This window comes from Clostridiales bacterium (assembly GCA_017961515.1).
Classification (GTDB): Bacteria; Bacillota; Clostridia; order Acetivibrionales; family RGIG10202; genus RGIG10202.
Map to the genome: position 1 here is coordinate 1 of JAGCXC010000094.1, position 57,671 is coordinate 57,671.

The window sequence follows — 57,671 nt, forward strand, 5'->3', positions numbered from 1 at the left end:
ATCGTCAATTTAAATGGAGAAGCTGTCACTGTAGGCGTAGGTAATGGACTAAATGTAGTTTCACTTGAGGAGCTCCCTACGGTCGCATACGAGGTCATGAGGATAGAGGACAGAGGTATATTCAAAGCACACCTCACGCAATAGCCCGTGTAGTAGCTATAATAGTCATAGCAATACCCATAGGAAGTCACATAGGCAACACCATAGCTGCTATACGAACAAGCGGAACGAAGCCACCAGCCGTTTGTATTCCCTCTAGGGGAAGAGGAAGTCGTATCACTTGCATCAAGCCATCCAACCCTACTTTTATCAGTCTCCCCATATACATATCCTGAACCACTTGTACCATTAAAATAGCTACTATTCGGCTTATTTGAAAAACCATATTTTATATCTATAACTTCTTTTGCTGACAATAAAAATAGCTTTTCTCTTTGTACATTTGTTGCTCCAGCATAGTAAAATTTAGGATTTGCGTTAACTCCCCTAAAATACCACTTTGTGTCTCCTTCTTCAGTTTTTGTAGTTGACATTATTGCTTCCTTTTCTATTTCACTAAAACACCCATTTAACATAGTATTTAAATAATTTTTCATAGCATTGCTACTATACCATATATTTGATCCAGTATCTCTAACGTCCCATGCTTGTGAACTTTTCGCTACATATTCTGATAACATAAACAACGCCGGCGTACAATTATCATCATTTGCTGTGTTATCTAATACTCTAAACACCATTGCGTGACTCGTATCATTAAAATAACTACTTTTACCTGAACCACCTCCAAAATATACCTTATTATATGAAGTCTCTGTATCATTACTTCCTGACCAAGTAGGATTCTTTATATAGCTATAGCCTAGTGTACCTACTTGATGTGAATCAGTTGGTATAGTTTCAACATTGCCCACTGCATCATATACTTTAACACTATCGTACATCCACGGCACAATGAATTCCTCTTGTGTTATAGGATATCCATCTTTACTATAATCCTTTATTATATTGCCACTTGCGTCTGTTATTTTCCATAACCCAGATTCACTATCTTGTAGTATCAATTTCCAATGAAATTCTTCTTCCTCTTTTATAACTGTAGGTGCTACACTGTCTACTATACATGATGAACTTTTTACTGATGTATATCGTCCTGCTTGATTATATATTTGAAATTCGTTATCTCCCGTTATTGCAGAATTAGCCATAAAATTCATCTTACACTCTTGTCCTTGCATAGCTGGATATGAAGAGCTAACACCCGTATATCTTATTTCCTTCAACATTCCATTATCTTTTGCTTTCACTAGGAATGTAGTCTCTGCTGCATTCTTATAAACCTTCCCTATAATGATAGGATCTGTTGTATCAGGTTGAGTTTCTAAAATTGTTATAGGAATATCAAACTTATTTGCATAATTAGTTTTATATGGACCATTTCTTTGCTCATTCATTATCATTACAGTATAATTACCTTTAGCTATTCCTTCTGGTATAGCTAACTTTAATGTACCATGAGCATCCGATGCTCTAGCAATCTTTTTTATTATACCATAATAGTTTCCACCTGCTGCAGCATATCCGCTATTATTTTCGCCAGCATCTCTACGAATTATCACGGTAATATATTCATCAGCACTAGCATATTCAGTAACCGCAAGATCCGTTAAGGTTCCATCTCCATTTTCTTTTTTAGTAGCCGCGCCACTATATTGTATTGTTAGAATTTCTCCACCAGATAATATTATAGGATCTCCAGATGTAGTTGGCGTTGGTGAAACCACTTCTCCACTAAAACCAGACCTAGGAGAGGTAGTTCTTTGATCCCATATGGTTAACTTAAACTCATCCGATAACTTTGGGCTCATACCTCTACTTCTAGTTCTGTCTTCAACCAAATTTAACCTTTGAGGACTCGCTCCTTCGTCACTCGCATATGAGGTCATGAGGACTGAGGACAGAGGTATGTTCAAAGCACACCTCACGCAAATGGACGTATTGATACTATAAACATTACCGCAACCCCCAGAGGAATACACAAAGGCAACACGACTAGAATCATAAGAATACGCGGAACGAAGCCACCAGCCTGGCCACATACCTCCAGTATGCGCCTCATCCACTTTCCGATTTATGTCCTTTGCATCTGAATTCCACGCTGTACTAAATCCATATTTATTGTCTAGTACCTCTTCTGCAGATAATAAAAATATATAATCATTGTTTAACTTACAACTAGTATCAGCACCTTCATTCTTTGTGTCTCCACTTTTACAACTATAATATCCACTACCACACCATTGTTTACACTTATCACTTCTCTTAGTTGTAGGCATTATTACTTTTCTTTCTGCATTATTAAAACAATCCTTATATACACATCCTTCGCTTTCTCCATTTAAAAAACCTCGCATCTCACTTTTGCTCCAATCTTGTGATTCTGTACTACTACTACCCTTGTTATAATAAAATCTTCTATACCCAATTGGGTACTCTGTCAATAAAAATAATGCTGGCGTATTTTCATCATTTGATGTAGTATCCAACACTCTAAACTTTATCGGCCCTGATTTTATATAACTAGTCTGTGGACAATTAGCTGTTGGGGCTGACGAATTAGAAACATTAGGATGATCATATTTTTTTGTTTCATCCAATTCGCCATAGTATACATAATCGTACGTAGATGGAACGTTTGTGGCCTCAGGAGCTGAAGTCTCCCATGTTGCCTTACAAATATTGCATATACCTTCTGTTCCTGGAACATTTTTTGCATAAGACGTACTCTTCATAAGTAATGCCATTAAGAACAGAGTTATACTAAACGTAAACACTACTTTTATGGCATACGTTATGTTGGAATTTTTTTCTAAACAACAAAACATATAGATCATCTCTCCTTCCGAATAATATATACTTTTTATTCGAATATGTTTGTTGTCTATTTTTTAATTTTTACCTAATAAATACTAATTAAAACAAAGTAGTATTTATCTGGTTTTTGATATTTCTATAATTTCAAACATTTTTTTAAGTTCTCCTATAAGAATGTTGAATATTTAAAGAATTTGTTATATATTTACAAGAAAGTTATATTTTTCAAAAGAGATAGGGAACTATATGTTCTGCCCTATGATGGGTGATGGCGCACCCATACCACACCGTACAAACTACCAGAAATGGACTGTTCAGTCACCAAGTGACAAGCGAGTGTGAATCCCCTGATTTTAATCATGGGGAGCAGTCAAAACTCCTCCTTAATATTCTTTCTCCTCTACAAAGAATTTTTAAATTTTAAAATTCTATCTTTTTCAAAATCAGATAATTCTTTTAGCCAATCAGCAAAGGCAACAGTATCTTGGCATCTTAAGAATTCAAAATATTTTACTCTATCATCTTTAGGTATTACTAGTGGAGGTAAATTATTTTTTAATAATTCATAGTTTATGATTAACCTTCCAGTTCTACCGTTTCCATCCTCAAAAGGGTGTATCTTTTCAAACTCAATATGGTACATAGCTATTTTGTTAAAAACATCTTGAGTATCATTGTTATAGTTATATACAAAATAATGCATCAGATTTTGTATTTTTTCAGGTGCTGGTGGTATATGGTCACTTCCTCTAATTAATACACTCACAGTTCTATAACCAACAGTATCTCTTATATTTTTATTGATAATTGTATTTATATTTTTTATCAATCTGTCGTCAAAAGGTACATTCTTTTGCAAACACTCAAAAACTAACTCTAATGCACTCTTATGATTAATTGCTTCGTATATTTCGCGAGGTTCTTTACCTTGTATTTTAAAGCTATTATCATTATACAAAATAGCGTATGTTTCAGCATATGTTAGTGTACTGCCTTCGATGCTGTTTGAATGATAGGTACTCCGTGTTACGAAATCCTGTAGGTATTCTTTATTCGATTGCATAGTGTATAAAAAATTTTGCATATATAATTCCTCCTCTTCTCCTTAATATTCTTTCTCCTCTACATTATATGCCGTATTGTGTGATTCAAAAAATATATGGTTTTTTAAAAGAAAATCTTCTTGTTGTAAAGCGTAGTGTAACTGTTTCTCTATGTATTTTATACCTTCTTCATTCAATTCACGCATTTTATAAATAATATCTTTCTCACGAGCCGAAAAATTATGTTCAAGCATATTTGCACATTTTCCAAATATATCTACTACGGACACATTGAGAACCTTACAAAGTTCATGCAAAGTATCCATATCTATTGAATTTTTCCCAGTTTCCCAGTTAACAATGGCTGATGCACTAACACTAAGTTTTTCGGATAGAGCTTTTCTTGTTAGTTTTCTTTTTTTCCTATAAAACAAAATATTTTTTGCAACCTCTTCTCTAACGAGTCCCAATATTATACCTCCTATCTTAAAAATATAAGTTCCTTGTAAATATATCACAAATTCTTTAAATATTCAATGTTTTTGTAGGAAAACTTTAAAAAAATGTTGCTATTATAGAAATTCTATAATATATTATTTATAGAAATACTATAAATAATATATACAGGAAAACTAAAGAGAAAGGAATGTAGAAAATGTATGGAGCTGCAATTAAACAGTATATAAAAGAAAATGGCATTAAATATTCTTTTGTAGCTGAAAAAGTAGGAGTTGATAGAGGAACATTATATGGGGTACTAGGTGGAAGGCTTAAGCTTACTATTGAGTATTATGTAGCCATATGTGATGCACTAAAACTAGATTTATACTACTTTGTTAAGAAAAATAAAAAATTATGCACAAAAGTTAGATGACTGTACAGGTAAAAAGTTTGCATACTATTTGTGTCCTATTAATCATTTTTTAAAAAATAAACCAAAATATTTATGTGTTCTACTGCAAAGTACACAACAAAAAAACTCCTAAAAGCCAAAAATACTTAGGCTTCCAAGGTAAAAACAAACTTGTCATTTGCGTCTACCTTTCTTAGGAGCAAGTGTTTTTCCAAAAGATTTCCTTCTTTTGAAAGGGAATTAAATTCCTTTGCATTGGTATTCGGAGTTATTTTCCCTAAAATAAACTTTCTGATATCCTTGCAAAGCACACCTCACGCAAATGGACGTATTGTTACTATTATCATTATTGCAATTCCCAGAGGAATTCACATAGGCAACACGATTAGAATCATTAGAATACGCGGAACGAAGCCACCAGTTGTTAAGTTTCAATTTAATCCCCATAGTATTATTTTTTTTTATTACATCTAAAAGCTAAAGATATCTTTAGCTTCCAAAGTAGAAACATAGCTTTTGCCTTCTTGCGTCTACTTTTTTTAGATGCAAGTGTTTTTCCAAAAGATCTCCTTCTTTTGAAAGGGAATTAAATTCCTTTGCATTGGTATTCGGAGTTATTTTCCCTAAAATAAACTTTCTGATATCCTTGCAAAGCACACCTCACGCAATAGCCCGTGTTGTTGCTATTATTGTTATTGCAATTCCCAGAGGAATTCACATAGGCAACATTATTGCTGCTATTCGAATAAGCGGAACGAAGCCACCAGTTGTTAAGTTTCAATCTAATCCCCGCAAATACTTATTACTTGTTCTTGCGTCTTCATTTTATAACATTAATGGATTCAATGCAATACATACTTTTCAAAAAAACTACCCCTCATTAGAAAATCCACTATCCCTTTCGGAATAGTGGATTTTTTCGCAATTATATATATTGTGGATTTTATGGTTGTTGTGCTTCTCTTACTGAACTAAATCTTGCCAAATCCTCTGATCCTACAGCTACGTTATACTCTTGTTTTAAACCATCTCTTACTAAAATATACTCCAATTCCTTAAATGATTTATCATATTGATATATTTCTACTTCTTTTGGTAGATCATCATAAAATTCAATTGTACATCCATCTGAATATTCAATATACTCTATTCCTGCTGCTATTCTCAATGTTACTGTTGGCACTATTGTTGGGTTACCGTCTTTATCTATAACTGTAGCCCCTCCTTCTATTGCATCTCCATAATCTGGATCTATATCTTCATCTGAATCATCTGGTATTGTTTCAACCTCTGGATCATCTATTGTAAGATCTATTACTTTTTCATTTTGTGTAACATCCCCATCATAGTGATAAAATGTTATTTTTGTTAAATGTGCTCCATCTGGTAATTCGTACGCCTTACTTACATCTACTGGACCTTGTATTGTTCCTCCTTTAACTTCAAATGTATCTAGTACTACTTCCTCGTCATTTATTTCTGCTGTTATTTTCTTTATTCTTCTTAGATCATGTGCATCAACTGATATAGCCTTTACAACCGGATCCTCATCATCAGTCTTTGATAAATATACTTTATCCAATGTAAACATTATTTCATTTATGTTGAACTCTTTTTTATTTCCAAGAGCACTTACTATTGTGAACTCTGGTACGCCTTGCCAATTGGCTTCTACTATAGTTTTTTTGTCCTCTGTAACTATGTAGTTTTTCTCTATCTCTTTTTTCCCTTCAACTGTTTTATACAAATTAACTTCGTCCTCAACTTTTGGTGCATATTCTGCCTCACAGTTAATAGCAATTAACGCTTGCTTTGGCTCTCTATCCGCATTAATCTCTTTTGATCTTAAAAATTTATGTAATCCTGATTTATTGTCTTGATATGTAACAATCATACTTTTCGCATTTTCATCTTCCATATCCAACGCAAAGTCTAAGCTTAATCCAGCTCCAGCATCTATACTAACGTCTTCCAAACTTATATCCTTTATGTTTCCCATACCATCATATATCTTTATACTTGTAGCCCCAGCTGGTAGATCCATTAATTGAACCACTGATGTAGGTAAATTGCTTAACTCAAACTTTTGAGTTAATTCCACGCACTCATCCCCATCTTTGAATACTGATATCTTTTTAATACCACTTAGTACGTCCGATATTTCCACTATCGCTTTTGTGCATTTATCATTTTTATATATTCTTGCTGTACCGTTCGCATCTACTCTGTTCCCATCAGCATTTCTTTGTACAACCTCTGGTGAAGTCAAATCTAACTTAAGTGCCACTGGTATCTCTATTTCTTCTTCACCAACCTTGTACTTTAAAGTCAAAAATGTTGTTCCTGCTGGTACATCTGTATAGATATTAACCAAATCTTTACCTGGCCATTCTTTATCTACATCTGCACTAGTTAATATATCTATTCCATTTACTGTCTCTAAACTTAATAACTTTGCTCCTTCTGGTAAAACCATATTTAATACTACTCTTGATCCATCTGCATCTTTTGCTGCAATTGTATATGTTACATTTATATTTTCTATATTTATTGAAAGCTCATCTCCAAATATATTCCTTACCATGAAACTTGTATCATCATCGGTTTCTGTAGCATCTGTAACCTCTTTATCAAGATTCTCATAATCATATCTTGCTACTACTTCCTTACCTTGATCCTTTTCTGATACCTTTGTTACTAATTCTATATCTCCATCTTTTCTAACTATTTCATTTATAATGGGTTGACATTCAGCATTTCCTTCGTATCCCACTTTAAATTGTACATACTTCTCCTCTTTATTTTTATATGCCCATAAAAGCTTTAAGGGATTACTTTGCGTATACGCCTGAATATCGTTTTCTTTTTTTATATCATAGTAATTATCTGGCAGATTATCGTCTGCACCTGGTTTTTCTTTTCTTTTATCATTATTTTTTATTCTAATAGTTGCATTTTCATCTGCTTCTATTACTGCCAAAATAGTTTTTTCATCACTACTTTTTTGCCAGAAAAGCTTTTTAGCTTTTGTCTCAATCTCTTTACCATCTGTAGTAGTAACTATATATATATCATCTAATTCGAATTCTCTGTCGTTCTCTTTTGCCTCCTCTTTTGCTTCTATTTGATATAATACTTTATCTCCGTTAGTTTTAGTATATACTTTCCCCTCTATTTTGGGTGTCGCACTTGCAACATTGGTTAGGGCACATACACTCAACATAGAAATTCCTGCCGACAACAACATTTTTTTTGTTTTATCTGAAAATAACGTATATCCACCTTTTTTTGTATTATGTACTCTTCTGTTAAACATTAGCTATTCCTCCTTAAAATTTATAGTTGTTAGGTTTCAAGCCATTTTTTAGTGTAGTACAGTTCCATTAAATAATGTTATCTTATCGCTTTCTATTGTTAGAGTATCTCCCAACGCATCTGTTACAACCACTTTTGCAAATCCTATATTTCCATCTTCTCTTGTAACCATACAGTTTACATGTAGCTCTGTTGGTAACTCATCATAGAACCTAACTACAGTATCTTTTAAGTTCTTATCAGTAACATCATCATAAGCAACTTCTTTTATACCATATTTAGCTGTTACTTTAGCTCCAGTAATATTTCCCGAATTATCTCTATCTATATCTCTATCTGAATTCTTTACTGTTATTCTCTCGTCTGACCCTACTTCATTTACATTCACTAACTCATCTATTGTATTGCAATTTTGGTGACTTGTTTTATTTTCTCCTTCTCCTAATTCATATGCAGCACCATATACATGTACTTCTTCTACTTTACCTTCTGGTATTAAATATGTTTTTGTAACCTTTGTTGGAAGATCTCCTCTGAATTTTTCTAGTACATAAGTTCTTCTATATTGATCAGCCCAAGCAGATCTTGCACTTTCTGCCTTACGATACTCATCCCAAGCTCTGTACGCTGCAAACTTTGCATCATAATCTGGATCATCCTCTGCTGGCATTTCTGTTTCCTCATCAACATCTGGCATTTCTACTTCTTCCGGTTCTGGATCATCTTCTGCTGTAGCTAATACCATTGTTATTTCTATTTTATCAATTCCTCGCTCATCTCTTATATCTACTGAAAGTGAACCGCTATTTGTATATGCATTGTGCTCGCTATATGTTGCGTATACTGATTGATATACAGCATCGTCAATTGATACTTCTCTTACATTACCTAATGCATCTGTAATTTTTATGATTGGTTGTCCCATTATATCTATTGCTACTTCATATTTTTCTAGTGTGTATTGATCATAATATACTGCTGTTTCGCCATTTTCTTTTATAGGACGCTTATTATCTTGTTCTGCTCCAAAGTTTTGGTTAATTGTAGCATCTCCATCTCTTTCTATTGAACCCAATCCTGCTTCTATATCCTGAGTAACCAATTTATAATGTCCTTCTTCGTCTTTTACAAACTCAGCAACTGTAATCTCTTTATCTTCTATATCCTCAGTTAATTCTATATCCAATGCATTACCAACACCATCACAAACTCTGACTGCTGTTGTATCATCTGTAATGCTAAATAAACACAATACTGATTCTTTTATCTTGTCATCCAAAAATGGATAAACTCTATTTCCTCTTGAATCCCTTATTACTTCTTCTTCATAAGCCTCTTTGGGTCCCTTTAGTGTAACTATCTTGTAGATTCCACTCTTTAAGTCTGTTGCTTCAACAATACCCTTTTTCTGCTCTCTACTAAAATATACTCTTGCCCTTGCTGATTCTTCGTTACTTTTTTCAATTGTATATCCAGTTTCATCACTTCCATCAGCACTATATGAAATAATAACTGGAATATCTTTATCCAATACCAATGGTATTACTAACTCTCCTGGTTTAGGGTTATCTTCAGTTCCCATCTCATATTCTAAAACTAACTTTGTTGTACCAGAAGGTACGTTAGTATAAACATGTCCTCCATTTATAGCAAGATCAACATCTTCTCCAGCCGCTGTCTTTATTCCTGTTAATTTGTACTCTGTTTCTATGTCCAAAGCTATTTGTGAACCATCAATATTTCTTGTATTATATACAATTTTAAATGGAATCTCTTCTTCTGCTGGTACCTCAAGTTTAGTAGCATTACCTAAAATATCATATATCATAAAATACTCGTCTTCAGGCTCTAGCATATACTTTAATTCAACTTCTTTATCTCTTTCTTTCTCTCTTAAAACTACCCTATTAAGTCCGCACGCATCTTCTATTCTGTATACTTTAGTTTTATCAGTAAATTTTGCTTGCAAGTACCACCCTTGATTATTTGTAGATCTATACTGTATCAATGATTCCTTTTCACATGTAGGTCCATCATTATCTACTTCTGCATCAATCTCATTAAATGAAATTTCTATCCCATCATCATTAGAATTATTATTCTTTAAAATTACATATTCTGTATCTTTTGGAACCTCTATTACTACAAGTGCACTTTGTTGGCCCTTTACTGCACCTACATACTCTTTTAGCGCTTTGTTCGCGTCGGGTAAATATATACCTTCCAATTTTCTATTTTTATCAGACTCTTTTATTTCTATTTGGTATCTTGTGTATGTATTTTCTACAGTATCCTTTAACACGTCATTTTCGTAGGCATCCTCTTTCTGCACTTCTACTTTGCGTCCATACTGATCTAGTTCTTTATTATAATAAACATCTTTCATGTGAGTTATTTTGTAACTCATAACGGCATGTGCTTCTTGACTAAACAATACTACGCTTAATAAAGAGAGTCCCATTGCTAACAGTATTTTTTTAGTTTTATCTGAAAATAGCGTGTAACCCCCATTTTTCATTTCTTGAAACTTTTTAGTCATTCTTGTTGTCTTGAACATTAGCCATTCCTCCTTGAAATAATTTGTTTGAGTAATATACTGCTATTATCATCCCTAACAACCTTAAGGCTAAAACATTTCTATTACACTTGAATATTCTCGTCCATTCTTCTTTTTAAATTAACTTATTTTTACTTTTGTTAATAAAATTTCTTTTGATGTATTTTTTTGAATGTTATCTACAAATAATACCTAAAAAAAGATTTCTAAAAACTTTTTTGTCTTTAGAAATCCTCTTTACTAATAGTTCTCTGCTTTGATTTGGAAGTACGCTTTAGGATGTTCACATACTGGACATATCTCTGGAGCTTTCTTTCCTATATGGATGTGTCCACAATTACCACACTGCCATATCATATCCTGATCCTTCGAGAACACCAGCCCTCCTTGGACATTCTTCAAAAGCTTCCTATATCTCTCCTCGTGCTCCTTCTCTATCTTTCCTACCGCTTCAAACAAATATGCTATTTTTGTAAAGCCCTCTTCTTTCGCCTCTTGAGCAAATTTCGCATACATGTCGGTCCACTCAAAGTTCTCTCCATTTGCTGCATCCAACAAATTCTCATCTGTAGCTGGTACCCCATCATGTAATAATTTAAACCAAATCTTTGCATGCTCCTTCTCATTCTCCGCTGTCTCTTTAAATATGTTTGCTATCTGCTCATATCCCTCTTTCTTTGCTTTTGCCGCATAATACGTATACTTGTTACGAGCTTGCGATTCTCCTGCAAATGCTGCCATAAGATTCGCTTCTGTCCTTGATCCTTTTAATTCTGGCATACTTAACTTAAGTCCCCTTTCTCTTTGATTTTCGTAAAATATGTTTACCCATATAGTATATTTTATTCTCACGCTTTTTTCAAGTCAATATAACTCTTAATTACTCCCTCGTTTTGCCATTCTTATCTACGTGCGTAATTTCCTCACACATGCACGCTCTTTTCTTTTCCTTATTTGATTCCCCTCTCTCCTCTTCTCCTAATAACTTGTAAAACCTATCTTTATCTTTCGCTTTTCCTGGATTTATTGCTCCTTTTCCTATAAGATATTTAGTCATCTTTATATCTTCTCTCTCAAATGCTATTCCTACTGCCGTCCATCCACTATTGTCTATATTGTACACTAGTTCACTTTGTTTATTAACTAATGTTTCTACCACCTTCATATATCCTCCTTGACACGCATGCATCAATAAGTCTTTGCCGTTTTTGTCGACCATATTTACATCAACGCTATCTATCATAGCGTCTATTATAAATGCCATACTTTCGCCTTGCTCTAGCGCATACATCAATACACTTTTATCCCTAGCATCTTTTAACTCTACATTTGCTCCTCTCTCTACTAACTTTCTTGCTATATCAACATTCCCTCTTCTTATTGCGTACATCAATGCACATCTTTTGTTCTTATCTGATTCATCAACATTAATCCCTTTGTCTAATAGCTTTGTTACTTTTTCTATTGTGCATCCACCAATAATTAATTTAAGCAACACGTATTTTTCTATATTCTTTTGCTCATTCTTATTTATTTCCACTCTCTTTTCCACTTCTTTTGCACCGTAACTTTTCAATATTTTTCTAATGTTTTCATTTACAGCCACCTTAAGGTATATTTCATCTTTCGTTACATCTATTCCCGTATCTAATAATTGCCTTACCTTAGCCTCATCTGATTGTCTACACGCATCTATCAATCTATATGATATCTTTGCAGTAAGTATCCCATTAACATAATTTAATATATTTTTTCTGCCACATAATTCATCTATTATATATTTGTCATCCTTTATATATTGCAGAGATTCTATTGTTTTTTTAACGCCAAATCTGTCTACTAAATATCGTGTAACCTCTCTATTCGATTTACTAAAACATTTTCCAAGACTTCCTGGCCCTATTATTCCCTCAGTGTCTAATATCTTAGCTAGTTCATTTATGTTACCATCCCTACAAGCAACTAACATCTTTTCTTTGTTTTTATTCTTAAGAATATTTAATATTACTTTATTTTTTGCCAAGTTTAGTGGTTTATCCCCACTGTCATTAACTGCATTTATATTTACTCCGTCGTATGACAATAATTTTTTTATTATCTTTAAGTGCCCCTCTCTACATGCTACGTGCAATAGCGTATCTCCATTTTTTACAATTTCATTTACATTTTGATTTGATAATAATTCGGTTACTATATCTGTGTACCCTTTGTAACATGCTGCACCAATTGGTGTGATTCCTTCAATATTAGCCTTATTCTTATCTGCACCCGCTTCAAGCAATTTTTTTACTACATCAATATGTCCCTTTTGGCTTGCTAAATATAGTGGCGTAACTTCTCTGCTGTTAGTTACATTTACATTTGCACCTGCCTTAATCAATTTATCCACTATAGGCAGGCATCCATTATAGCAGGCTAAATATAGTGGAGTCTCTTCCCCATTCCTGGATTGCTCTGTATTCGCACCAGCCTCAAGCAATTTTTCTACCACAACTACCCGCTTGTTCATACACGCAACATATAAAGGTGTAATTCCTTGGTTTGCTAGCTTATCTATATCTGCTCCCGCCTCCAAAAGCTTTTCTACTACTCCTGCATACCCTAACTCACTTGCTATATGTAATGGTGTACAACCATCGTCTCCACCCTTATTTATATCTGCTCCTGCCTTTATCAACTCATCCAATATCTCTTTCTGATTAACTGTACACGCCACATACGTTGGTGTTGTACCCGTATTATCTTCTGCATTTACGTCTACCCCAACCTTTAATAATATCTCTACCACATTTTTAAATCCATAAAAGCACGTTACATGTAGTGGCGTATACCCATTTTCATCTGGTATATTTACATCTGCTCCTGCCTCTAATAATTTCTTTAATACATCCAATTTCCCCTTTTTACATGCTTTATACGCAGGTGTAGTTTTCGATTTATCTAACGAATTTACGTCTGCTCCTACCTCCAACAGTTTTTCTACTATTTTTTTATATCCACAATAACTCGCCAAATGTAGCGGTGTATATCCATCTATATCCTTCACATCTACTTTTGCTCCCAAACTCAATAATCTTTCTACCACCTTCAAGTTTCCTATTTCACACGCCCTATGTAGTGGTGTAGTTCCTCTTTCATTTACTGCATTTATGTCTTTGCCTTCTATTATCTTCAAATAACCCTTTTTCTGCGCTTCGTATAATGGCACAAGCCCAGAACCATCAATGTCCTTGTCAAAATCAGTTTTTAATATTTTACTTGTTTTGGAAAATTCCATTTTTTCATTCTTTTCTGCTCTCACAATTATCCTCCTTATATCTCTAGCTACCGCCACATTTTATATATTATTCTATTTTACCTTCACTACCCTAACTTTTTTGTCAAATAATAACTATAAACTGACTACCAGATTATATAATACTTTGCACAAATTGTAAACAGTAATATGTAACATAATCATTAATGTTTTTTTATCTCAAATACCTTTTTAGAGGAGGCCGTAAAATATAGAAATGTATAAAATTTTCCATTGGAATCTATATAAAAGTCACTTTCAATTGTTTTTAAAATACTTTTCAAAAAAAAAGGGAGAAAATCACATTTCCCCCAAAAATAATAATTAAAAATATCTTATATGCTTTTTGCAAAAAAACCATGTAAATTGCAATAAGCGTACAATGTGCCTTTACCCATATTCAAAAATCTCGCTTCTGCTTTTTGCTCTGGATATAACTTTACAATATCACATCTATCACCTGTTACATACGCGATAAATGACATATAGTGTTCTTTTGTCATACCATGAGTCATAGAAACATAATACTCATTTTCAATAGTATCACAAGTCATTGTGTGCTTCTCATTCTCTGGCATTGGCTCTAATGCCTGCAAATTAGAACCACAACAGTAAACTTTACTATCTACCATTGAATGAATTATGTTTCCACAAATCGGGCATACATAAAATTTGGATTTTGACATATCTTTCTGTGTACTTTGATTATTCATTTTTGTATTCCTCCTGTAATTTAGAATTTTTCTTTATACTAAAGCACAACTAGTACTTTTCTAAGTATAAATACAAAAATTTGTGACATCCTCCCCTACCTACACCTCAAATTTTTGCCATAAAATTCTCGGTGTGGAGGTAGGGGCTTCCTTTTGCAACAATGTGCAAACAGTCGGTTCTCCTTCGATAGCACTAATGTGCTAAGACAGTACGATGCTTATCCCGTGTGCCCCACGGTTTTTTATTTTCTATGTTGCAATTCATCTCACCACCTATAGAGGTGGGAGAATTCTTGCTAATATCTGTTAAAAAGCTCGTTACTACAAACGTAACGAGCCTTTATCGAACAATTATGTAAAATAATTACTTTATTTCTACTGTTGCTCCGATTTCTTTAAATTTAGCTTCTATTGAAGCTGCTTCGTCTTTTGATACACTTTCTTTTAATGTAGCTGGTGCAGAACTTACTAGATCTTTAGCCTCTTTTAATCCTAATCCTGTAAATTCTCTTACTAATTTAATAGCTTGTATCTTCTCTGATCCACCGTCTTTTAATACAACAGTAAACTCAGTTTTTTCCTCTGAAGCTGCTGCTCCACCTGCTGCCGGTGCTGCTGCTACTGCTACTGGAGCTGCTGCTGATACACCAAACTTCTCCTCTAATTCTTTTACTAACTCTGATAACTCTAAAACTGTTAAAGCCTCTACTTCTTCAATTACCTTTAATACTTTTTCACTAGCCATTTTCAATATCCTCCATTTGTCAAATTATTTTTTTTATTTTTTTACGCATTTGCTTTTTTCTCTGCAATCGCATTCAATGCAACAACTAGTCCTCGTAAATTTCCGTTAAGAACATTTACAAAGCCTGCAATTGGTGAATTGAATCCTGCAAGTACTTTCGCAATAAGCTCTTCTCTTGATGGTAACTCTGACAACTCTTTTATCTTCTTCTCGTCAAAGATACTTCCCTCTACTATTCCTATTTTTACTTCAAGATGCTCAAACTTTTTAGCAAACTCCTCTATCACCTTAGCAGGAGCTACAACATCCTCATAACTATATGCTATAGCTGTAGGTCCATTTAAATACGCATCCACTTCACTATAACCACTATTGTTCATAGCAAACCTAGTAAGTGTATTCTTCACAACTTCATACTTAACATTTGCTTTTCTAAGAGCAGTTCTAAGTTCTGTATCTTGCTCAACTGTCAATCCTCTATAATCAACAAGTACAACTGTCTTCGAATTAGAAATCTTTTCTGTAAGTTGCTCAACTATAGTCTTTTTAGCCTCCAATATTTGCTTACTTGGCACTATTGTTCACCTCCTCCTAAATATACCGGCAATACAAACAAGCCCTCAATAGGTTCTGCCTACGAGGACTTGTTTTAGAGTATATTTTTTAGACAACACTTAAACAAAATCCTCGGTAGGTAAATTTTTATATATTCTATATAGAATACAACCTACTGTCTTCGGCATAATGCATTTACAAAAGATATTATATACTATAAATTAACCTTTGTAAATAGTTTTTTTTATTATTATTCCATAACCTTTGCAGGATTAATTTTTATTCCAGGACCCATTGTAGACGCAATAACCAAGCTCTTTATGTATTGGCCTTTTGAAGCCGATGGCTTTGCTTTAACTACTGCCGCTAATAATGTGCGGAAGTTTTCTGTTAATTTTTCTGTCCCAAATGACGCCTTTCCTATTGGACAGTGTATAATATTAGTTTTATCTAATCTATACTCTATCTTTCCGGCCTTTATATCAGCTATGGCTTTTGTTATATCCATTGTAACTGTACCTGCTTTAGGATTTGGCATTAACCCCTTAGGTCCTAACACCTTACCTAGTCTACCAACTACACCCATCATGTCAGGAGTTGCTACTACAACATCAAACTCAAACCAATTGTCATTTTGAATTTTTGCTACTAAATCTGCATCCCCTACATAATCAGCTCCGGCCTTCTCTGCTTCAGTAGCTTTATCTCCCTTAGCAAATACTAACACTCTTACTTTTTTCCCTGTTCCATGAGGTAACACAACCGCACCTCTTACCTGCTGATCCGCGTGCCTTGAATCTACTCCAAGTCTTATATGAACTTCTATTGTCTCATCAAACTTAGCCTTCGCTGTTTGCTGAACCAAACCTAATGCCTCTTCAGGATCATATAATTTCAACTTATCAACAAGTTTTGAACTTTCAGCATACTTCTTTCCTTTTTTCATATTATTTCACTCTCCTTGTGGTAAATTTTACGGAAACTCCTAAATTTCCTCCCACATTAACTATTAACGTTAACTGGTTTGCCTTCTACTACTATACCCATACTTCTCGCTGTACCTGCAACCATATTTGCAGCTGCTTCTACTGTCGCGGCATTTAAGTCAGGCATTTTCTGCTCAGCAATCTTTAATACCTCATCCCAAGATATTTTTGCTACCTTATCTTTATTAGGTTTTCCTGAGCCACTCTCAATCTTACACGCTTTCTTTAACAACACAGATGCAGGTGGTGTCTTTAACACAAACGAAAATGATCTGTCAGCATATATAGTAATAACTACTGGTATTACTAATCCTGCATCTTTCGCTGTCTTCTCATTAAACTCCTTACAAAACCCACCAATATTAACACCATGCTGTCCTAAAGCTGGTCCTACCGGTGGAGCCGGAGTTGCTTTTCCTGCACTAATCTGTAATTTTACAACGGCTGTAACTTTTTTAGCCATCTTTTCCACCTCCCAATTTTTTACAAAACGCGAATAATACACTTAACCTTAGGTGCATAGTTCACTTTTTAATATAACAAACACCTGTAGGTTGATACTAACCTACCAGCGTGTATTTTATCAACAAATTAACTATTTGTCAACCTATAATTTTTTGTATCTGCATAAATTCTAACTCAACTGGTGTCTCTCTACCAAACATAGCTACAGACACTCTAACTCGTTTCTTCTCCATATTTATCTCTTCAACTGTACCTATAAAATTCTCTAGTGGCCCCGTCACTATTTTAACACTATCTCCAACTTCAAAATCCACAACCGTGCTCTCTTCTACTCCCATAGCCCTCATTTCAGAATCTGATAGCGGAACAGGCTTAGTTCCAGCTCCTACAAATCCAGTTATTCCTCTTACTCCTCTTACAGCTCCCCACGAATCATCATTCATGACCATCTTTATTAAAACGTAATTAGGAAATACCTTTCTTAGTGTAGTCTTTCTCTTTCCCGCTTTTATCTCGGTTCTCTCTTCCATCGGAACAACAATATCTACTATATAGTTCTGCATTCCTCTGTTCTCTACCATCTTCTCTAAGTTGGCTTTCACTTTGTTCTCATAACCAGAATATGTATATACCACGTACCACTTAGCTTCATTCGATGAATCACTCAACTCCATCTAATTCCCTCCCTTCCTAATAGGTATGGTAAAACTTTTCCAAAACCTAAATACTTTAACAACATATAAGCCTCTTGATATAGCCCAATAAGTCTATTAGAAACCTAATCACTTACGGCATCACAAGAAGCATATTTCTTATGTTTTTTTTGCATGTCAACACCTTGAAACAATAACCATGTCAAAATATTTATCTGTATATCCAAGAAGCTAATTTACTGAATAATCCGTCCGCAACCCATATGAGCATTCCAGTTAACAAAGTAAATACCAACACAGTTACCGTATTATTGATTAGCTGAGCTCTATCAGGCCAAACTACCTTTTTTAACTCATTCTTCATATCTTTAAAATAATTTCTAAAATTTTTCATTTTTTTATTAACCTTTGCTTCCTTATTATCATCCATTTTTATATCCCTTGCTTCTCCTGTCATATTTTCACATCTCCATTATTTAAGAAGTATTTTTACTATTTCGTTTCCTTGTGTGCAGTATGCTTTCTGCAAAATCTACAATACTTGCGCATTTCTAATCTATCAGGATCATTCCTTTTGTTTTTCTTTGTATCATAATTTCTTTGCTTACACTCTGCACATGCCAATGTAATCTTTACTCTCATTTCTACACCCCCATATATTCTTAACATTGATTTTACCTACACTATATATTCTCCTAAAATTCAAACTACCTCAAAGAAAAATAATGTACACCTAAACTATTGGCAGCTAACATTACATACTTTTATGTAATGAAGACAAAAAAACTCACCAATCTAATAAGCCAGTCATTAATTTATCATATATATTGTCAAAAGTCAATACTAAATATTTTTCCTTATATGGACTTTTTTTGTTTATATACCATTTTCTTATATTGTTGACAAACTTTCTTTTTTTGATACAATGTATAGTTGTATTAATATTGCAAAAAGGAGTTATATTATGTTTGGTAAAATTGCTACATGTGCGTTAAATAAATCTTTGAGAGACGATCCTTTTAGAGATACCCTAGATAATGCAATATCTTGTGGTAACTATGCCACCGTTAAATCTTTTTTAGATAGAGGAGCTATGCTTAACTTAGATATTAGCAATACAAAATCTTGTCTTAATATAGTTATTTTGAATAAGGACATCAAAACTTTGTATGTTCTATTAAATCATATAATATACAGAACAGAAAATGCTACATGTTTGTACGATAAAAAAGTTTCATCTTTGTTAACTACTTCAGACATTTCTAAAAAGTCCCCTATACGTACAGCTATAGATATGTTTTTATCATCTAGTTCTTTTGATGATAAAAAATTTTTCAAGCAATGCATTAAATTGCTTTATAATAACCCGTTATTCGATAAAAATAATTCTGAATTGTTTAATACTAATTGGAAAACAACTTCCAATTATTTCTTAGAATATAATCAATCTCTTTTGAAATCAGTTGAAAATTATGTACTTGATACCAAAGATCGAGAATTAATACAATTTTTCATAGAAAATGGATTAAACTATGTAGATAGCGCTATATTATGCGTTAATCCTAGCTTTTACTCACACTCAGCCATAATTATCAAATTTAACAAGCCAATTAAATTTAGAGATTCACTAGAAAATGTGGCAGGTATACTATATAGTTTCGCTCTTAAGGGAAAAACTGACAATTCTAAAATAACTTTTTGGGATAGAAATTTACATTCATTAGAACAAATAAAAAGTTTTATACTATCATGCAATGCTTATATGCATAGAATATTTCTTACATCTCATGATTTTTCAAAAATGGACAAGTTTAGCGGCAATTCTATATTTGACTGTTCTTTGGTAGAGTCATCTTATGTTCATGAGAGTGTTTCATCTACATTCAATATTTTAAAAAACCTTAGAAAAGTTCCTGATTCCTCTTGGATAAGGCTTAATCCATTACTGAAAGAATTTACATCAAATGTTGAAAAAATGTCTTATTTGTTTAGTCTCTACAACTCTAATGCTATAAATTTTGCTTCAAAAGACAAAATTTCAGATTATTCTTTTGATTCAGGATGCCTTGTATTAAATTTAAATAATACAGGAAAAAGTGTCTATGAATTTATATGGGAAAAGCCAAAACGTCTTAATTTATCCCACGATCAAAAACTTGACATCATAGAAAAATTTCTTAATATGGAATGTTTAAAAGTTCTAAAAGAAAACTCTATACTATCAGTGGATTCTATTACATTTTCATTAGATGACTTTTACAAATTGCCAAGAACATATCCAAATGACTTACATGAAAAATTTTATTACCCAAAAACTCTTAAGCTTGATCTTAATTTTGATCCTTCAACTTCTGCCTTAAGAGATGCTGCAACCGTAGCACAGTGTGGTTATAAAATGATGTCTATGTTAGAAAATTTTAATATTCATTTAGAAACTTACTCTTTCTTTAGAAAAAACTGTGTAACCACTCTAAAGCAGATTCTGTCTGAATGCGGCTATAAAGATCATATAGATCAATTGGATAAAAATCTTAACATATTTCAAAAAATACATCCTCTAACTGTAGTCACAAGACTTCAGCGATTGATTAAGAAAAAAAGTAAAAACCTTATCAAAGGAAAAGATATGGTTTAATCGTAAAATTTGCACGCAAAAAAGTAGACTTCTTTTGTAGCCCCTTTAGAGGGCAAACAGTTAACATCAATCTTATAGCCACAAAACAAACCACCGATTAAACCAGTGATGATGATTATTCTAAGCTTTTTTCTCTAACATAGAATACCTTGAAACTTTTTTATCCATTTTTATGTAAACTATCATTTGTGGATGTGGAGCAACATCTATACTCTCCATATTCTCATCCCACATTTCTTTTATCTCTTGGCAAAATTTCGTGCCATCCGGGTTCATCACCTCTATACTATCCCCTAGCATAAATCTATTTCTTTGTTCTACTTTTGCGATATGAGTAAACTCATCGTACTCTAGCGCCATTCCTAAAAACTCATAGTCCCTTATATATGTACTTGTGTTATATATCTGTTCATTCCCATCCGGCTTTCTATCAAAAAATCCAGTTGTATATGCTCTATGGCTTGCTCGCGAAACTTCCTCTACTAGCGATTTATCAACTATATAATTTTCAGGATCTTTATAATATGCATCTATTGCCTTTCTATATGCACCAACTACTGTTGCAACATAAAAAGCGCTCTTCATTCTACCTTCAATCTTAAGACTAGATACTTTTGCCTTTATTATTTCTGGTATGCGTTCTATCAAGCACAAATCTTTTGAATTATAAATGTAAGTACCCTTTTCATCCTCAAATACTGGCATGTACTCACCTGGTCTTTTCTCTTCCATTAAATAATACTTCCATCTACAAGGATGCGCACACTGACCCTTATTGGAATCTCTACTGGCCATATAATTACTCAAAAGACATCGTCCTGAGTAGGATATACACATAGCACCATGCACAAACATCTCAAGTTCCAAGTCCTCTTTTGTATTATCACGAATCTCTTTTATCTCCTCAAATGACAACTCTCGGGCCAATACTACTCTTTTTACACCCATACTATGCCAAAAATTTGCACTTTTGTAATTTGTATTATTAGCTTGTGTACTAAGGTGGATCTCCATGTTGGGAGCATTTTCTTTTACTATACTAAACACACCTGGGTCAGACACCAATACCGCATCTACTCCTACTTTTGCTACCTCCTTTATGTAGCTATCCATGCCCGCTAAATCACTATTATGAGGTATGATATTCATTGTAAGATAAACTTTTTTGCCTCTTTCATGTGCAAAAGAAACTCCCTCTCTCATTTCTTGCAACGAAAAATTATCTGCATACTCCCTTAATCCAAATTTTTCTCCACCTATATAAACCGCGTCAGCTCCGTAAGATATCGCAATCTTCAATTTTTCCAAATTCCCTGCTGGTGCTAATAATTCAACTTTCATAGATAATCCTCTCCACTTCTTGCAAATTTCAAAAAACTAAGTGCCACTCCGTCGCCTATAGGTATTATAGCTGTCTCCATTGACGCATCATTACATATAGAATGCGCGTACTCCCTAAGCTTTCGTATTAATGTCTTCTTTCTTTTGTCCACAAGCTCATCACTTGCTACCATACCTTTGTATAAGACATTATCAGACATTATAATCGCACCATCATTTAGTTTATTCCTTGCTCCTTCTAAAAATTCAAAATACTGCCCCTTCGCCGCATCAATAAACAACATATCGTATTTCGCATCAATGTCTAGCAAAACTTCTCTTGCATCACCTAAAATAACATTTATCTTATTATCCAAATTAGCCCGCTTTATATTTTCTCTCGCTTTAGTCGCCATTTCATCATTTATCTCTATGGTATCTATCATACCACCTTCCTCTAACACCTGCGACATGGTAATAGCAGAATACCCTATTGCAGTGCCAATCTCTAAAATACGCTTGGGCCTCTTAATCATTCCTACCACAATAATAAACCTTGCCACCTCAGGAAGCACAATTGGCACATGCCGATCCTTAGCATATTCCTCCATCTCTTTTAATATATCTACCGACTTTGGAATCATATCTCTTATATAATTATTTATGTAATCGTAACAAATCATACTATTCTCCTATTCATTCACTTTTTTAATCGCCCTCATATGTTCTTCGTTTGTAGTGGAAAAAATATGCCCACCATCCTTTTTTGCAACAAAATAGTAGTAATCATTCTTTTCTGGATAAAGCACCGCTTCTATAGATGCCTTACCTGGGCAACATATGGGTCCTACTGGCAATCCCTCATTTAAATATGTATTATACGGGCTATCTATTTGTGTGTCACTTATACTAAGTACTGGCTTAGTTATACCATACTTGTTATACAATACATATTGTACAGTAGCACAAGACTGCAACTTTTTCATATCGGTACTATTTAATCTATTATAAAAAACTCCAGCTATTTTCCTTCTGTCAGATGGCAATTTTGCTTCCTTTTCCACAATAGATGCTAAAGTTATAACGTCTTGAATAGTCATATTCATTCTTTTTGCCCTAGTATAATACTCCTTTTCAAACTTCTTATCAAAATTTCTAAGAAACTTGTTTATAACATCCTTTGCCGATTCTGTAGCCATAAACTCATATGTGTCAGGAAATAAATATCCTTCAATCCACATGTTCTTTCCTCTCACATCATCCAAAAATTCATAATCAAAATATTCTTCATTAACTGCTCTTATAAATTCTTGTTCCCTTACTACTCCCTTACTAACTAATATGTCAACTATTTGCTTGTAGCAACTACCTTCCGGTATAGTTACCCTTACACAAACAGACTTCCCAGATAATGCATTCATTATCTGGGCATAAGAATAATCTTTTGATATTATGTGCATACCAGCCTGGTACCTACCATCGTATCCATGTATCCTGGATACGATTCTAAACACCAGTCTGCTTTTTATAACACCTGCATCAAACAAATTTTCTGCTATTTGCCTTGTCCCAGCTCCATACGGTACATTAAATCTAACAACATCAGAAACATTCGCACGAGCCAGCATACTTAAGTTATATACATCGCTTTTAGCATACTTATACGATAAACAACTCAACACCACTGCCGCTACAAGCACTCCGATACAGTAGATTTTCCTAAATTTCGACTTCCTTGTAATATCTCTTTGCTCATCTAACTCGTTTAAATCGTTCATCATAATATAACCTCTTTTATATATTAGTTTTTATTTCTTGCCTGAAACTTTGCCCTTTGCTCTGTGTTCAAAATCTTCTTCCTCATCCTTATATTTTCTGGGGTTATCTCTACCAATTCATCATCACCTATAAACTCAAGGCACTGCTCCAAACTCATCACTCTAGGTGGCACTAATCTTAGTGCTTCATCTGCTCCTGATGCTCTCATATTAGTAACATGTTTTCTCTTACAAACATTTATTACTATATCCTCTTGTCGTGCGTTTTCTCCTACTATCATGCCCTCATATACCTTCACTCCGGGCACTATAAACAAACTTCCCCTCTCTTGCGCATTGAACAAGCCATAAGTTACAGCCTCTCCATCTTCCCACGCAACCATGGATCCTCTTTGCCTTACCTGAATATCTCCTTTATATGGTTCAAATCCACTAAATAAGTGATTCATTATTCCATTTCCTTTTGTGTCAGTCATAAGCTCTGATCTATATCCTATCAGGCATCTCGATGGTATCTTAAACTCTAGCCTCATATATCCACCATTAGCTGATGTCATATTGACCATCTCTGCCTTTCTCATACCGAGCTTTTCCATAACAACTCCCATAAATTCTTCCGGAACATCTATTATAAGATACTCCATAGGCTCATGTACCTTCCCATCTATTTCTTTTAAAATTACTGCTGGCTTGGATACCTGGAATTCATAGCCTTGTCTTCTCATTGTCTCTATCAATATAGACAAATGCAATTCCCCTCTACCTGATACTTTAAATGAATCAGGAGAATCTGTTTCTTCAACCCTTAAACTCAAATTGGTCTCAAGTTCTTTATAGAGTCTATCTCTTACATGTCTTGATGTAACAAATGTCCCTTCTCTACCTGCAAATGGACTGTTGTTAACACTAAACGTCATAGATAATGTTGGCTCATCTATATCAATAAATGGTAGCGGATCCGGGCAATCGGCCGAACATATAGTCTCACCTATTGTTATATCTCCTACTCCCGACACAGCTATTATATCACCCACTTTTGAATCGCTAACTTCTACTCTCTTTAAGCCCTCGAAAGTATATAGCTTGCCTATCTTAGTTGCATCATTATTACCATTTTTTCTACATATAACGGCCGGCATTCCAACCTTTATTTCTCCTCTTTCTACCTTTCCTATAGCAATTCTTCCAACATACTCATCATAATCTATACTAGATACCAAAACTTGTAATTCACCATTCTCATCCCCCTTAGGCGATGGAACTTTATCTAGTATTGTTTCAAATAGTGGCTTTAAATCTTTCTTATCATCCCCTAAATCGTACACAGCATAGCCATCTCTCGCCGATGCATACACAACCGGGAACTCTATTTGATCATCATCTGCACCAAGCTCTATAAATAGCTCCAGCACTTCATCTAATACTTCACTAGGTCTTGCTTCTGGCCTATCTATTTTATTAACAACAACTATCGGCTTCAAATTTAACTGAAGCGCCTTTTTTAGCACAAAACGAGTCTGTGGCATTGTACCCTCAAATGCATCTACCAAAAGAAGTACACCATCTACCATTTTTAAAACACGCTCAACTTCTCCTCCGAAATCCGCATGCCCTGGTGTATCTACAATATTTATCTTTGTTTTGTTGTACCATACTGCAGTATTTTTAGCTAATATTGTAATTCCTCTCTCTTTCTCTAGATCATTTGAATCCATAACTCTTTCTGCAACTTGTTCATTCGCTCTAAATGTACCACTTTGTCTTAACAGACCATCAACTAATGTAGTCTTACCATGGTCTACATGGGCAATTATTGCCACGTTTCTAATATTTTCTTTCAAAGTACTCATTTCTTATCACCTTTTATCTCCTTCAAAATATCTTAAAATTATGCAATCATCTCATTGTACGATTTTTTTTGCAAAATGTCAAGATATTATACATCCCATATCTTTACCTTTTTGGGAGTTTCTTTCTTTTTTTATATCAAGCTTTACACCTTTTTCTATATTCCTTAGCTCTACAACAGCGTCTATATCTTTCAATGTTAATCTTTTTTCTATTTTTTCTTCACCTTTTTGTTTGTTATAAATATCTATTAATGTAGGATCCATCCCACTTGCAGGTAAAATAGTTCTATTATCATCAAGTGATATTATATCAAAATTTTCTTTTATATCGTTTATAAACTTGTCCACTCCTTTTGTGTCTAAAGTTCTTGCTATGGTTTCCTTTTGACGCAATAAGCCATTTCTAGCTTGCTCCAAATTACGCACTTTCTCCTGATCGTTTTTTCTTATTTCTGATCCATTTTCACCGTAAAAACTTCTTTCAGTAATACCCATCATATTTAAAGCAATGTCGTAATCTCTAAATAGCTTCACTCTTCTATTTATCCCATCAACAACAACATCAAGTGATTTATTAATTTCATTTGCTACAATATTATCAATTTGAGCATCATATTGAGGTTTGTATTCTACATCATTTATTCTACTACTAAGCGCTTTTAATCCTCTTAACAAAAGACACGCATTCCTTTTAGTTAACTCTTTTATTTTATCTTTCACCTCAAACAATTCTTCATTTAAGGCATCTCTATATTTGTAAGCACTCGCCACCCTATTAATTGATTCATCAAGCATAGCCACATTTAAATCTTGTATTTTTGCATCAACTGATTTTAATAATTCTTCTACATTTACCATAATATTCCCCTCCTCTTTCTTTATAACAAAACTATCTCCTTTCTTATTCCTCGTATATACATAAAAATCCTTTTTTTATAAAGATTTTTTTTGCAATTTAACTAACTATCTATCACCTTATTTTTAGACCTACTTATGTATTGACTAATGTTTTGAATTATACCCATCTCAAACTCTCTTCTTGCTGCCTTTATAAATCCCACAATTTGTTTTCTTATGTTGTCAATTTTATTAACTTCTTTGGGTGCTCTGTTCCCTTTTTTCATTTCATTCAACTTTGGAAGTAATATCTTTAAAGAATTTGCAAAGTTATTGGCCCAATCTGCTTTTACATTTTTTTCTATTATTCTATTTACCTCCATGTTTGAAACCACTTTATTATGATTCCTCCAATATGTCTCGAAAAATTTACCCAAATCATCTAATCTTTCAACATCGTTTAAATATATAGCTTTCATTAAATTTAATACTGGATATTCTTCTGTTACATCCTCATTTATATAATCCAGATACTTTTCAAGTTTTAAAATACTTGCTCCATGCTCTATAAGATATTCAGACATTTCCATATTTCTACTAAGCCATGCTCTCGTTAACGGAGTAAAACCTTTGTTATTACTAACATTAACTTGTGCTCCTTTTTCCACCAAGCACTTCACTGCCTCCATTTTTCCTCTAATACACGCTATCATCAATGGAGTAAAACCGTCTTTATCTTTCACGTCAACCTGCGCTCCTTTTTCCACCAAATAATTTACTAATTCCTTATTCCATTTACCAAAAGCGTGTCCTAATGAATTAAATCCATCTTTATCTCTCACATTTACTTTTGCCCCTTTTCCCACTAAAAACTTTACTAATTCCAAATCTCCATTCCCTGATGCATACATCAATGGGGTATAACCAGCTTTGTCAGCAATATTAACTTTTACCCCTCTTTCTAATAAAATTTCTACTTCTCTTTTATCTCCTAAAATACAAGCTCTTAACATTAATTCCTCTGGTGTAAATTTTGACTTTTTCATATTGCCTTCCCTTCTTGTTTTATAATAGTCGCCAATACATTCTACATTACCTGGCGTTTTTGCTCAATTACTTATAACCAAAAACTTCATATTTATCTGAATATTTTTTTATCTACATTGATCTTCCTTTATCCTTACCCCTAATTTCGTTAATATTTTGAATTACACCAATCTCGCGCTCTCTTCTTTCTGTCTTTATAAATTCAATAATTTGTTTTCTTATATTTTCAATTTTATCAAGTTCACTTTTTGCTCTACTTTCCTTTTTCATCTCGTCTAATTTAGGAAGTAATCTCTTCATTGAATTAGCAAAATTATTAGTAAAATCTGCTTTCATTGTCCTTTCTAGCATCCTTCCCGACTTCCCTCTTGCACTTACTATATTATGATTTCTCCAATACCCTTCAAAGAACTTGTTTAGGTCTGATATTTCCTCTAAGTCTTTTGTATATAAAGCCTTCACAAAATGCAATATTGGATATTCTTCTGTAGGATAATCAATATAATTCGTATATTCTTCTAAGCCTAAAATGTCCGCTCCTTTTTCTAATAAATACTCAATCATTTTAGGATCTGCAAAATCCTCTTCTGTTAACTTAATTAATATAGTTGCTCCATTTATATCCCGTGCATTAACATCTGCTCCCATATCTACTAAATACTTTACTATTTCCATGTTATTTATCTCACACGCACGCATTAAAGGAGTAGTTAAATTTTCATCTTTAGCATTAACGTTTGCTCCTTTATTTATCAAATATTTTACTGTTTTTAAATTGCCATACTCACATGCATACATTAATGAGTCAATACCAAATTCATTACTTTCATTAATATCCAATTTCTTTTCTTCTACCAAATATTTTACTATAGCTAATTCTTTGCTTGAACAAGCGTTGATCAATGACGTGTTATTAAACTGATCCTTTTCGTTAATATTGGCACCTTTCCCCTCAAGATATTTTACTATCTTTAAGTTTCCTCCTTTACACGCACTCATAATTACAGTTCTTCCAAATTGATCCTTTGCATTAATATCTGCTCCGTTTTCAACCAAGTACTTTACCAATTCATAATTACCACTACCACACGCAAACATAAGTGGTGTATTTTCAAAAGAATTTTTCACATTAACATTTACCTTATTTTGAACTAAACGCTCCACTTCGGTTATATCCCCGTATCTACACAATTCTAATAATTTTTCTTCTTCATTTGTCATATAACATCTCCTCTTTTCTTTTTATTTTCATCTCCTTTTCATATGTATGTATAAAAAAAATTTCTGTCTAAAGGATTTATTTTATTTACTTTTGCCTTTGGTTTTATTTCTAATCTCATAAATATTTTTAACTATATTATTATCAAATTCCTTTCTTGTTTCTTTTATAAATTCCACAATTTTTCTTCTAATCTGGTCAATTTTATTAAGTTCTTTTTGTGTCCTATCTCCCTTTTTCAACCTATCTATACTGGGAATTAACTTTCTTAACTGCTTTGCGAAAGACTTAGCTTCATCTGACTTATTAACTCTTTCCACTACTCTATCTGACTTTTTTTCTCCTTCTTCCCTATAATAACTTCGCCAATATCCTTCAAAAAAATTATCTAAATCAGGTAATTTTTCTACATTTTTTTGTGCCAAAGCCTCAACCAAGTTTAATATAGGATGTACTTCTTCTAAATAATACTCCCGTCTTACTTTTTCATTATTTATTAACTTTGAAATATTTGCTCCACACTCCTCTAATAAATACCTCACTGTTTTTCTACGTCTTGCCTCCCATGCATATACAAGTGGAACATTACCAATGTTATCCTCTTGGTTTATATTGGCTCCATGTTCTACTAAATACTTTACTATTTCCACATTTCCTCCACAACATGCCTCCATCAATGAAGTCTTCCCATTATTATCTTTTTCGTTTATATTCTCTCCTTGCTCTACTAGATACTTTACTATTCCCTCATTTTCTTTATAACATGCGTACATCAATGAAGTTTTCCCATTATTATCTTTTTCGTTTATATTCTCTCCTTGCTCTATTAGATACTTTACTATTTCCACATTTCCTCCACAACATGCATACATCAATAAAGTTTTCCCTGTATTATCTTTTTCATTTATATTTAATCCTCGCTCCATTAGATACTTTACTCTTTCCTCATTTCCTCCACAACATGCATACATCAATGTTGTTCTATTATTATTATCTCTTTCATTGATATTTGCTCCCTGCCCCTCTAAATAATCCACTACTTCTTTGTTTCCCGCAAAACACGCATACATAAATGAAGTTCTACCCTCTTTACTCTTTTCATTTATATTGGCTCCATTCTCCACTAAACACTTTACTATTTTCTCATTTCCTTCCTCGCATGCATACATCAATGAAGTTTCACCCTCACTATCTTTGTCGTTAATATTTAGTCCTCTCTCCACCAAGTATTTCACTAATTCCACATTTCCTCCACAACATGCATACATCAATGAAGTTTTCCCCTCACTATCTTTGTCGTTAATGTTTAATCCTCTCTCCATCAAGTACTTCACTATTTCCTCATTTCCTTCCTCACATGCACACATCAATGAAGTTTTCCCTGTATCCTTCTTATAGATATTTGCTCCATGCTCCTCTAAATAATAAAATATATCCTCATAACCTTTAACGCATGCGTGCATCAATGAAGTTTTCCCTTCATCATCCATTTTATCAATCTTGGCTCCATTCTCTACTAAATACTTCACTAATTCCATATCCCCTCTGCTACATGCATATATCAATGGAGTTTTTTCAAAATCATCCACTTGATTAATATTAGCTCCCATATCTACTAAACATTCTACTACTTCCTTATTCCCTTCAATGCATGCATATATCAATGCTGTATCGCCTCTTATGTCTTCGCTATTAACATAAACTCCATTCTCCAATAAATAATACACCACTTGAGGAGACCCTCCAATACCCGCATATATCAATGGAGTTCTTTTTCTATTATCTCTTGCATATATATCGGCTCCTATCTCCATTAAAAGCCACACTTTTTCAAAATTCCCTTCTTGGCATGCGTTCATTAACGGAGTTCTTCCATTATTATCTCTTGTATCTATATTGGCGTTCATTTCTAGCAAATCTGCTGTTCTATCCAATTTTCCATTTTTGCTCAATTCTGATAAACTTCCATTTTGATATAATTCTAGTAACTCTTCTTCTTTTATCATACTACCACACCCCTATTTACACACATAACCATATTCCAAAATATTACAGAAAACAAGTTCTAATATTTAATTTTTGATATCAATTAGTATTATACTATATGATTATATTTTTGTCAACAATGTGAATAAAAGTCAAAAAAAAACCTTATATTTTATACAAGATTTTTACTTTTATGCTTTGTCAATTACCTCGACCCTAAAGGGTGGTGGCTTTTAACCGAATTAATTTTTGTGAGAACTTTGTCTACATGCCCAATAGAATAATTAACGTAACACGAAAAAAATATAGACTTAATCTAGAATATCTAGCGACAATTTTCTTAATCTACGTTTAAGAAAATTATCACTAGCACACTTACCTTTTTACATATTCACTAATCTTTCCTTACCAGATGATATATTGGGTTGTTTTGATTTTTCTTTATCCAACTCTTTATCGACACATTTATCCTTTTTCCTTTTACGCATTGGTTCAACAACTTTTTTAGCAATCCCAGACTTAAAATTACAAATTTCCTTTTCCACATCCCGGCCTATTACAGACCCAAGTATTCTATAAATATCCTCTTGTCTTTTAGTTCTACAAGATACAGGATCTTTAACCCCAAAATCTTCTTCATATTTTTCACTTACATAATACGATCCTTTTTCCTTATCATTAATATAACTAGTCTTATAACTTTCCCAAACTTCATCAACAAACAAAGTCGAAATTGCTTTCATCCTAACAACAATGCTTTTTACAATATCCGGAGACTCAGATACACAAATGGCTAAATCTAAAGCTGTATGCCCTCCTTTAGTAGTTTTATAGATATCTGCTCCTTTTTCAATAAGATATTTTACAATATCACTATGCCCACGATATACAGCTTGCATAAGCGCCGTATACCCTAAATTATCTATCTCATTAATATAGTCTACAACTGATTTATAAGCTGATTGTCTAGCCAATTTTTCATCAAAATTATCTCTTATAAGTTTGTCGAAAACATATTCATATTTCTTTGTAAGTAAAACCTTAACAACATCCAAATTATCTTTCCACGGATTATCCACCGCTCTCATAAGCGCGGTTTGATAAAAATTCATATCTCTTCTGTCAATAATCGTATATTTTTCATAATCCACATTCTCTGGCCTTTTTTTAGCAGCTAACCTCTCAAAATCATATTTAATCAGAAACTCAACAATACTTTTTTGTCCATTTTCAGCAGCTAACACAAATGCCTCTTTATAATTCTTTGCTCCTTTTTTAATCAAAAATTTAACAACATCTATCCGACCATCCCATGAAGCTCGCATAAGAGCAGTCCATCCATCCGTATCTCTTTCATTAATATCTGCTGCTCCTTGTTCTAACAACACTTTTGCTCGTTCTATATTTCCTTCTTTACATGCCTTAATAAATAACACCGTATACTACCTCCTTGTTTTATACAGATAGTTATTATATAACTTCTTATGTATTTTTAATTTCCTCCTTATCGGTCTTCGCACCAATAATTTTAATATTTTCAATTGTAGCATTTTCAAACTCTCTTCGTCCTGTTTTTACAAATTTAACGATTTCTTTTCTTATGCTATCAATCTTATCAATTTCCTCTTTTGTCATATCCTCATTTTTCATCTCATCCAATTTGGGAAGTAATGTTATTAAAGTTTTGGAAAAAACATTAACTGCATCTGATCTGATTATTCTTTCGTATACCCGCTCTGACTTTGTTCTAACATTTATTATATTATACTTTCTCCAATATGCCTCAAAAAATTCTTTTAAATCCGTTAATCTTCCCATGTCCTTTTCATATATAGCTTTAATACATCTTATTAATGGATACTCTTCTGTTACATCTTCTCTCATATCCTCCACTATATTCGAAATATCTGCTCCATGCTCTATTAAATATTCTGCAATATCTAAATTACCATTTTCAAAAGCACGTACCAATGGGCTCTTTCTAAAATAATCTTTAACATTTATATCTTTCAATCTTTCCACTAGGCATTTTACTAGTTCTAAGTCGCCTTTACTACACGCATATGTCAACGGATTTTTACCACTCTCATAAGCATAATATACGTTGATATCTGCTCCTTTGTCTAATAAATATCCTGTAATTTGAACATTACCTGTGCGACAAGCAATCATAAGTAAAGTCTCTTGACATTCGTCTGTTATATCAATACTCACACCTTTTTCCTCTACTAAAAACTTAACCTTCTTTAAATCTCCCCTTCTACACGCTCTTAATATCTCTTCTCTCATTATCATACCTAAGCACTTCCTTTCTAAGCAATACACTTACATTAGCACTCTATACCTTGGTTTATGAACATATACCAGGCAAAAAGTTTTTGTCTACAACCTTTCAATGCTAAAAGAATTATCTTCCTCTCTTGTCATTTTATTTTAGAGATTTAATCCGGCATAAAGAATATACATAACTCGGATTGAATATTCCCAGCTTCCTTAAAAAGTATTCATTTAAAACAAAACTTTAGATCTCCAAATTAATTTACATTCTTTACTTGGATTTGCAAGCAAATCTTAATTGATCATCCACATAATACTAAAATTAAAAATTTTTGTCAAGGCGACAAAATAAGTTTGATTTACACCCACAGATTTTTCCCTTTATCCTTTGACTTATCTTTAATATAGGCATCAACATTTTCAATCACATTATTTTCATATTCCCTTCTCGCTTTTTTTATAAACCCAACAATTTGTTTTCTTACTCTATCAATTTTACTAATCTCATCTTGTGCAACAGTTTCTCTCTTGATCTCATCTAATTTGAAAAGTATTACTTTTAGAGAATTTGCAAAACCCTTAATCCAATTAGATTTTATCTTTCTTTCTGCCAAGCCTTCCGATTTTACCTTTATAACTATCCTATTATAATTTTCCCAATATTTATCGAAAAATTTTTCAAGGTCAACTAGTTTTTCAATATCCTTTGCGTTTATAGCTTTTACTAAATTTAATATTGCGTACCTTCTTGTTATAACATTACTCATGTTACTAATATGCCATTCCGAACCCAATATATTTGCTCCATGCTCTAACAAATACTCAGCCATTCCTGCATTGTTACCAAAAAACGCCATCATCAATGGAGTACATCTGTTATTATTACTAGCATTAATTTCTGCTCCTTTTTTTACTAAATATGTTACTAATCTCATATCTTTTCTCATACATGATATCATCAATGGGGTTTCTCCCTTTTTATTGATAGCATTAACTTTGGCTCCTCTTTTTACTAAGTACTTCGCTAATTCAATGTCTTTTCTAATACATGCCCTCATCAATGGCGTTTCCCCATTGATATTAGTAGCATTAACATCCGCTCCTATTTCCGCCAAATACTCTACTATTTCCAGACCATCTTTGTTACATGCTCTCATCAACACAGTATCCCCATATTTATCTTTCGCATTAATTTCTGCTCCATTCTCCACTAAATAATTCATTACCTCCGTATTCCTTCCAAAGTACGCCATCATTAATGGCGTTTCTCTATTTAAATTAATAACATTAACATCTGCTCCTTTTTCTACTAGATACCTCACTAATTCTACATTATCTTTAATACTTGCTTTCATCAATGGAGTATTACCGTATTTATCTCTTACGTTAATTAATGCTCCTTTTTCTACTAAACATCTTACTGCTTCTAATTTCTCTCCAAAACAAGCATGCATTAATGGAGTATATCCATCTTTATCTTTTAAATTAACTTTCACTCCATTTTTTAATAAATATTCAATCACTTCTATATGTCCCATAAAACAGGCATGCATCAATGGATTATATCCATACTCATCAACAACATTAATTTCTGCTCCTTTCTCTACCAAGTATTTTACTATTTCTATGTTCCCTCTAAAACAAGCTTCCATCAACGGAGTATACCCTTTTTTATCCCTACTATTAATTCTTGCTCCCATCTCTACCAAATATTCTACCAATTCCCTGCTACCTCTGTAACATGCTCCAATAAGTAACTCTTCTAAATCTAGTTCCATCATACTTTTCCCTCTTTCTTCATCATTTGCCATCATTTCATATATCCAGACAGTATGAGAGTAGAACATTTTTCTTAATCTACAAAAAAATCCTTCTTTAACCGAAGAATTTTAAATTGCAAAAACTATAATCTTCTCACCAGATCTAATACTCCCAATCTTTATTTTTTACTTACCCCTACCCTTTGGCAAAAAGCTTATAAATATTGTAGCCTCTACTCTATATCATATCTTTTACTCCAGTACCTTCATAAGATCCACATTAAATGCAGAACCATCATCTCTTGCCTTAGGAATAATAACTTTATCCGCTCTTTGTATTTCCACATCCAGTTTATACAAATCTCTTAATTGCTCTATTATGCCTCCTACCATACTCAACGCGTTTTCTACCTTATCTTGTGGTGCTATCGCTTTTATCTCAAATGGAGCCAAAAATTGCTTTCCATTTATTATTATATACCCGCCTGCTTCTCTTACCTCACTAGTTGCAAGGATCCTCTCTTCATTAACCGATAGTGCCTGTGCATCACTTGCTTTTAGCTCGTTTAGTAATTTTAATATATCACTTTGCTCTACCACATTGTAATATGTATTCTTTAAATTTATTATTATACCTTTACCTTCTACATCAACTAGCCCTGCTAGCATTCTAGCTCTCTCTAACTCATTCTTTAAGTTCCTCTCATATGCAGATTGGTCTCCTCTGCTTTTTTCGTACTCTCGTATTTGATTTACCAACTGCTCATTTCTCGATCTTAGACTATCATTTAAACTCTTAGCCGATATCAATTCGTCCTTTAGATATTCTATCCTAGTTGTTGTGTTCTTCTCTATTGTTGAGTTCCTATATGTACTTCTAAGTTGCCATGATAACACTAATCCCAAAAGTCCACATATCACTGCAATAAATATATTATCATTCTTTTTCATCTTTTTGACACCTCAAGCCCTGTAATTAATTTTCCTATATCATCTTTATACTTAAACACTGTTAGTTCGTTCTCCTTTCTTATATTGACACGTATATTATTAACCCTTAATTCATTTACATATTCACTATTGTTCAACCCTTCAAATAGCCTATCCGCATCCCCTATCGCTTTTATTTCAAATGGTGGAGTATATCGTCTCTTATTCACCCTAACCGTCGTTCCCGCACACATCTGCTCACTAATTGATATTATTCTCTCGTCATTTATCGATATTGCTTGGCATCCATGTATCTTAAGCTCATTTAGTATACACACCAAATCCATATCATGCACCACCATATCCTTTAAATCTCTATAATCTTCTACTATATCAAGTGTATACACATCATGTGCTGCATCATTTACTGTTATTATTATTCCTTGTCCTATTACGTCGGTTAACCCTGCCTTTTTACTTATACTCTCCCATTCTTTTTTTAACGCATCATACTCGCTTCCTAAATCATCTTTTAAATACATCTCCTCTTTTTTTAGACTATTACGTATACTCTGATTTAAGCTATCACTTATTTCCCTCTCTTTTTTTAACAAAAAAGCTATATGTTTTACCTTTGTCTCTAGTATCTTCGTCTGATCATTTGCAATGCGTACCGTCCTTACCTGAATCGTAGTAATAAAACTTACCCCAAAACAAACTATCATAACTATTATTTTATTGTTCATATTCTTCACCTTTGTAATTTTTTACTCTATACCTAACCACCTTAATATAGCTCTAAATATTCTCTTTATCCACGATGCTTTTTTTACGTCATTCTTTGCCACTATTTCCTCTTTTGCTATAACTTGATCATCTACCTTAAATTCTACTCTTCCCACAGTATCACCCTTTTTAATTGGTGCAACTAAATTATTCTCCAAAACAATATTTCTCCCAAGTTTACTTCTGTCTTTCTTTAATATTGTTACATTGACATCTCTTTTATATATGGCGTCTACATCTTTTTGTACACCACCTATAACCTTAACTTTATTCACTACTTCACCTTTTTTATTACTACTGTATAACTCTACATTTGCAAAACCATAATCTAATAACTTACTTGTTTCATCAAATCTTCTGTCTGTTGTATCTGTCCCCAACACAACCGACACCAAACTTAGAAGCCCTCTCTTGGCTGTAGTCGTCAAACAATAACCCGCCTTTGTTGTAAATCCTGTCTTTAAACCAGTTACTCCTGTGTACTTGCCAACTAATTTATTAGTATTATCTAATGAAAATTTCCCATCTCTAAATGTATCATGCCATATTGATGTTAGCTCTAATATTTCTGGATAATCATTCGCTACACAAGAAGACATAAGTGCTATATCATATGCTGTAGAATAATGCCCGTCATCAGTTAATCCTGTACAATCTAAGAAATATGTGTTGTACATTCCCAATGCTTTCGCTTTCTCATTCATTCTATCTACAAAAGTACTCTCGCTACCAGCTACTTTTTCTGCTACTGCCACCGTACAATCATTGGCCGAATGTATAGCTATCGCCTTTAACATATCTCTTACTGTAAACTCTTCACCTTCCTTTAAATAAACCTGCGACCCACCCATACTAGCTGCATACGGTGATGTTGTTACTATGTCATCCATACTAAGATTATTGTTTCTTATCTCATCTAATATAATCATCATAGACATAACCTTTGTTATACTCGCCAATGGAAGTTTCTCATCACTATTCCTCTCAAATATTACTGTACCCGTAGTAGCATCCATAAGCATAATAGACTTAGCTGTAAGACTATCTAACACTGTATTTTGAGGAATATTTAATGTCCCCCCACTTCTTATATTATCATCTGCTAGAACTGGAACAGCTGATAATCCTATGCAACATATTAATATTATACTAAAAATTTTTTTAATCAATTTTCTCTCTCCTTTTTTAATTGTTTTTTTCTATGTACGCCAATATAAGTTTGTCTTCATCCGGTTTCTTATCCTGATATGTATACGCACCAACAATAACATTTTTCGCAATTTCTACCTCATTATCCTTGTCTGTATAGATAGTAGCTAACACATCTCCTGGCTCTACCCTATCCCCAACTTTCTTATTTAACACCATCCCCGCGCTATGATCTATTATACTAAGTTTTGTTTCTCTTCCTGCACCTAATATCATAGACGCTCTACCTACTGCTCTCGTATCTATGCTTTTTACATATCCTCTCATATTGGCCTTAATTTCCTGGCATATTTTTGCTTTTTTGAACAAGCTATAATCGTCTATAACTCTACTATCTCCATTTTGCTTATCTATTAGCTCTCTTAATTTTTTTAATGCTTTTCCACTTTTTACAACATCCAACACTTTATCATAACATTCTTTAAATGTACCTACATGTGCTAACTCCAACATCTTCGCCGCAAGTGTATACGATATCTCTTCCAAATCACTTGGCCCCTTGCCTCGAAGAGTCTCTATTGCTTCTATCACTTCAAGCGAATTACCCACTGCCTTTCCCAATGGTCTATCCATTCTTGTTATATACGCAACCGTATTTCTTCCTACTCTACTTCCTATATTAACCATGGCTCTCGCTAGTTTTTCTGCACTCTCTTGGTCCTTCATAAATGCTCCATTACCAACTTTTACATCCAAAACTATTTTATCCGCACCTGATGCTATCTTCTTACTCATTATACTACTTGCTATTAGTGGGATACTATTTACCGTAGCTGTTAAATCTCTTAGTGAATACAATTTCTTGTCCGCTGGCACCAAATTCCCTGTCTGCCCCGCTATAGCTATTGATATATCCTTTATATTATTTATGAATGTATCTATACTAAGCCCTGTATTAAAATTAGGTATAGACTCTAACTTATCTATTGTTCCTCCTGTATGACCTAATCCCTTTCCTGACATTTTGGCCACTGGCACACCTAACGCCGCAACTATAGGCCCAAGTATTAGTGTTGTTTTGTCTCCAACACCACCTGTACTATGTTTATCTACCTTTATGCCTTTTATACTAGACAAATCTATCATATCACCCGACTCAGACATAATCTTAGTCAAATTGGCTGTTTCTTCGTCTGTCATGCCATTTAAAAACATCGCCATAACCAGCGCTGCAGCTTGATCATCAAAAATTTTGTTATCACAGTAATTGTCTACAAAATATTTAATCTCCTCATAAGTTAATTCCCCTTTGTCTCTCTTTTTCTCAATAATATCGTACATTTTCATATCTCTTGCCTCCTCCTCAAAAAAGTGCATCTACAAACTCCTTGGAATTAAACTCTTGTAGGTCATTTACTCCTTCTCCCACGCCTATCAAACAAACTGGCGTTCCTAATTCCTTCGCTATAGCTATGACAATTCCCCCTTTTGCTGTACCATCTATCTTAGTTAGCACTACTCCATCTATTCCAACTTCTTTTTTAAATGTCTTAGCTTGAGAAATTGCGTTCTGACCCGTTGTCGCGTCTAACACCAACAATGTTTTACAATTTGCACTTGACACCTCTTTATCTATTACTCGATATATCTTTTTCAATTCTTCCATCAAATTTTTTTTGGTATGAAGTCGTCCCGCTGTATCACATATTAGCACATCTGCCTTTGATGTCTCAAAAGATTTTGCCGCGTCAAATACAACTGCTGCTGGATCACTTCCCTCTTTGTGCTTTATTATATCAACACCTACTTTTTGGGCCCATAAATCAAGCTGGTCTATTGCTGCCGCCCTAAATGTATCCCCTGCCGCAACCAATACCTTCTTACCTCTCTCTTTATAGCTATTTGCAATCTTTGCAATAGATGTTGTTTTACCAACCCCGTTTACTCCTACCACAACCAATACCAATGGACTAGTTGATATATCAACTTTAGCATCACCTTCATTTAGTATATTCTCTATTATTGACTTTAAGATCCCTTTTACCTCCGTCGCTTCAGTAACACGCCTTTTTTTTACCTCTTCCCTTAACTCGTCTATTATATACATGGACGTCAACACCCCAACATCCGCTGTTATTAGAACTTCCTCTAATTCCGAAAATAGATCCTCATCTATTTTAGTAAACATACTAAGTATCCCATCTATTCTCTTGGTTATGTTATTTCTAGTCTTTTCTAACCCCTTTTTTAACTTTTCGAAAAATCCCATCTCACTCTACCCTTTCTAATATTTCTTCTTCACAAACTTCATCTAGTCTTAATGACACAACTTTAGACACTCCCTGTTCTTGCATTGTCACACCATATATACTATCAGCTGCCTCCATGGTTCCTTTTCTATGAGTAATCAATATAAATTGGCTTAAGTCAATATGCCTTTTTATATAATCCGCAAACTTGTATACATTTGCATCATCCAAAGCTGCCTCTATCTCATCTAGTATACAAAACGGCGCGGGCCTTAATTTTATTATTGCAAATAATAATGCTATTGCTGTAAATGCCCTCTCTCCTCCAGACAACAACATCATATTTTGTAGCTTCTTCCCAGGTGGCTGCACTTGTATCTGTATCCCACTCTCTAAAACATTGCTCTCATCATCTAATATAAGCTTAGCCCTTCCACCTTCGAATAGCTCACTAAACACTACATTAAAATTCTCATTTATCAATTCAAACTGTGTTACAAACTGCTCTTTCATTACATTGGTTATGTCTAGGATAGCTTTCTTTAAATTTTGTTCCGACTTCTCCATATCATTTTTTTGCTCCATCAAAAAGTCATAATTCTCTCGTACTTTGTCATACTCCTCTATAGCACCCATATTGACATCACCCAATGCCTTTATATCAGCCCGAATATCATTTATTTCTTTTTGTGTAACCTTCTTTTGCACATCTTTATTTAAATTAACGGCATTGTTATAGGTTAGCTCATACTCTTCCCACAATTTATCTTTAAGATACTTTATCTCGCTATCAATTCTTTCTTTCTTGTTCTCTACTCTACTAAATTCTTCTTTTAATGCAATTATATTTTTATTTATCTTGCGTATATCTCCAAATACCTTTTCTACTTCTTGCTCTATTTGCTTTTTATCCTTCTCTAGATTTACCATACTCTCATATATGCTATCTTTATTCTTACTCTCGCAAATTAAATCAGCTTTAAGCCTTGATATATCCTCATCAATTGCTAATATCTCTTTCTTAAACTCATCACTTTGCTCGTTTTTCTTAATAACACTATCTTCTAGCTCTTTTCTATGGTTTGCTTCCTTATTTTGAAGCTCTGTTATACTTCGCGCAAGTTCAATCACTTTATTTAGCTCTATATTTATCTGCATAATACTTCCTTGCACACTTTCTCTCTCTCTCAATTTTCTCTTATGCTTTTCTTTGTTTTTTACTACCATAACCTGTATATCATCTATCTCTTTTTCAACTTCTGCAAGCCTTTTTTTATCACTTTCGTACTTATCCTTCGCTTCTTTTTCTTCTTTTAGCAATTCATTTAATTGATTGCTACTGTTTTCTAAATCCTCCATTGCCCTTTCGTGATCATCCTTTAGCCTCTCTCTTGTGCCAACTTCCTTCAACATTGCCATTTCATATTCCTTCTGCTTTTGTTGATCAAATGTAAGCTCCTTTTGATTATTCTCCCGATCTATCTTCATTTCTTCTAATTCTTCATCTTTTTCTTTAAGTAATATCTTCTTTGAATCTATAGCCTCTTTAAGTTCTTTTATCTGACGTCCCCTAGCTATCATCCCAGCATCTCTTCCGCTAATACTTCCTCCTGTTATAGATCCACCTATGTTTAAAAACTCTCCTTTTAAAGTAACTATCTTAAACTTATGATTAAACTTACGCGCCATATCTATCCCTTGTTGCAAATCATCCACTAAAACAATCTTGCCCAAAAAGCTAAGAATAATACCCTCGTATTTTTTATCATAGGATATAACCTCATGTGCAAATCCAACAAATCCATCACTTAATTTTATCTTATCAGCTTGATCTTTATCAAAAGCTTTTCCTTTAACGCTGGATATAGGAAGAAACGTTGCTCTACCTATATTGTTCTTTTTAAGGTAATCTATAACCCGTTTGGCTTCATCCTCTGTATCCGTCACTATATATTGCAACGCGCTACCTAATGCAACTTCAATAGCAACTTCTGCCATTTTAGGGACAGAAATTAAACCAAGTAACGCTCCGTGAATTCCTCTGTCAAAGCTCTTGTCTGTACCGCAAAGCTTTAATATAAGCTTAACACTCTTAGTATACCCCTCAAAATTATCCTCTAGATCTTTCAAAATCTTATACTTTGATATATCACTATTTAGCGCAACTGTTAAATCATTTAACTTTTTTGTTGTATCTTCTATTTTCCCTGATATGTCCTTTATACACTTTTCTTTAGATTTAACAACTTCACTTGTCTTTATCAAAATATCTTGAAAATTTTGTATATTGCGCTCTAACTCATCCATATGTTTTTTATGTACTAAAGCATCACTTTCACATCTGTTCTTTTTATCAACAAGCTCAATCTTTTTAATCTCTATCCCCTCTAAAAGGCTAGTTCCACTGTTAACAACATTTATCATAACAGTTTTCTCATTTAGTTTTTCTAAATAACTGTCATTTAAATTTTCCATTTCTTTTTGCTTATCAGTTAAATTATCTATAATGCCATTTAATTTCTTCTCTTCTTGACCAAGCTTTAAGTTATACTCCTCTTGCTCTTTTTCTATTTTTTTCAGTTTGTCACTATAATTACTCTCTTCTCTTTTTGCATGTGAAATCCCAGCATCAAGCTTACCCATTTCATCCTTTAAACGAAATAAATTTAAGTTTATGCTCCTCTTTCGCTCCTCGTCCATTTGTATCTTATGTGCAATTCCTCCTATTGTCCCTTCATTCTTGTAATATTCGTTTTTTGTATCCTCTAACTTTTTTAACATGCACTGAAGATTTTCATTCTTTTCGCTATATAAATCCTCCATCTTCTTTAGGGCCATCTCTTCTTCTTGCACCATCGATAAGGACTTTTGATACTCCTCTCCAATCGACTTTTGGCCCTCGCATGTTTTTCCTATTTTATCTATATACAGTAATACTTCCAATTCTTTTAACCTTTGCTTTAACTCTCTATATTTTTGAGCTACATGCGCTTGTTTCTCTAACGGATTTAGTTGTTCTTGTAACATACTTACTGTATCATTTATTCTTTCCATGTTCCTACTTGTCTGTTCAAGCTTTCTTAACGCTTCATTTTTCCTAGACTTGTACTTTACTATACCAGACGCTTCTTCAAATATAGCTCTTCTATCCTCAGACTTAGTACTTAAAATTTCATCTACCCTTCCTTGTCCAATTATAGAGTAACCATCTTTACCTATGCCTGTATCCATGAAAAGTTCATGGATATCTTTTAACCTACATGTTGTATTGTTAATGAAATATTCACTTTCACCTGATCTATATAATTTTCTAGTCACTGTCACTTCATCATAGTCTATAGGCAAACTACCATCCACATTGTCTAGCACAAGACTAACTTTTGCAAAGCCCATAGATTTTCTGTATTGCGTACCTGCAAAGATAACATCCTCCATTTTGCCACCTCTTAAATTCTTTGCACTTTGTTCCCCCAGTACCCATCTAACACAATCTGAGATGTTACTTTTGCCACTACCATTAGGGCCAACGACACACGTAACCCCTAAATCAAATTCCATATTAATTTTCTCTGCAAATGATTTAAATCCGTAAACTTCAATCTTTTTTAAGTGCATCGAATACCCCTCTTTCTTTGTGTCAACAACTCAATTGTAACATACTTTTGTAAAAAAACAACCTTATTTTTAAATTATTTTAACAAAAGCCTCTCTCCTTTACGTTTGTCTCATGACCTATTTAATAATCCAATGGTCTTGTTTTAAAAAATCTATTTTGCTTGTCTTGTAAATATAAAGATTATGTTGTATAATAAATATTTGGTCACCAAATATTTAAATAAGAGAGGTTTTTTAATTATGAAATTTTTAGAACAAATAATTAATCGTGCAAAGGAGAACAAACAAACTATAGTTCTTCCTGAAAGTTTGGACGAAAGAACAATTCGTGCCACAGAAATCATCTGTGAAAAAGACATTGCCAACATCATCTTAGTTGGCGACGAAGAAGAAATTTTGCGTAAAGCTAATGGACACGACATATCTCGTGCAAAAATAATTGATCCAAAAACGTCAGAATATTATAACGACTTCGTTAATACATTCTTTGAGCTAAGGCAAAAAAAGGGTGTTACACTAGAACAAGCAAAAACCACTATATTGGATCCACTTTATTTTGGTGTAATGCTTGTTAAAAAAGGCATTGCAAATGGAATGGTTGCCGGCGCTTGTCATTCTACTGCCGACACTTTGCGTCCAGCATTACAAATTTTAAAAACTGCGCCTGATACAAAACTTGTTTCAGCATTCTTCGTTATGGTTGTTCCTGACTGCGATTACGGTTATGGCGGAACTTTTGTTTATGGTGACAGTGGATTGGTTGAAGACCCTGATGCAGAAAAATTATCAGAGATTGCAATATCATCCGCTAAATCTTTCAAAACTTTAGTTATGGCAGAACCTAAGGTTGCTATGCTATCATACTCAACTAAAGGAAGCGCTAAAGTTAATCCTATGACTGAAAAAGTTATTAATGCAACTAAATTAGTACATGAAAAAGCACCTAATCTTGCTGTAGATGGAGAGCTTCAAGCAGATGCTTCATTGGTACCACACATAGCTGAATCAAAGGCACCTGGTAGCGATGTTGCTGGAAATGCTAATGTATTGATTTTCCCTGACTTAAACTGCGGAAATATAGCATATAAACTTACTCAAAGATTGGCCAAAGCAGAAGCATATGGACCTATCACTCAAGGTATCGCAAAACCTGTAAACGATTTATCTCGCGGATGTTCTGCTGAAGATATTGTTGGTGTTGTTGCAATAACTGCTGTACAAGCACAAAATATGTAGTTATAAAGGAGTTTTATTATGAGTAAACCTATGAGTATAAAAATTTTAGTTTTAAATTCGGGAAGTTCTTCCCTTAAATATCAACTTATTGATATGACCAATGAAGAAGTCATAGCAAAAGGGTTGTGCGAAAGAATCGGTATAAAAGATTCTGTTTTAACGTACGACAACAGACGTGAAAAGATTGTCATCAATAAAGATATGAAAAATCACGAAGTTGCAATACAAATGGTGCTAGACATGCTAATGGATAAAGATAAGGGTGTTATCCGAAACATAAATGAGATAGGTGCTGTAGGACATAGAGTTGTGCACGGCGGAGAGAAATTTAGTAAATCAGTTGTAATAGATAATAACGTCCTTTCCGCAATAAATGATTGTATTGATCTTGCACCATTACATAATCCTGCAAATATAACTGGTATTCGTGCATGTAAGGCACTTATGCCAAACACACCAATGGTAGCCGTGTTTGATACTGCTTTCCATCAGACAATGGATAAGAGTACATATCTTTATGCAATACCTTATGAGCTTTACGAGAAGTACTCTATAAGAAAATACGGTTTCCACGGAACTTCACATAAATACGTTGCATCAAGAGCTAGTGCTATGCTTGGCAAAGATATAAAAGACCTTAGGATAATAACTTGCCACTTGGGTAATGGTGCTAGCGTATGTGCTGTTAAAAATGGTAAATCTATTGATACATCAATGGGCTTTACTCCTCTTGCGGGGCTTGTGATGGGAACTCGTTGTGGTGACATCGATGCTGCTATAATTAAGTTCTTAATGGAAAAAGAAAACTTTTCTATTGATGAAATTGATACGCTAATCAACAAAAAATCTGGTATCTTTGGTGTATCAGGAGTAAGCAGCGATTTCCGTGATGTCGAAAAGAAAGCTTCTCAACATGACGAACGCTCAAATGTTGCGTTAGATATGTTTGCACTAAGCGTAAGAAAATTCATCGGGCAATACATCGTAGAAATGGGCGGCGTGGATGCACTTGTGTTTACTGCCGGTTGTGGTGAAAATGATGCAGCTATGCGTAAGCTTATCACACGCGATCTTTCTTTCCTTGGTATTAGCATAGATGACGACAAGAATAACGTACGCGGACAAGAAATTGATATAAGCTCGAGCACTGCCAAGGTTCATACATTGGTTATACCTACCAATGAAGAGTTGGCTATCGCAAGAGAAACTGAGACTCTTGTATTAAAAAGATAACATGTTTAGGAAATTACACTTTCGTTACAAAGAGTGATTATGCTAGATATAAAAAAAATATAGGTGCTATGCTTTATGTATAGCACCTTTTTAGCTATTTTCCTAATACTTAATAACACTATCATTTGAGAATAAATAAATATACTGGTATCGCACTTCTTTTCCCGTCAACTTCTCTAGCACTTCTTTATATTTCATTATTTGCGTTTTATATCTTTCTTTTATTCGACAAATATCACTCTTATCTCTAACGAAATCAGTTTTGTAGTCTAACAGCACCAAATAACCCTCTTCCTCAAAATAACAATCTATAACCCCTTGTAGGACTACATACTCATCTTCAGAATCGCTTACATCAAAAACTTCACTACAAGGTATTTTTAAGAAGAATGGTTCCTCCCTATTTATTTTATTTGACGCTTTTATTCTTTGGCCAAGTTTAGACTCTATAAACCTTTTTATTTTCCTAGTATCTACACTTGATGCTTCATCTTTAGTTAACAATCCCCTAGTAACCATACTTTCGATTTGTCCATTTATGTCTTGGTTACAAAAATTTATGTGCTGCATTACAAAGTGTAGAGCCGTACCTATACTAGTCGCCTCTAGTTTATTTTGCTGTTCTAAAAATTTAGGCTTATTTACCACAACCTCATCATCCGAAGCAAAATTTTTCTTAAGTTGTGTAACCGACACCTTAGCCGGGATTGATTCTAACCCCTTATATTGATATTCCCAATTTAAACTTTGCAATATATCTGGGGGAATAAATGTAATTTCATCCGACACTTCTATATCATACAACGCTTGCTCAAATAATTCATTATCTTGCTGCACCTTCTTTACTTCATCTTTAATATCACTCTTATTCACCAAAAATACTCTAAAGCAAGATTCATCATCTACACAATTTGTGGGAAACTCAAAACCTACGGGCACATCTTCAAAAAAATCACTACTGTTTTTATGCTTTAGTACAACCGGGCACATCCAATCCAAAAATGTTCTACCCCTATACACATCATAAGATGATATCTTATCCCTATATGCATTCGCAACATCTCTCCATTTATTAAGCTTCTTATCTAAGTCTCTTACACTACCTGTTATTATCAATTTCTCTCTTGCTCTAGTTACTGCGACATATAAGATACGCATCTCCTCTGACAAAGTTTCTTGCTTTATCTTTTCTCCTATAGCTATTTTCAAAGCCGATGCCCACGATATTCTCCTTTTTATATCGACTACATCTGGGCCAAAACCTAGCTTAGAGTGAAATATAACATTTTTAGTTGTGTCCATTAGATTAACTTTTTTGCCACACCCTGATAAAAACACTATCGGAAACTCTAGCCCTTTACTTTTGTGTATACTCATTATTCTAACAACATTATCATTTTCGCCCAATATTTTGGCGCTACCAAAATCACTACTACTGTTTCTTAGTTTGTCTATAAAATTTATAAAATTAAATAGCCCCTTATAGCTAGTCTCCTCAAATTGCCTTGCCTTCTCAAATAACATTCTCAAATTCGCCTGCTTTTGCTCACCCATTGGCATCGCACCTACCATTACGTAATAGCCTGTTTTATCATATAAATTCCAAATAAGCTCATCTATCGACATGTACCACGCTTGCTCTTTTAATTCATTATACAAATGCATAAAATACTCAAGCTTTTGTTTTATAAGCTTTGACTCATCATCATGCTCCATTGAAAGAAACTTTTCTATTGCATCAAACATCAAAACTTCCTTATCAACTACACGTATCTGTGCTAGTTCATTCGCATTTAGCCCCACAATAGGTGATCTTAAAACCGCAAGCAAAGGTATATCCTGAAGAGGATTATCTATTATTTGCAAAAATGATGTTACAACCATTATCTCTATTGTCTTAAAAAATCCCGTATTGATATCAGCAAATGCACTGATACCTACTTCATGCAACTCTCGTACAAAAATATCTGCCCAATTTTTTGTCGTCCTAAGTAATATTACAATATCCTTATATTCTATTGGTCTATAGCAACCCAGATTTTTATCATATACCATATTTTTATCTTTTTGCTCTATAAGATCTAATATTCTTTTGGCCACAACCCGAGCCTCACACTGTATAGCGTTTAAACTTTCTTCTTCATCCTCTTCTTCATCATTAACATAATCCTCTATGTTTATTAGATGTAGCTCAGCTTCATCTCCTATTGCACCATCATTATGAGGAAAACTTGCTGCAAAATTTAATGCCTCATCTTCCGTATAATCAAGATCTCCAACATAACTTGACATAACTTGTTCAAATATAAAATTAGCTATGTCTATAATACCTCTTCTACTGCGGAAATTTTTAAACAACTGTATTTTTCGATACTCGCTATTCTCATCCTTCGAATAATTATTGTACTTGTCCAAAAAAAGTGACGGATTCGCTTGTCTAAATCTATATATACTCTGCTTTACATCCCCTACCATAAAAACATTCGGATATCCAAGATCCTCTCTTGATATCATCGATATTATCTTTTCTTGAATATCATTACTATCTTGATATTCATCTACTAAAATCTCCTCAAACTTATCCTTGTACATTTTTGCCACACCAGATGCTTCCACACTACCGTCTTGGTTAATAGTTGTTAATATTTGAAGGCAATAGTGCTCTAAATCTCCAAAATCTACTATATTCTTCTTTTTCTTTTTTTGTTCATACAAATCCGTAAATTTTTCAACTAACTCTACCAAACACTCTACGTTAGGACAAACTCTACCAATATCTTCACCTATATCTTTCGACATACTTGTAATTTTCTTTTCTCTAATTTTTTTTACTATGTCTTTAACATCATCTCTTAACTCTTTTACTTTATCTTTTTTGTCCTCATCTACTTCAAGAGATTTATTAATGGCTGGTAATCGCTTAAACTCTAAATCATTTAGCAAATTGTACAACTTGTCCCACCTTAATTTATCATCTTTGTTTCTTACCACGTCTATTATGCTAGATATTTTTACATAATCTTCATTGAATATGGGATAATACTTATCCTTTAGTGTTTTATCCGTCGCCATTACATCCATAGCCGCCACGATATTTGCACATGCACAATTTAAATTTTGATATATATTATCCAAAATAATTTGTCCCCATGGTGTACAAGAAAAATCATCATTTGACGCTTTTTTTATGTTGTCGATCATATCATGTAACCACCTTGTAGGCCATGGATCACTTTGTATGAAATGATACAAGTCCAAAACCATATCCTGTATAACCTTGTCATCCTTGTTACCACCGTAACTATCTAACAAGTTTAATAGCCTTAGGTTTTGTGACTCATACTCTTCTTCAAATAAATCATTTAGAACCTCGTTTTTTAAAAGAATCGTCTCCGTTTCATCTGCTATCCTAAATGAAGGATCTAAATCTATGGCACAAAGATTATTCCGTATCACTTCTAGACAAAAAGAATGCATGGTTGTTATACTTGCTTTATCCAACAATGTCATCTGCCTTAATATATTCTTGCCACTTTCACATCCATCCAATTTCTTATTCATTCCAAGATATATCCGCTCTCTCATTTCCGATGCTGCCGAATTGGTGAAAGTAACAATTAAAAGCCTATCTATATCAACATTTTTTTCAGTAACTTTTTGTATTATTCTTTCAACCAATACCGCAGTTTTGCCAGATCCAGCAGCTGCAGCAACCAGTATATTACAGCCATCAACACTTATCGCTTGCAACTGTTCTTTTGTCCATTCCCTCATTACGCTATCACCTTTTGCAATATAATTTTTATTTTAACACCTCAAACTGGCTAAACGGATAAAACCTTAATACTGCCCTTCCTTCTACCTTCTTTAAATTTATAGGTCCAAATGTTCTACTGTCCAAACTTTCATTTGGCAATCTATTATCTCCCAATACATAAACATATCCCTCTGGTACAACTATATTTTGATACGCTAAATCTATGGGATATGTGTTTATCCCATTTATATACGGTTCGTCAATTTTTTCTCCATTTATATATACTCCACCATTCTTTATTTCAACTAAATCCCCAGCTATGCCCACGACACGCTTTATTATAGGGCTTCTCTCATTTTCCAAATCCCGAGGCTTATTTATTATAATAATATTTCCTCTTTTTATCCCTGTCACCTTATATACAAACTTCTCCATAATTAGCCTATTCCCATTGTGTAAATATCTTTCCATAGAATTTCCATTAACAATAGTTATCTGAAAAACGTACCTTACTACAAATAAACCTAGCACAAAGGCTATTACTATGTGTACAATCCAATCAAACCAATAAGCTACCTTTTCTCTCATACCCTTCAATTTTAAGACCCCCTTAACAGATTCTACCTCTTTATTTTAGAAAAAATTTGTCATTTTGTAAACCCCCTATTTTTGTAAATACATCACAACAGGTAATATCACCACGAAAACATCTAGTACAAGTACAGCGATTCCACCTTTTATGTTGTTCTTTTTAAATGTCCACACACCGAAACTTACTGTATATAATGTCACCCACAAAACTGCAATTATCACAAATATATCATAAAACTCCATAACACACTCCTCCTCATTGTTTAATCATTCCCGTCATTTTTATATTCATATCTACTTTTATGTTAAATTTTGCATCCCGATATTTTTTACTCCAATCATATTTTTCCCACTCTTGCCATGTCCAGAAATTTTTTCGTGCATTTTTCGCAAACAAGCATATATCACTTTCAAATTCTCGTGCCGTCTTCTCTAAAAGTTTTTTTGTCTTAGCCTCAATCTTTTTTTCTATATGATTTACTAAAACTGCATTTTTACCTTTATCATTGTAATTTACATCACTTTCAAAATATAAATACTCTCCATTTAATTTTATGTCAATGTAAACATATGGCCCACCCTCCTTCGTAACCACCTTTATCTTAGGCCTACTATACAACTTAAGGCTTACACTTATCATATCATCTTTAGACAAAGGATCTTCTACTGTATAAATTGCCCTTTTAAATTCTCCTATCGTCATCAAAAAATGCATAGCCTCCTCTCCTGTTAATACCGAAACCATTTTGTCTTTATTAAACACTACCACTCCCATTATCTGAACTTTGCTTTCTCGACCCTCCTCTTTCATTTCTCCCGCTAACAATTTCCCACTCTTGTCGTTATCTTTTGATTCATTGACTGCGACATATGGCACAACCGCTCCAACAAATTTATCACACATTTTATAATAGAAATCATCTTTAGGTGATATAAAATAATATCCGCTATATTCATATGAAGAAAAAATTGATTTATAGTATCTAGCAATATTAGACTTCTTAAGTTGCTCTATTGCTTTAAGATATTTATTAGCCTCTCCCTTAGAGACTGCAACATAAACATTAGGCCTAAACTCTTTTGAATTTTGTAATGGCTTTAGTATCCCAATTAAATTCCCTTTCTTGGCCAACTTTTCTGACATAACTATAAGCTTAGTATGAGAAAAACTTAATTTCTTATCAACCGAATTATTGATTAGATTTATTCCTTCCATTATAGACGATGCTTCCAAAGTTATGCTTGCTGTCTCTTCATTTGCAGATTCCCCACCTGATTTTTCATTCATAGTAAAATATTGCATTGTAATTTTTAGCTTATCACTTTCGCCCTCATCTAGCCCTAACGCTATTACATAAGTTATTGAGTCTATCTCTTCTTTATCGTAACATGAAGTAAGAATCATTGGAAGCATACATATGATGATTATTAATATCCTATTCATTTTGCATTCACCTTCCTATTCTTAACGTTCGCTAGTGCAAATAACAACATTGGAACTATGTATGATGTTATATAACTCACTCTTCTGTATAACTTAACAAAATACGTTTCTTCTCCAATGATGTTTTTGTACATAAGTGATACTGAAAATATTATAACTATCATGCACAATATGATGGGCTTACTGTATTTTAAATCAAACAATCTTCTAAAAATATATGCACTAACAAGCGCCGCCACCGCTATAAACGTCAATGCAGATATCACCCATATTATAAAAAATATCGCTTCTATACGCTCTATCTTCCCACCTTGCTGTATAGATCTAGACAACGAATACAGCGGAATGAATTGTTTTTTACTGGCCGGATAACTAAATACCCCCTGGTATACTAATGTAACCAAAAACATGAACAAGCCCGATATACCCACTGTTTTGTATAAAACTTCTTTTCCCTTTTCCTTATCATCTAAAAAAGGTATAAACAAAAAATACGCAAGTATTCCTGAAAACCATGATATGCCAACAAATCCATTTTTTATCGTAATTCCATTTTTAAGACCTAGTAACGGAAACAGATTTATAATCTTGAATTTGTCTATCACTCCCAAAAGTATTAGCAATATACCTCCGCTAACCACTTTATAGAAGATAAATGCCACTCTTGCAACTGTCTTTAGTCCTTGACATGCTACAATACCTGATCCTAACATCAAAAGAAATATAACAAAACCTATCGGTGAATTAGGAAGGGCAATAATATTTAAGCTCTCCCCAAATTGCCTTGCGACAACGATACCACCATATAATACCTGTGCTAGCGCAAGTAATGCTATTGGCACTTGCAACTTTCTCCCCCAAGTAAACATCGCCACATCTAAAATATCTTTACCAACAAATGGCTCATATAGTTTATGGAGAATTACGACACCAATAAACGCAAACAAAAGTATTACCACCGCAAGTAGCCAACTTGCAGTACCTGCTAATTGTGTCATTCTAAGCGGAAATGTCAACATTGCATTTAGACTTATTATACTAGTCAATAGCACTATGAATTCATGTTTATACATCATTTGTGATTTTTTCATTTATTTTTTCTCCCATTCTCTAACTATATCTCTATTTTGATCATTGCATTTTGTCATTAAATTTTTAGGTTTTCCGCCCAAAGCCCACAGCGGTGGTCTTAGAAAATTATCTATTAGACTACATTTGGTTTTATTTTGGCTAGAGCTTAAATATAAAACACCAAATGAAACCATATTACAGAGAATACCTATATGCACAAATATACCGATGAATACTCCTACAATCCCCGCTATACTTCCTAAGAAAATATAAAAGAAACGCAATATCCTAAATGAAAACGCAATAGAAAAATTAGGTACCGCAAATGAACCTATCCCTGTGATGGCCACGATAATTATCAATATTGGGCTTACTATATTAGCACTAACTGCAGCTTGCCCAAGTATTATACCCCCAACAATACCTAACGTGGATCCAATTGGTTCGGGTACCCTTATGCTTGCCTCACGTATCAACTCAAATGAAATTTCCATAAACACAAGTTCAATTAATGCCGAAAACGGTATTCGTTCTCTAGTAGCTTCTAACGCTATTAATAGATCTGTTGGTATTATCTCTTGATGAAAATTTATTATTGCTATATAAAACCCGGGTAAAAATAGCACCGCAAATATTCCCAGCATGCGCACTACACGCAATAAATTTGATGAAGGAAATCGTATATAGTTATCTTCTGCTGAATAAATAAGCTCATCGTGCGTTATGGGCATAATTAACGCAAATGGGCTTCCATTTACTATTACCCCAACTTTGCCTTCAGTTAAAAATCTGGAAAATCTATCTGGGCGCTCTGTTGATAAAACTTGAGGAAATGGTAAGTATGGATTATCTTCTATCAGTTGTTCTAACTCTCCTGATGCCACCAAATAATCTATCTTGATACCTTTAAGCCTTCTTTTTACTTCATCTACTATACTATCGTTTACAATATCTTGTATATAGCATATGCTACACAAGGTCCGGCTTTTCTCTCCTATGGTTATACTCTCTATTATCAAATTTTCATTGTCTACTATTTTTCTTACCAGAGCCGTATTAGTTCTAATTTTCTCTGTAAACCCTTCCTGTGGGCCACGAATAACCATCTCTGAACATGGCTTATCGACGCTTCTAGTATCCCAATCCTTTACATCCGCTAAAATAGCCAACTCTGCACCATTAATAAATATAGCACATTCACCTATGTTCACGCCAGACACAACATCCGAAATTTTATTCGTTTTCTTAATCTGATTATGCGCTATAAGATTTTTTTCAACATAATCTACTATATTTGTGTTTTGTGTCACCATATCAATATTACTTAGTATCATAAGTGGTGTTATTATGTTGTCGTCTATAAACTTTGAATTACACATGCCATCAATAAAAAATATAAATGCTCGATAAACTTTCTTCTCTATTCTCACACCAAACTCTCTTATTTGTATATCCTCATTTATTGATACATTATATAATTTCTTAAGATAAGATAAATTCGTATCAATGTTTATGCTAACATCAGGGTACACTTTTGTTTGGACCGTGTTATTGGTGTAATTTTCATCTTCTAGCAAAAACGTGTTGTCATGTGGCTCCTTAAACAATATCAAATTTTTTATCTTATTCACTCGTTTTCACCTCAAGTGATATATTACCCAATACTTTTTTTATATATGCATAGGTCAATTTTAATACCTTTTAGCTACCTCTATATGGTGATTTATATTTATATTAGTTAATGCTTCCATTATGTTTTTGTCTCCTCTTATTTGAGAAATTTGATATACATCATTCCCGTTACTATCCATATCCGACGTCTTTGCCCCATACTGCAACAACAATTTTACAACATCCTTTCCCCAATATTTTACAGCATATACCAATGCCGTACCATATTCTCCTCTTGCATTAATGTTAGCCCCATTCTCTAGCAATAGTTTTGCTATTTTGAAATTATTTTTTTCGTTTTTTATATAAGTCAAAAATGTATATATAAGTGCAGTTGCCCCATTCTTTGTTTTCGCATTAACGTTTGCTTGGTGTTCTATCAAATATTGCGCTACTTCAAATGACTTAAATTCGCATGCATACATTAATGCTGTTTGATTGCATCTACCCTTTTCATTCACATTCGCTCCTCTTTCTACTAATATCTTTACCACCTCAAAATTGTTTTGTTCGCATGCAATCATAAGCGCCGTATTCCCATTGCTTGCTCTATCATCTACGTTGGCACCAATGTCTAATAAAAATATTATCGCTTTGGGGTTCTTATTTTTACATGCCTTTACCAAAAGAGAATCTCCATTTATATCTTTCTCATTCAAATTTATACAATTATATTTATGTAATATATTAAGTGCTTTCATATCGTCATTTTTAAGCAAATATTCTTGCAATATCATACCTTCATTTTTTATCATCAATATGGATTTATTCTTACTTATGATTTTTATTTGATCTTCTATCTTTTTGCAACTCTTAACTTTATCTAACATTTTTTTTATGTTTATAAGGTATCCTTCATCTACCAGCATTCTATATATAGCCTCAAATTTCATTATCCTACTTTGACCACAAAATATATTCGCCGCGAAAAAATCTGATATCTCACACTCTTCTCCACTATTACGAAAATAATTTGTGGCCCAATTCAATATATGATTGTAAAATTCTCCTTCGTTTTTACATTTATCTCTTACATCATTTAACATCTCATGTAATAACAGTTCTTCTAAATCTATTGTTTTTATAAATCTTTCTATGTCTCTTTTTTCGATATTTATACCATATGGATCAGTTTCTTGTGGCACTGGCACATTAAAATTATATTTACTGTTTAAATATTTTTTGAAAAAATCCTCCATATGTGGATCAGTAAATTCTCTTCTTCCTGTCTTTATATAAACTTCATTCATTAATTTATTTGCAAGTTTTATCCTAGCATTTAAAAAAAGTTTGTCTAATGCACGTCTTAATGGATTTGGGTCTTCCTCTATTTTTATCTTACCTTGCGTTATGCTTTCGACATGTTCTCCTAACATACACACTATTTCAACAATCCCTCTTCTTTGGCCTGTAATGCAAACATCTCCCAAACTCGATAATAGATCCACAATTCCATATACTTGCGTATTATCTAAATCATCACTTGACTCTATAATCTTTGCAATACAAACCAATGCATTGGCATATATTTCATCATTTACAATACTACTTTTATATAATTTTTTTATACCAGCACTATTAAGGCAAAATTTAGCATCCCTTAGTTTTAATATTATATTCTGATAAATTAATCTACTAAGCTTTTGTGTTAGTTTTGAATAGTTAAGATTCCCAAACTGTCCTAAAATATCATCAACACCCCCTTTTTTATACGCTCTTTTTGTTAGTTTAGTTTTCATAGGTAATTTCCGAATAAAATATGTGATGTTGTTTTCCATTTTTTTAAACACCCAAATAATATATGTTTTTATAATATATGCAATATATTTTTTGCTTGACACAATGCTTTTCTACATTTAGTATAGTAGTTAGTTGACATTTTCAACACAATTAAACAACTCAAGGGAGATGTATTTTAAATGGCACAGCGAACTCATATATCAAATGATGAAATGCCAAATTTTTTAATAGATTACTTAAATTATTTAGAAACAATAAAAGGAAAATCTAAGAATACTATACTAGCCTATTCTTACGACTTAAGACTATTCTTACGATTTATTAAAGTACATAAACAATTAGTTGATAAAGATAACTTCGAAGATATTTCAATAAAAGATTTTTCCACAGAAACTTTAGAGGATATCACTTTAAGCGATTTATACTCTTTTTTGTCCTTTGTAAATAGAGAACGCACCAACTCTTCTTACGCTCGTGCTAGAAAAGTCGCTAGTCTTAAATCATTTTTTAACTATCTAACAAATAAAGTAAAGATTGTATCGCTAAATCCTACTCGTGAATTGGAATCACCTAAAATACTAAAAAAACTCCCTCGCTATTTAAATGTCGCTGAAAGCAAGAATCTCTTAAATTGTGTAGCATCACAAAAAAGTGCTCACAAATTTCGTGACTTTGCAATGTTAACACTCTTTTTAAACTGTGGCATGCGTTTGTCTGAACTTGTGGGAATAAACTTAGACGACATAAGAAACAACACTATATCAGTCACTGGTAAGGGGGGAAAAGAACGCATAATCTACTTAAATCACGCTTGTGTCGATGCATTGAATAATTATCTAACTCAAAGACCTATTGACGGAGTTATAGATAAAAATGCTTTATTTTTAAGCTCACGAAAAACCCGCATTAGCAAAAATACTGTTCAATTTATTGTAAAAAAATACATCCGTATGTCGGGACTTGATGCAAAAAAGTATTCTACGCACAAATTAAGACACACGGCCGCAACTTTGATGTATAAGCACGGCAAAGTAGATGTTCGCGCACTTCAAAAAATACTAGGGCATGAAACTTTAGCTACTACCCAAATCTACACTCATTTAGATAATCAACAACTACAAGATGCATTAGACAATAATCCATTGGCCGACTTCAAGCCAAAAGATTCTTCAAATACTACAGATTAAATTTTTTGTCTAGAAAATCTATAAAAAAACTCTGGTCAAAATACTTAAAAACCAGAGCTATTTTTGTCTACATTCCTCTTCCCATATTATGTTCTATTTTAGGAGGAATAATTTTTTTATTTACCTTAGCTACATATATATTAGTTAACTCTTCCACAAAATTCTTTATTTTCTTGTCAAATTTAGAATCATACTTTTTATAAATATTCTTAGCTAACATAAGACATTCTCTTAAACTCCCTATTTTGT

45 protein-coding genes and 1 other annotated feature (1 of these 46 running past the window's edge) are annotated in these 57,671 nt (G+C 33.4%); of the genes, 5 read left to right on the forward strand and 40 right to left on the reverse strand.

Annotation, left to right across the window (positions count from 1 at the left end; translation table 11 throughout):
• From J6Y29_06870 to J6Y29_06880, 3 genes are all read right to left on the reverse strand, one after another.
• Window positions 1-2,885 (reverse strand): hypothetical protein (locus J6Y29_06870; protein ID MBP5427585.1); only part of this gene is annotated, 2,885 nt, incomplete at its 3' end.
• Between the two features lie 389 nt (window positions 2,886-3,274).
• On the reverse strand, window positions 3,275-3,958 hold the full coding sequence (locus J6Y29_06875) for a Fic family protein (protein MBP5427586.1): 684 nt from the start codon (window positions 3,956-3,958) through the stop codon (window positions 3,275-3,277).
• Between the two features lie 21 nt (window positions 3,959-3,979).
• Entirely contained in the window at window positions 3,980-4,387 is a 408-nt protein-coding gene (locus J6Y29_06880) for a helix-turn-helix transcriptional regulator (GenBank protein ID MBP5427587.1), read from the reverse strand.
• Window positions 4,388-4,572: 185 nt separating this feature from the next.
• Between J6Y29_06880 and J6Y29_06885 the strand changes: the two genes are divergently transcribed.
• Entirely contained in the window at window positions 4,573-4,791 is a 219-nt protein-coding gene (locus J6Y29_06885) for a helix-turn-helix transcriptional regulator (protein MBP5427588.1), read from the forward strand.
• A 922-nt stretch (window positions 4,792-5,713) separates the two neighbouring features.
• On the opposite strand, the gene J6Y29_06890 is transcribed toward J6Y29_06885, so the two are convergent.
• From J6Y29_06890 to rpmG, 12 genes are all read right to left on the reverse strand, one after another.
• Window positions 5,714-8,086: a hypothetical protein gene (locus J6Y29_06890; protein MBP5427589.1), complete on the reverse strand. Its 2,373-nt coding sequence runs from the start codon at window positions 8,084-8,086 to the stop codon at window positions 5,714-5,716.
• Window positions 8,087-8,134: 48 nt separating this feature from the next.
• Entirely contained in the window at window positions 8,135-10,642 is a 2,508-nt protein-coding gene (locus J6Y29_06895) for a hypothetical protein (GenBank protein MBP5427590.1), read from the reverse strand.
• 240 nt (window positions 10,643-10,882) lie between these two features.
• Complete coding sequence (locus J6Y29_06900; protein ID MBP5427591.1) at window positions 10,883-11,422, reverse strand: rubrerythrin family protein; 540 nt, start codon at window positions 11,420-11,422, stop codon at window positions 10,883-10,885.
• A 100-nt stretch (window positions 11,423-11,522) separates the two neighbouring features.
• A complete protein-coding gene (locus tag J6Y29_06905) occupies window positions 11,523-13,943 on the reverse strand; it encodes an ankyrin repeat domain-containing protein (GenBank protein MBP5427592.1) in 2,421 nt (806 codons plus the stop codon).
• Between the two features lie 329 nt (window positions 13,944-14,272).
• Window positions 14,273-14,650, reverse strand: coding sequence for a hypothetical protein (locus J6Y29_06910; GenBank protein ID MBP5427593.1), 378 nt, complete (start codon window positions 14,648-14,650; stop codon window positions 14,273-14,275).
• A 364-nt stretch (window positions 14,651-15,014) separates the two neighbouring features.
• The gene (gene rplL / locus J6Y29_06915; GenBank protein ID MBP5427594.1) at window positions 15,015-15,395 is read right to left on the reverse strand and encodes a 50S ribosomal protein L7/L12; all 381 of its coding nucleotides are present in this window, start codon (window positions 15,393-15,395) and stop codon (window positions 15,015-15,017) included.
• A 41-nt stretch (window positions 15,396-15,436) separates the two neighbouring features.
• A complete protein-coding gene (locus J6Y29_06920; GenBank protein ID MBP5427595.1) occupies window positions 15,437-15,970 on the reverse strand; it encodes a 50S ribosomal protein L10 in 534 nt (177 codons plus the stop codon).
• Between the two features lie 23 nt (window positions 15,971-15,993).
• Window positions 15,994-16,153 (reverse strand) — a sequence feature (ribosomal protein L10 leader region).
• Window positions 16,154-16,200: 47 nt separating this feature from the next.
• Window positions 16,201-16,896, reverse strand: a complete 696-nt coding sequence (gene rplA / locus J6Y29_06925) for a 50S ribosomal protein L1 (GenBank protein MBP5427596.1) — start codon at window positions 16,894-16,896, stop codon at window positions 16,201-16,203.
• Window positions 16,897-16,952: 56 nt separating this feature from the next.
• On the reverse strand, window positions 16,953-17,399 hold the full coding sequence (rplK, locus tag J6Y29_06930; protein ID MBP5427597.1) for a 50S ribosomal protein L11: 447 nt from the start codon (window positions 17,397-17,399) through the stop codon (window positions 16,953-16,955).
• A 139-nt stretch (window positions 17,400-17,538) separates the two neighbouring features.
• Window positions 17,539-18,075, reverse strand: coding sequence for a transcription termination/antitermination factor NusG (nusG, locus tag J6Y29_06935; protein ID MBP5427598.1), 537 nt, complete (start codon window positions 18,073-18,075; stop codon window positions 17,539-17,541).
• Window positions 18,076-18,265: 190 nt separating this feature from the next.
• Window positions 18,266-18,484 carry a preprotein translocase subunit SecE gene (gene secE / locus J6Y29_06940; protein ID MBP5427599.1) on the reverse strand — a complete coding sequence of 73 codons (219 nt, stop codon included), beginning with the start codon at window positions 18,482-18,484 and terminating at the stop codon, window positions 18,266-18,268.
• Window positions 18,485-18,546: 62 nt separating this feature from the next.
• Window positions 18,547-18,696 carry a 50S ribosomal protein L33 gene (rpmG, locus tag J6Y29_06945; protein MBP5427600.1) on the reverse strand — a complete coding sequence of 50 codons (150 nt, stop codon included), beginning with the start codon at window positions 18,694-18,696 and terminating at the stop codon, window positions 18,547-18,549.
• Between the two features lie 322 nt (window positions 18,697-19,018).
• On the opposite strand from rpmG, the gene J6Y29_06950 reads away from it, so the two are divergent.
• Entirely contained in the window at window positions 19,019-20,689 is a 1,671-nt protein-coding gene (locus J6Y29_06950) for a hypothetical protein (GenBank protein MBP5427601.1), read from the forward strand.
• A gap of 120 nt (window positions 20,690-20,809) precedes the next feature.
• On the opposite strand, the gene J6Y29_06955 is transcribed toward J6Y29_06950, so the two are convergent.
• The 17 genes from J6Y29_06955 to smc all read right to left on the reverse strand — a co-directional run bounded on the left by J6Y29_06955 (window position 20,810) and on the right by smc (window position 43,492).
• Complete coding sequence (locus J6Y29_06955) at window positions 20,810-22,030, reverse strand: U32 family peptidase (protein MBP5427602.1); 1,221 nt, start codon at window positions 22,028-22,030, stop codon at window positions 20,810-20,812.
• Complete coding sequence (locus J6Y29_06960; GenBank protein MBP5427603.1) at window positions 22,027-22,692, reverse strand: O-methyltransferase; 666 nt, start codon at window positions 22,690-22,692, stop codon at window positions 22,027-22,029. The genes J6Y29_06955 and J6Y29_06960 overlap by 4 nt, the downstream gene beginning before the upstream one ends.
• Window positions 22,693-22,701: 9 nt before the next feature.
• Window positions 22,702-23,790, reverse strand: coding sequence for an endolytic transglycosylase MltG (gene mltG / locus J6Y29_06965; GenBank protein MBP5427604.1), 1,089 nt, complete (start codon window positions 23,788-23,790; stop codon window positions 22,702-22,704).
• Between the two features lie 20 nt (window positions 23,791-23,810).
• Window positions 23,811-25,637, reverse strand: coding sequence for a translational GTPase TypA (gene typA / locus J6Y29_06970; GenBank protein MBP5427605.1), 1,827 nt, complete (start codon window positions 25,635-25,637; stop codon window positions 23,811-23,813).
• A gap of 78 nt (window positions 25,638-25,715) precedes the next feature.
• Window positions 25,716-26,495 (reverse strand): hypothetical protein, encoded by a 780-nt coding sequence (locus tag J6Y29_06975; protein MBP5427606.1) that lies wholly within the window; start codon window positions 26,493-26,495, stop codon window positions 25,716-25,718.
• Between the two features lie 101 nt (window positions 26,496-26,596).
• Window positions 26,597-27,520, reverse strand: coding sequence for an ankyrin repeat domain-containing protein (locus J6Y29_06980; protein MBP5427607.1), 924 nt, complete (start codon window positions 27,518-27,520; stop codon window positions 26,597-26,599).
• A 112-nt stretch (window positions 27,521-27,632) separates the two neighbouring features.
• On the reverse strand, window positions 27,633-28,742 hold the full coding sequence (locus tag J6Y29_06985) for an ankyrin repeat domain-containing protein (protein MBP5427608.1): 1,110 nt from the start codon (window positions 28,740-28,742) through the stop codon (window positions 27,633-27,635).
• Window positions 28,743-28,823: 81 nt separating this feature from the next.
• Window positions 28,824-30,746 (reverse strand): ankyrin repeat domain-containing protein, encoded by a 1,923-nt coding sequence (locus tag J6Y29_06990; GenBank protein ID MBP5427609.1) that lies wholly within the window; start codon window positions 30,744-30,746, stop codon window positions 28,824-28,826.
• A gap of 363 nt (window positions 30,747-31,109) precedes the next feature.
• Window positions 31,110-32,162, reverse strand: coding sequence for an ankyrin repeat domain-containing protein (locus J6Y29_06995; protein MBP5427610.1), 1,053 nt, complete (start codon window positions 32,160-32,162; stop codon window positions 31,110-31,112).
• Window positions 32,163-32,208: 46 nt separating this feature from the next.
• Window positions 32,209-33,021 carry an ankyrin repeat domain-containing protein gene (locus J6Y29_07000; GenBank protein ID MBP5427611.1) on the reverse strand — a complete coding sequence of 271 codons (813 nt, stop codon included), beginning with the start codon at window positions 33,019-33,021 and terminating at the stop codon, window positions 32,209-32,211.
• Window positions 33,022-33,362: 341 nt separating this feature from the next.
• Window positions 33,363-34,814 carry an ankyrin repeat domain-containing protein gene (locus J6Y29_07005; protein ID MBP5427612.1) on the reverse strand — a complete coding sequence of 484 codons (1,452 nt, stop codon included), beginning with the start codon at window positions 34,812-34,814 and terminating at the stop codon, window positions 33,363-33,365.
• A 201-nt stretch (window positions 34,815-35,015) separates the two neighbouring features.
• Complete coding sequence (locus tag J6Y29_07010) at window positions 35,016-35,714, reverse strand: DUF881 domain-containing protein (GenBank protein ID MBP5427613.1); 699 nt, start codon at window positions 35,712-35,714, stop codon at window positions 35,016-35,018.
• A complete protein-coding gene (locus J6Y29_07015) occupies window positions 35,711-36,439 on the reverse strand; it encodes a DUF881 domain-containing protein (GenBank protein ID MBP5427614.1) in 729 nt (242 codons plus the stop codon). The genes J6Y29_07010 and J6Y29_07015 overlap by 4 nt, the downstream gene beginning before the upstream one ends.
• A 21-nt stretch (window positions 36,440-36,460) precedes the next feature.
• Entirely contained in the window at window positions 36,461-37,648 is a 1,188-nt protein-coding gene (locus J6Y29_07020; protein ID MBP5427615.1) for a D-alanyl-D-alanine carboxypeptidase, read from the reverse strand.
• Between the two features lie 16 nt (window positions 37,649-37,664).
• On the reverse strand, window positions 37,665-38,975 hold the full coding sequence (locus J6Y29_07025; protein MBP5427616.1) for a pyrimidine-nucleoside phosphorylase: 1,311 nt from the start codon (window positions 38,973-38,975) through the stop codon (window positions 37,665-37,667).
• Window positions 38,976-38,991: 16 nt separating this feature from the next.
• Complete coding sequence (ftsY, locus tag J6Y29_07030) at window positions 38,992-39,897, reverse strand: signal recognition particle-docking protein FtsY (protein MBP5427617.1); 906 nt, start codon at window positions 39,895-39,897, stop codon at window positions 38,992-38,994.
• A 1-nt stretch (window position 39,898) separates the two neighbouring features.
• Window positions 39,899-43,492 carry a chromosome segregation protein SMC gene (gene smc / locus J6Y29_07035; protein ID MBP5427618.1) on the reverse strand — a complete coding sequence of 1,198 codons (3,594 nt, stop codon included), beginning with the start codon at window positions 43,490-43,492 and terminating at the stop codon, window positions 39,899-39,901.
• Between the two features lie 240 nt (window positions 43,493-43,732).
• Between smc and pta the strand changes: the two genes are divergently transcribed.
• Entirely contained in the window at window positions 43,733-44,728 is a 996-nt protein-coding gene (pta, locus tag J6Y29_07040) for a phosphate acetyltransferase (protein ID MBP5427619.1), read from the forward strand.
• A gap of 36 nt (window positions 44,729-44,764) precedes the next feature.
• Window positions 44,765-45,961 carry an acetate kinase gene (locus J6Y29_07045; protein MBP5427620.1) on the forward strand — a complete coding sequence of 399 codons (1,197 nt, stop codon included), beginning with the start codon at window positions 44,765-44,767 and terminating at the stop codon, window positions 45,959-45,961.
• 102 nt (window positions 45,962-46,063) lie between these two features.
• Here the strand turns inward: J6Y29_07045 and addA are convergent, their stop codons facing one another.
• The 7 genes from addA to J6Y29_07080 all read right to left on the reverse strand — a co-directional run bounded on the left by addA (window position 46,064) and on the right by J6Y29_07080 (window position 56,273).
• Entirely contained in the window at window positions 46,064-49,735 is a 3,672-nt protein-coding gene (addA, locus tag J6Y29_07050) for a helicase-exonuclease AddAB subunit AddA (GenBank protein MBP5427621.1), read from the reverse strand.
• 28 nt (window positions 49,736-49,763) lie between these two features.
• Window positions 49,764-50,306, reverse strand: coding sequence for a signal peptidase I (gene lepB / locus J6Y29_07055; GenBank protein ID MBP5427622.1), 543 nt, complete (start codon window positions 50,304-50,306; stop codon window positions 49,764-49,766).
• Window positions 50,307-50,381: 75 nt separating this feature from the next.
• Complete coding sequence (locus tag J6Y29_07060; protein ID MBP5427623.1) at window positions 50,382-50,552, reverse strand: hypothetical protein; 171 nt, start codon at window positions 50,550-50,552, stop codon at window positions 50,382-50,384.
• A gap of 13 nt (window positions 50,553-50,565) precedes the next feature.
• A complete protein-coding gene (locus tag J6Y29_07065; protein ID MBP5427624.1) occupies window positions 50,566-51,753 on the reverse strand; it encodes a Ger(x)C family spore germination protein in 1,188 nt (395 codons plus the stop codon).
• A complete protein-coding gene (locus J6Y29_07070) occupies window positions 51,750-52,844 on the reverse strand; it encodes a GerAB/ArcD/ProY family transporter (GenBank protein MBP5427625.1) in 1,095 nt (364 codons plus the stop codon). Before J6Y29_07070 ends, J6Y29_07065 begins: the two co-directional genes overlap by 4 nt.
• A complete protein-coding gene (locus tag J6Y29_07075) occupies window positions 52,845-54,455 on the reverse strand; it encodes a spore germination protein (GenBank protein ID MBP5427626.1) in 1,611 nt (536 codons plus the stop codon).
• A gap of 60 nt (window positions 54,456-54,515) precedes the next feature.
• The gene (locus J6Y29_07080) at window positions 54,516-56,273 is read right to left on the reverse strand and encodes an ankyrin repeat domain-containing protein (GenBank protein MBP5427627.1); all 1,758 of its coding nucleotides are present in this window, start codon (window positions 56,271-56,273) and stop codon (window positions 54,516-54,518) included.
• 141 nt (window positions 56,274-56,414) lie between these two features.
• Here J6Y29_07080 and J6Y29_07085 point away from each other — a divergent pair, with 141 nt between their 5' ends.
• On the forward strand, window positions 56,415-57,422 hold the full coding sequence (locus J6Y29_07085; protein MBP5427628.1) for a tyrosine recombinase XerC: 1,008 nt from the start codon (window positions 56,415-56,417) through the stop codon (window positions 57,420-57,422).
• A gap of 67 nt (window positions 57,423-57,489) precedes the next feature.
• Here J6Y29_07085 and J6Y29_07090 read toward each other — a convergent pair whose 3' ends face one another.
• On the reverse strand, window positions 57,490-57,671 hold the 3' portion of the coding sequence (locus J6Y29_07090; protein ID MBP5427629.1) for an ankyrin repeat domain-containing protein. It continues 2,173 nt past the right edge of the window; 182 of the gene's 2,355 nt are visible here — the last part of the coding sequence; its start codon lies off the right edge, out of view — the gene reads right to left on this strand; it ends in the stop codon at window positions 57,490-57,492.

Coding starts and splice junctions, on each gene's coding strand:
- J6Y29_07065 (MBP5427624.1), bottom strand. CDS start 51,753: ATGAATAGGATATTAATAATCATCATATGTATGCTTCCAATGATTCTT.
- J6Y29_07000 (MBP5427611.1), bottom strand. CDS start 33,021: ATGATAATGAGAGAAGAGATATTAAGAGCGTGTAGAAGGGGAGATTTA.
- J6Y29_06895 (MBP5427590.1), bottom strand. CDS start 10,642: ATGTTCAAGACAACAAGAATGACTAAAAAGTTTCAAGAAATGAAAAAT.
- nusG (MBP5427598.1), bottom strand. CDS start 18,075: ATGGAGTTGAGTGATTCATCGAATGAAGCTAAGTGGTACGTGGTATAT.
- typA (MBP5427605.1), bottom strand. CDS start 25,637: ATGAGTACTTTGAAAGAAAATATTAGAAACGTGGCAATAATTGCCCAT.
- mltG (MBP5427604.1), bottom strand. CDS start 23,790: ATGATGAACGATTTAAACGAGTTAGATGAGCAAAGAGATATTACAAGG.
- J6Y29_06875 (MBP5427586.1), bottom strand. CDS start 3,958: ATGCAAAATTTTTTATACACTATGCAATCGAATAAAGAATACCTACAG.
- lepB (MBP5427622.1), bottom strand. CDS start 50,306: ATGAGAGAAAAGGTAGCTTATTGGTTTGATTGGATTGTACACATAGTA.
- pta (MBP5427619.1), top strand. CDS start 43,733: ATGAAATTTTTAGAACAAATAATTAATCGTGCAAAGGAGAACAAACAA.
- J6Y29_07025 (MBP5427616.1), bottom strand. CDS start 38,975: ATGAAAATGTACGATATTATTGAGAAAAAGAGAGACAAAGGGGAATTA.
- addA (MBP5427621.1), bottom strand. CDS start 49,735: ATGAGGGAATGGACAAAAGAACAGTTGCAAGCGATAAGTGTTGATGGC.
- J6Y29_06975 (MBP5427606.1), bottom strand. CDS start 26,495: ATGGTAAATGTAGAAGAATTATTAAAATCAGTTGATGCAAAAATACAA.
- J6Y29_06960 (MBP5427603.1), bottom strand. CDS start 22,692: ATGATTTGTTACGATTACATAAATAATTATATAAGAGATATGATTCCA.
- rpmG (MBP5427600.1), bottom strand. CDS start 18,696: ATGAGAGTAAAGATTACATTGGCATGTGCAGAGTGTAAGCAAAGAAAT.
- J6Y29_07080 (MBP5427627.1), bottom strand. CDS start 56,273: ATGGAAAACAACATCACATATTTTATTCGGAAATTACCTATGAAAACT.
- J6Y29_06990 (MBP5427609.1), bottom strand. CDS start 30,746: ATGATAAAAGAAGAAGAGTTACTAGAATTATATCAAAATGGAAGTTTA.
- J6Y29_07005 (MBP5427612.1), bottom strand. CDS start 34,814: ATGGCAAATGATGAAGAAAGAGGGAAAAGTATGATGGAACTAGATTTA.
- J6Y29_06950 (MBP5427601.1), top strand. CDS start 19,019: ATGTTTGGTAAAATTGCTACATGTGCGTTAAATAAATCTTTGAGAGAC.
- J6Y29_06980 (MBP5427607.1), bottom strand. CDS start 27,520: ATGAAAAAGTCAAAATTTACACCAGAGGAATTAATGTTAAGAGCTTGT.
- secE (MBP5427599.1), bottom strand. CDS start 18,484: ATGGATGATAATAAGGAAGCAAAGGTTAATAAAAAAATGAAAAATTTT.
- J6Y29_06890 (MBP5427589.1), bottom strand. CDS start 8,086: ATGTTTAACAGAAGAGTACATAATACAAAAAAAGGTGGATATACGTTA.
- J6Y29_07060 (MBP5427623.1), bottom strand. CDS start 50,552: ATGGAGTTTTATGATATATTTGTGATAATTGCAGTTTTGTGGGTGACA.
- rplK (MBP5427597.1), bottom strand. CDS start 17,399: ATGGCTAAAAAAGTTACAGCCGTTGTAAAATTACAGATTAGTGCAGGA.
- J6Y29_07085 (MBP5427628.1), top strand. CDS start 56,415: ATGGCACAGCGAACTCATATATCAAATGATGAAATGCCAAATTTTTTA.
- J6Y29_06900 (MBP5427591.1), bottom strand. CDS start 11,422: ATGCCAGAATTAAAAGGATCAAGGACAGAAGCGAATCTTATGGCAGCA.
- J6Y29_07015 (MBP5427614.1), bottom strand. CDS start 36,439: ATGAACAATAAAATAATAGTTATGATAGTTTGTTTTGGGGTAAGTTTT.
- smc (MBP5427618.1), bottom strand. CDS start 43,492: ATGCACTTAAAAAAGATTGAAGTTTACGGATTTAAATCATTTGCAGAG.
- J6Y29_06985 (MBP5427608.1), bottom strand. CDS start 28,742: ATGACAAATGAAGAAGAAAAATTATTAGAATTGTGTAGATACGGGGAT.
- J6Y29_07070 (MBP5427625.1), bottom strand. CDS start 52,844: ATGAAAAAATCACAAATGATGTATAAACATGAATTCATAGTGCTATTG.
- ftsY (MBP5427617.1), bottom strand. CDS start 39,897: ATGGGATTTTTCGAAAAGTTAAAAAAGGGGTTAGAAAAGACTAGAAAT.
- J6Y29_06885 (MBP5427588.1), top strand. CDS start 4,573: ATGTATGGAGCTGCAATTAAACAGTATATAAAAGAAAATGGCATTAAA.
- rplA (MBP5427596.1), bottom strand. CDS start 16,896: ATGAAAAAAGGAAAGAAGTATGCTGAAAGTTCAAAACTTGTTGATAAG.
- J6Y29_06955 (MBP5427602.1), bottom strand. CDS start 22,030: ATGAAAGTTGAATTATTAGCACCAGCAGGGAATTTGGAAAAATTGAAG.
- J6Y29_07010 (MBP5427613.1), bottom strand. CDS start 35,714: ATGAAAAAGAATGATAATATATTTATTGCAGTGATATGTGGACTTTTG.
- rplL (MBP5427594.1), bottom strand. CDS start 15,395: ATGGCTAGTGAAAAAGTATTAAAGGTAATTGAAGAAGTAGAGGCTTTA.
- J6Y29_06910 (MBP5427593.1), bottom strand. CDS start 14,650: ATGAATAATCAAAGTACACAGAAAGATATGTCAAAATCCAAATTTTAT.